This window comes from Streptomyces sp. NPDC029138 (assembly GCF_055564375.1).
In genome coordinates this window covers 1-44,467 of sequence record NZ_JBVHWM010000079.1, presented here as the reverse complement: position 1 = coordinate 44,467, position 44,467 = coordinate 1, and the positions used below count along the sequence as shown (strand labels likewise).

Sequence of the window (44,467 nt, the reverse complement as noted above, 5' to 3'; positions counted from 1 at the left end):
GCGCGCTCGCACCTCACATGCACGCCGGGTGTGCTTAGCGGCTTGCGGCGAGTGGGCGGGGCGCGCTCGCACCTCACATGCACGCCGGGTGCGATAGGCGGCTGCCCCTAGGGCGGCGGTGGGTGCCTCACAGGCCCCTCACACGATGATTGGCAGATCTGTTCCAAGCGGCGCAGGCGCAGAAGCAGGTCAGAGGGCTGGGTCGCCGGTGGGAGTGGAACAGATCTGCCAATCCCGGCACCCGTGTGACCTGAGGGGCTCATGGGACCCCCGACAGAGGCCAGGAGCCACCCCCCTCGTTCCCCCCACCGACCGCAAGCCGCCAAACCCACCCGGCGTGCTGACGAGGCACCGACGCGCACCCCTCGCCCCGGGTGCGCGCCCGGCTCGGCCGAGGGCCCCGCACCGGTGAGGCGGCCACTTTCCCCCGGCCGCCCGCTCGCTTCTACCCCGTGCTGGAGCGGGCCGAGTCAAGGGTGGCCCGGAGGGCCATCGCCGCAGGCGACGCGGAACGCGCCCTTTACTCGGGTCGCGGAAGCACGACACTGGCCAAGAAGCGGGCGGACCGACGGCAACCTCTCAGCGCCGGGGTTGGTCATCCCCTCCCCCTCAGCTCCCCCTTCAGTACCTTTCCGCTCGCGTTGCGCGGCAGACCCGGCACGAACTCCACCGACCTCGGCACCTTGTAGTTCGCCATCTCCCGGCGGGACCAGGCGATCAGGTCGTCCGAGGTCAGTGCCGAGCCGGGGCGGCGTACGACGAAGGCCTTCGCGACCTCGCCCAGGCGGGGGTTCGGGACGCCGATGACCGCCGCGTCCGTCACGTCCGGGTGGGTGCACAGGAGTTGCTCTATCTCCGCCGGGTACGCGTTGAAGCCGCCCACTATGAACATGTCCTTGAGGCGGTCCGTGATGCGCAGGTTGCCCGCCTCGTCCAGGACGCCCACGTCGCCCGTGCGCAGCCAGCCGTCCTCCGTCACCGCCTCCGCCGTCGCCTCGGGGTCCTCGTAGTAGCCCCGCATGACGTTGAAGCCCCGGAGCAGTACCTCGCCAGGGGTGCCGGAAGGCGCGGCCACTTTCACCTCCGTGCCGGGGATCGCGCGGCCGGACGTGGAGGCGATCACCGTGGGGGCGTCGTCGCGGCGGCACATCGTGACGATTCCGGTGGCCTCCGAGAGGCCGTACGCCGTCAGGACCGTGCCGACGCCGAGTTCCTCGCGCAGGCGTTCCACCAGGCGGAGGGGGACCACCGCCGCTCCCGTCACCACCAGGCGGAGGGTCGACAGGTCGTGGGCGTCGCGGGCCGGGTGGTCAAGGAGCTGCTGGTGCAGGGTCGGCGGGCCCGGCAGTACCGACACCCGTTCCGCCGCGATGTTCGCCAGGGCCGTGTCCACGTTGAACACCGGCTGCGGGATCATCGTCGCCCCGCGCACGAGGCAGGCGATCACCCCGGCCTTGTAGCCGAAGGTGTGGAAGAAGGGGTTGATGATCAGGTAGCGGTCGGATCGGCGCAGGCCGGCCAGGTCCGCCCAGGTCTCGTACGCCCTCAGGGTCTGGGAGTGGGTGATCACCGCGCCCTTGGGGCGGCCCGTCGTACCCGACGTGAAGATGATGTCCGAGGTCGTCGAGCCGGTCAGCTGCCGTTCTCGCGCGGTCACCTCGGAGCCCGCCACGCCCTCCCCCGCCGCCAGGAAGTTCTTCCACGTCTCGAAGTCGGGCGGTGCGTCGTCCGAGAGGACCACCACCCGGTCCAGGGCCGGCAGAGCGGGGAGCGGGCGCCCTTCGGTCGGTTCCCCGACGCCGGCCGCCCGTCTCAGCGACGCCACGTACGACGTGCCCAGGAACGTTCCCGTGACGAACAGCAGCCTCGCCCCGCTGCGGCGCAGGACGTCCGTCGCCTCCGCTCCCTTGAAGCGGGTGTTCAGCGGTACCAGTACCGCGCCCGCCGACACCGCGCCCAGGGCCGCGACGATCCAGTCCAGGGTGTTGGGGGCCCAGACGGCGACCCGGTCGCCCACCTGCACCCCGTGCGCCAGGCAGGCCGCCGCCGCGCGTTCGACGCGGCGGCCCAGTTCGGCGTACGTGATCCTCGTACGGCCCTCGACCACGGCCTCGGTGTCCGCGTACCGCTCGGCCGCCGACCGCACCAGTTCCGGGATGGTTTCCCACGGCGTCATGGACCGGCCTCCCCCGGGAGAACACGTAGCTGACGAACCGTCAGATTAGCGGTAATCTGATGAGCTGTCAGGAGAGGGGGTGTCCACCGTGGCAGGTGCAGGGGTCAAGGACGCCGCCGCCGTCGTCGGGATCGGGCAGACCGCGTTCGCCCGGCGGTTGGCCGAGGACGAGAAGACGCTCGCCTGCCGGGCTGTGCTCGCCGCGCTCGACGACGCGGGGATCGCGCCCGGCGAGGTCGACGCGCTGGCCTCGTACACCATGGAGGAGACCGATGAGGTGGAACTGGCGAAGGCCGTCGGGTTCGGGGATCTGACCTTCTTCAGCAAGGTGGGGTACGGCGGGGGCGGCTCCTGTGCGACCGTCGCGCATCTCGCCGCCGCCATCGCCTCCGGGCAGGCGACGGTGGGGGTCGCGTGGCGTTCCAGGAAGAGGGGGAGCGGGCCCCGGCCGTGGACCGACACGGCCGTGCAGTTGCCGACTCCCGCCCAGTGGACCCGTCCCTTCGGGCTGCTCCGGCCCGTCGACGAGATCGCCGTGCTGGCCCGGCGGTACATGCACGAGTACGGCGTCAGCCGGGATCATCTGTTCAATGTTGCGCTGGCCTGCCGAAATCGCGCCAACCAGAACCCCGCCGCCGTCATGTACGAACGGCCGCTGACCCGCGAGACGTACATGACCTCCCGGTGGATCAGCGAGCCGCTGTGCCTCTACGACAACTGCCTGGAGACGGACGGGGCTCTCGCCTGTGTGGTGGTGAGCAAGGGGCGCGCCCGGGACTGCCGGCAGCGGCCCGTGTACGTCCACGCCGCCGCTCAGGGGCTGCCCGCCCAGCACCACGGCATGGTCAACTACTGGAACGACGACCCCCTCACCGGTCCCGCCTGGACCGCCGCCCGGCACCTGTGGAAGCACGCCGACCTCACGCCGGAGGACATCGACGTCGCGCAGATCTACGACGCCTTCACCGCGCTGATCCCGCTGTCCCTGGAGGGCTACGGCTTCTGCGGGCGGGGCGAGGGCGGCTCCTTCACCGAGCAGGGCGCCCTGGAGATCGGCGGGCGGCTGCCGATCAACACTGGCGGCGGCGGGCTCAGCGAGGCCTACGTGCACGGCTTCAACCTCGTCAACGAGGGCGTCAAGCAGCTACGAGGGACCAGTACCGCCCAGGTCCCGGGCGCCGCGACCTGCCTGGTCACGGCCGGTGAAGGCGTCCCCACCTCCGCCCTCCTCCTCAGGAGCTGACCGCCATGCTGAGTCCCGTCACCGACACCGACGGCGCGCCCTTCTGGGAGTACGCGGCCCGCGGCGAGCTGCGCGTCCAGGCGTGCGCCGACTGCGGTGAGCTTCGCTTCCCGCCCCGGCCCTGCTGCCCGCACTGCCAGTCGTTCGCGAGCGAGTGGCGGCCGGTGTCGGGGCGCGGGCGGGTGTGGTCGTACGTCGTGCCGCATCCGCCGCTGCTGCCCGACTACGCGGCGCAGGCGCCGTACAACGTGGTCGTCGTGGAGCTGGAGGAGGCCCCGCGGATACGGCTCGTGGGGAACGTGGTGGCGCGGGCCGGGGCCCCGTTGGACTCCCTCGATCCGGCGCGCCTGCGGATCGGCGCCCGGGTGCGGGCGGTCTTCTCCGGCGGGCTGCCGCAGTGGGTGCTGGTGTGAACACGGTCCGCCTCGACGTCGACAAGGACACCGGCGTCGCCGTCGTCACGCTGAACCGGCCGGAGCGGCTCAACGCCATCGATCTGGAGATGGTCCGGGAACTCGGCGAGGTCTGGCGGGAGTTGCGGTTCGACGACTCCGTGCGGGCCGTCGTGCTCGCCGGGAGCGGGGGGCGGGCGTTCTGTACGGGCATCGACCGGGATGTCGTCGTGCCGCAGCCCGACTCGCCGTACATGCAGGACGATCCGCTGCTGGGCGTCGGGCCGAAGGCGAACGGGCTGTGGAAGCCGGTCGTCGCCGCGGTGGAGGGGATGGCCTGCGGGGGTGCCTTCTACCTGCTCGGTGAGTGCGAGTTCATGGTCGCCGGGGCCGACGCCACCTTCTTCGATCCGCACACCACCTACGGCATGGTCAGCGCCTACGAGTCGATGCTCATGGCGCAGCGCATGCCGTACGGCGAGGTCGCGCGCATGGTGCTCATGGGCGGCGCCGAGCGACTGTCGGCCCGGCGGGCGTACGAGGTCGGTCTGGTCTCCCAACTCGCAGAGGCCGGTGGCGCGTCGGCGGTGGCCGCCGACTGCGCCGCCGTCATCGCCGGGTGTCCGGCCGAGGCCGTGCAGGGGACCGTGCGGGCGTTGTGGGCGGCCCGGGAGGCCGGGCTCGCCCAGGCGTTCGCGCAGGCGCCGCATCTGATCTCGCTGGGGAATCTGCCGGGCGCGCGGCAGGCGGAGCTGTTCGCCGCCCGCCGCGCGGACTTCAGGACTCGGTGAGGTTCACCAGTTGTAGGAAGCCACCGGATCCAGGTCGCAGTGGTCGACCTCGGCGGCGTTCTCCCGCGCGTTCGTGACCGGCACCTGGATGGTCCTGGTGCCGCTCGCGGGCACGCTGACCTCCTTGATGGTGCCGTCGACCGTCATGTCGTCCGCGTCCTCGAAGACGATGTGGACGTCGAAGCTGCTGTCGGCGGCGTTCGGGTTGGTGACCTCGATGGTCGCGTAGGGCTTCTTCACCGTCGCGCAGCTCACCAGCCGTGCCGTGCCGTCCCGGTGTTCGGAGGGGGTCGATCCGCCGGACGAGCTGCCGGAGGTGCCGTCACCGTAGTGGTCGTCGTCATCGTCGTAGTCGTGGTGCGTGCCCGAGCCGTAGCCGCCGCCCGACGACGTGGACGAGGAGCTGTCGTGGTCCTGGCTGGAGCTGCTGCACCCGCCGCCGCTGCCGTGGCCGCCGCTGTGTCCGTGGCCGCGGCTCTTGAATCCGGTCAGCGCCAGAACGACCAGGGCCGATACCGCCGTCAGTTTGAACAAGTGTCCCCGTCGATGCATGCCGAGCACTCTAGGGGGCGCCTGTCACGGTCATGTCACTGTGTGGCGACCGCCACGTACTCGGCGTAGCGTCTGCGCTGAGAGCGGTGGACGAACGCCGCTCCCCGCGACGACGGCCGCCGTCCCAGGCCCCTTCCGTGCAACCGGTACGACGGCCGTCCCCCTCACGCGGTCCGCGCGGTGCCCGTGCCCTTCTCCGCGTCCAGCGCGTACACGCACCGGTCCTTGCTGCACGCGTACACCACGCCGTCCTTGACCACCGGGGAACCGGTGATCTCGCCGCCGGTCGCGAGCTTCCAGCGCAGGCGTCCGTCATCGGCCTTCAGGGTGTAGAGCAGGTGGTCGGTGGAGCCGAAGTGGATGCGGCCCTCCGCCACCGCGGGCGCGCCCACGACGTCGCCGCCCGCCTGGAAGCGCCACTTGGGGGTGCCGGTGACCGCGTCCAGGGTGTACAGGCCCTTGCCGCTGCCGACGTGGACGTGCCCGGCGGCCACCAGGACCGGCTCGACGGAGGAGCGGGCCTCGGTGGCGATGCGCCAGCGGTCGCGGCCGTCGGCGGCGTCGAGGGCGTAGACCGTGCCGAGGTAGTCGGCGAGGTAGATGCCGCCGCCGGTGACGGCCGGGCCCGGGGCGAAGGCCGGCGGGCTCAGGAAGACCGCCGGTGCCTCGAAGTGCCAGCGGACCATGCCGCTCACCGCCTCGATGGCGAGCACACGGGTGCCCGCGGAGACGTAGACGCAGCCGTCGGGGGCCGGGGCCAGCCGGACCGGGACGCCGCCGCAGGAGGCCGCGTCGCCGATGGGGTACGACCAGCGCTCCTCGCCGGTGCGGGCCTCCAGGGCGCGCAGCCGGGCGTCCTGCCAGACGTAGACCGTGCCGTCGTGCACGACCGCGCCCGCCTCCGGGGACTCGAAGTCGGTCTGGCAGCCGGTGATCTCCCACAGCTTCTGCCCGCTCGCCGCCTCCCAGGCCTGGACGCCGCCGCCGCGGGTGCCGGTGACGACCGTGCCGCGGTCGGCCTTGAGGGAGTACACCCAGGCGTCCGTGGACAGCCGCCACAGGTCGGTGCCCTCGCGGGCGTCCAGGGCGAACAGGGTGGGGCCGTCGGAGGCGTGGATACGGCCGTCCGCCACCGCCATGGACCAGGCGACGTCCCGGGTCTTGAAGCGGCGGCGGCCGGTGGCCACGTCCAGCGCGTGCACCTCGAAGGAGGTGACGTAGACCAGGTCGCCGTCGACGGAGGGGGTGCCCCACACGTCGTTGGACATGCGGAACCGCCAGGGGCGCCAGCCCGCCGCCGTCTCCGGGGGCTGCGGCGGCACGGGCGGTACGGCGGGATCGGTGCCGGCCACGCCGGGGCGGGGCCGGGACCAGTTGGCCACCAGGCCGGCCTCGGGCGGGGGCGCCTTGACGGCGGCGGCGCGGGCGTCGGCGACCCGGGGGCCGGGGCCGATGGGCACCTGGGCGCCCTGGGCGCCGGTCAGCCGGACCGGACCGGTGTCGGGGGCGCCGACCGGCGCGGGCACCGGAGCACTCACGGGCGCCGGGACCGGGGGGTCGTACGGCGGCGGCGGGGGCACGGCCTGCCGGCCGCCGCTGCGCGGGCCGCCGGTCGGGGCCGGGGCGGGCTTGGCGGCGGGGCGTCCGCCGCGGCGGGCCTCGATGAGGGCGACCGCCTTCTCCGGCAGCCAGGCGGAGGCGGTGCCGCTGTCGTCGGAGCCGGAGCCGAAGAGGTGCGGCGCGAGCTGCGCCTGGAGGTCGGCGGGGGTGGGGCGGGCGGTGGCCTCCATCTGCATGCAGACCTCGATGAGCGGGCGCAGCTCGTCGGGCAGGCCGGTGAGGTCCGGACCCTCGCGCAGCAGCATGAAGACGGTCTCGACCGGGTTGGCGCCGTGGAAGGGCGGGTGGCCGGTGGCCGCGAAGACCAGCATGGAGCCGAGCGAGAAGACGTCGCTGGCGCCGGTGACGCTGCGGGAGTCCTTGGCCTGCTCCGGGGACATGTAGGCGGGGGTGCCGACGGCGACGTTCGTCATCGTCAGCCGGGTGTTCGAGACGCCGGAGGCGATGCCGAAGTCGATCACCCGGGGGCCGTCCTCGACCACGAGCACGTTGGAGGGCTTGAGGTCGCGGTGGACCAGCCCGGCGCCGTGGATGGACTGGAGGGCCTCCGCCACGCCCGCCGCGAGCCAGCGCACGGCCTGGGCCGGGAGCGGCCCGCACTCGTTCACTATCTCCTCGAGCGAGGGCGCGGGGACGTAGGCGGTGGCCAGCCAGGGCACGGCGGCACGCGGGTCGGCGTCGACCACGGCCGCGGTGTAGAAGCCGGAGACCGCGCGGGCCGCCTCCACCTCGCGGGTGAAGCGGACGCGGAAGAGCTGGTCCTCGGCCAGCTCGGTGCGCACCGTCTTGATCGCGACGCGCCGGCCGGACGCCGAGCGCGCGAGATAGACCAGCCCCATGCCGCCGGCCCCCAGCCGGCCCAGCACCTCGAACGGCCCGATCCGCCGCGGATCGTGCTGCGTCAGCTGATCCACCACTGCCTGCCACCTCCCCGTACGAGCCGCGCCACTCTCCATATGTACGCGACCGAAGTGCAGCGTCTCACCACCGCACCGCCATGGCGGCACGCACCCCGATTCTTCCTGGCCGGGCGGCTGGTTGCGAACCCGGCGACAATCGGGGTGTCCAGCGCTGAATCATCCCAAAGCGGACGGGTCAGCGCTGGAGCAGCGCGAACGACGCCCCCTGATTGTCGGTGACGACGGCCACCACTCCGTACGACGTCCCGAAGGGTGGCGCCTGCACCCGCCCGCCGAGCCGGTGCACGGCCCCGAGGGCGTCCGCGAGATCCGTCACCCGGAAGTGGACGAGGAAGTGCGAGGGCATCTCGGCCGGGAAGACGTCGGTGACGTCGGCGCGGCCGAAGTCGGGCCCGGCCTCGGTGCCGAACAGGGCGTCGTGGAAGAGACCGCCGTAGAAGGTGTTGGCCGCCGCGGTGTCCCGGGTGTACAGCTCGGCCCAGACGAAGGTGTTCGGCTCGTGCCGCCGCTGGAAGCCGCGATGGGTGCCGGGCTGCCACAGGCCGAAGACCGCTCCCCCGGGGTCGGCGGCCAGGGCGGCGACGCCCAGGTCGCCCACCGGGAACGGGGCCATGACCACCTGCCCGCCGGCCGCCGTGATCCGCCGGCCGAGGGCCTGGGCGTCCGAGGTCGCGAAGGAGACCGTCCAGACCGTGGGCATCCGGCCGTCCGTCTTGGGGGCCAGCGAGGCGACGAGGTCGCCGTCCAGCCGGGCCCACACGGAGGAGCCGTACGCCTCCTCGAAGGTCCACCCGAAAAGCTCACCGTAGAACCGCTTGCCCGCCTCGACGTCGGGCAGCTGGGCGTCCACCCAGCAGGGGACGCCCTCCCCGTATGCCTCTTCGTTCGTGGATGCCCTGTTTTCGGCCATGCCGTCAAAGTAACCGGGCCGCGCGCACCGCGCAGACCAGGCACACCACCCCCGTTGCCCCCGCGCACCCCATTTGCAGTCGGCCGAATCGCGCTCCGATCACCCCTCGGTAAGCTGACGGCATGACAGGACAAGTGCGTACCGTCGACGGCCGCGTGGCCGGCCGGCGTGGGCAGGCGACCCGGCAGAAGCTGCTCGACTGCCTCAGCGAGATGCTCAGCTCCTCCCCGTACCGGGACGTCAAGGTCATCGATGTCGCCCGGAAGGCGGGCACTTCGCCCGCGACCTTCTACCAGTACTTCCCGGACGTCGAAGGTGCCGTCCTGGAGATCGCCGAGCAGATGGCGGCCGAGGGCGCGGGACTGACCGAACTCCTCGAGGGACGCACCTGGACCGGCAAGTCGGGCTGGCAGACCGCGCAGGAACTCGTGGACGGATTCCTGGAGTTCTGGCGCAAGAACGACGCGATCCTGCGGGTGGTCGATCTCGGTGCGGCCGAGGGGGACAAACGGTTCTACAAGATCCGTATGAAGATCCTGAACTCGGTCAACAACTCCCTCGCGGACTCCATCGCGGAACTCCAGTCCAAGGGCCGGGTCGACAAGGACGTGAACCCGGCCGCGGTGGCCGGTTCGCTGGTCGCGATGCTCGCGGCGGTGGCGGCCCACCAGAAGGGCTTCTCGTCCTGGGGTGTGAAGGCTGCCGAACTCAAGCCGAATCTGGCGTTGTTGGTGCACCTGGGCGTGACGGGCAGGAAGCCTTCCAAGTAGGCACGCACTCGTTGCCAGGGTCCAAGTCCTGTCTGGCAGGCGGTGGTTCACACGGTGAGCCACCGCCTGCCGTCTACGCCGGCAACGGCCGGTCGCGCACCACGTGTTTCATCACGAGCGTCGACGTCAGCCGCTGCACCCCCGGCAGCGTCGCCAGCCGCTCGTCGTACAGCCGCTGGAAGGCGGCCAGGTCGGCGGTGGCCACCCGGAGCAGATAGTCCGGTTCGCCGAACAGCCGCTGGGCGTCCAGCACATGCTCCAGCTCGCTGACCGCCCGCTCGAACTCGGCGACCGTGTCCCGGTCCTCCTGGCGCATGGACACGAAGACCAGCGCCTCGAAGTTCAGGCCGAGCGAGGCGGGGTCCACCATCGCGCGGTAGCCCTGGATGGCACCGGACCGCTCCAGCTCACGCAGCCGCCGGTGGCAGGGCGAGACGCTGAGCCGCACCCGGGCGGCCAGCTCGGTCACGGTCAGCCGCCCGTCCTGTTGCAGCTCGGCAAGGATTTTCCGGTCCACGTCGTCCATGAAGAAGATATTTGCCCAGAGCACGCGATCATGGGCAAAGTTCGGGAACACTTTCGGGCCATTCGCGCCTAATGTCCCTGGCATGGACTCGGGACTGCTCTTCTCCTTCCTCGTCGTGGACCTGCTGCTGGTGTGCGTACCGGGCGCCGACTGGGCGTACGTCATCGCGACCGCCCTGCGCGGCAGCCGGGTCCCGCGCGCGGTGGCGGGCCTGGTCTGCGGGTACGCCCTGCACACCGCGCTGGCGACGGCGGGCCTGGCGGTGCTGGTGGCGGGCTCACCCCGGCTGCTGACGGCCCTGACCGTGGCGGGCGCGGGGTACCTGCTGTGGCTGGGCTGGGGCGTCCTGCGCCACCCGGCGGTCCCGGGCGCGGACACCACGGCGACAACCGACGGCCGCCCGTTCCTGCGCGGCGCGACGATCAGCGGCCTGAACCCCAAGGGCCTGCTGCTCTACCTCTCCGTGCTCCCCCAGTTCCTCACCCTCAGGGGCGCCCATCTCCCCGTCCCCGCGCAGACCGCGACCCTCGGTCTCCTCCACATGGCCTGCTGCGCCGCCGTCTACCTCACCGTCGGCACCCTCGCCCGCACCCTCCTCGGCGCCCGCCCGACAGCGGCCCGAGCGGTGACCCGCACCTCGGGCGCGGCGATGCTGGGCGTCGGCGCGCTGCTGTTGGCGGAACGACTGGCGACGCTCTAGTGTCCTGGCGGCTCAGGGCTCCCCGCGCGTCAGCCGGAACACCCTGATCTCCCGTTCCACCCGGGCCTGGTACGTCGCGTACGGCGGCCAGAAGGCCAGCAGTGCCTGCCAGACGACGGCGCGCTCCTCCCCCGTGAGCAGCCGGGCCCTGACCGCGACGTCCTGCCCCTGCCAGTTGATCGAGGCCTCGGGGTGGGCCAGGAGGTTGTGCGTCCAGGCGGGATGCCCCGGCCGGCCGAAGTTGGAGCCCACGAGTACCCAGCTGGTCCCGGCCTCCTCCGGCATGCAGGCCAGCGGGGTGCGGCGGGGCAGGCCGCTTCTCGCTCCCGTCGAGGTGAGGATCACCCCCGGCAGGAGCTGGGCGCTGAGCAGCACGCGCCCCCTGGTGAGCCGGTGCACGCCCCGGTCGAGGGCCGGGATCACCCGCGGGGCGAGCTTCGCGAACGCCCGGGTGGAGGACACCTTCTGCACGAGCCGCACGAGACGGACGCCGGCGGTGCGGGCCATCAGACGGCCACCTCCCCGGCCGCGAACAGGCCCGCCACCGCCGCGGCCCGGTCCCGCAGCCGGTGTACCGGTCCGAACAGCAGCTCGTCACCGGCCGCCCGCTTGAAGTACAGATGGGCGTCGTGCTCCCAGGTGAACCCGATCCCGCCGTGCAGCTGGATGCCCTCGGCGGCGGCGCGGCGCACCGCAGCGAGAGCCTGCGCGAGCGCGAGCCCGCCGGCCCGCTCGCCCCGGCCGGCCGCCCAGGCGGCGTAGTACGCGGCCGACCGCGCCGCCTGCACCGCCACGTACACATCCGCCAGCCGGTGCTTCACGGCCTGGAAGGACCCGATGGGCCGCCCGAACTGCATCCGCTGTCCGGCGTACTCCACGGTCCGCTCCAGGACGCGGTCGGCCGCCCCGACGGCCTCGGCGGCGAGCACGGCGGCGACGGCGTCCCCGGTCCGGGCCAGGGCGGGCAGGACGTCCGCCTCCTCGGCACCCAGCAACTCCGCCCGTACGTCCCGTAGTTGTACGCGTCCTTGCGGGCGGGTGGCGTCCAGCGCGGTCTGCCGGACGCGTACCAGGCCCGGCGCGTCGGCCGCCACCAGGAACAGCAGGGGCCGTGAGCGGGCGAAGCCCCCGGTGTGCGCGGCGACGAGCAGCACCCCCGCGCTGTGCCCGTCCAGCACCTGCCCGGCCTCCCCGTACAGCCGCCACCCGCCCTCCGCCCGCCGCGCCTGCACCCCGCCGGCCCGTCCGCCGCCGGCGCTGTAGCCGTCGTTCGCGCCGGTCAGGGCGAGTGCGGTGGCGAGCGCGGGCCCGGAGACGGCGAGGGTGGCGGTGAGGGACCCGGCGGCGAGGCGCGGCAGCAGCTCGGCGCGCTGGGTCTCGGTGCCGAGGGCGAGGATCAGCGGGGCGGCGAGGACGGAGGTCGCGAGCAGCGGCGAGGGCGCCAGGGCGCGTCCCGTCTCCTCGCAGGCGAGGGCCAGCTCGGTGACCGAGCAGCCGACGCCGCCGTACCGCTCGGGCAGGGCGAGTCCGGGCAGGCCGAGCCGGTCGGCGAGGGCCGACCACAGGTGGGGGTCGTGGCCGGCGGGCGTGTCGACGGCGGTCCGCACCTCTGCCGGGCCGCAGCGTTTGCGCAGCACCTCGCGCAGGGTCCGGCGGATCTCGTCCTGCTCGGCGGTGAGGCGCGTGTCCATGGCCTTCCTCCCTGTCTGACGGTCCGTCATATTAGGCAGGCCGGAATGAGATGCACAGAGGGAGGAGCCCTCTCATGGCTCGCGGAAGCAGGAAGGTCGCCGTGGTCGGCGTGGCCCTGTCCGACTGCGGACGCGTGGACGACGCGACGGCGTACGCGCTGCACGCCCAGGCGGCCCGCCGGGCCCTCGCCGACGCGGGCCTGGACCGCGCGGTGGTCGACGGTTTCGCCTCCGCCGGCCTCGGCACGCTGGCCCCGGTGGAGGTCGCCGAGTATCTGGGCCTGCGGCCCACCTGGGTCGACTCCACCTCGGTCGGCGGCTCGTCCTGGGAGGTCATGGCGGCGCACGCGGCGGACGCGATCGCGGCGGGCCACGCGAACGCCGTCCTGCTGGCGTACGGCTCGACGGCCCGCGCGGACATCAAGGCGGGCCGCCGCACGGGCACCCTGTCCTTCGGCGCCCGGGGCCCCCTCCAGTTCGAGGCGCCGTACGGCCACACGCTGATCGCCAAGTACGCGATGGCGGCCCGCCGGCACATGATCGAGTACGGGACGACGATCGAGCAGCTGGCCCAGGTGGCGGTCCAGGCGAGAGCGAACGCGGCCTTCAACCCGGAGGCGATGTTCCGCACGCCGGTCACCGTCGACGACGTCCTGTCCGGCCCGCTGATCGCCGACCCGTTCACCAAGCTGCACTGCTGTCTGCGCTCGGACGGCGGCGCGGCGGTCCTGCTGGCGGCCGAGGAGTACGTACGGGACTGCCGTACGACCCCGGTCTGGGTCCTCGGCACCGGCGAGCACGTCTCCCACGCCACCATGTCCGAGTGGCCGGACTTCACGGTCTCCCCGGCGGCGGTGAGCGGCCGGCTGGCCTTCGAGCGGGCCGGGGTGACCCCGGCGGACATCGACTTCGCCGAGATCTACGACGCCTTCACCTGCATGACCCTGGTCACCCTGGAGGACCTGGGCTTCTGCGCCAAGGGCGAGGGCGGCGCGTTCGTGGAGAAGGGCCGGCTGCTGGTGCGGGGCGGAGAGCTGCCGGTCAACACGGACGGCGGCGGCCTGTCGGCCCAGCACCCGGGCATGCGCGGGTTGTTCCTGCTGGTGGAGGCGGTACGGCAGCTGCGCGGGGAGGCCGGTGAGCGGCAAGTCCGCGCGCGGGACGGCGGCTTGCCCCGGCTGGGCGTGGCGTCCGGGACCGGGGGGTGGTTCTGCTCCTCGGGGACCGTGGTGCTGGGCAGGGAGTGAGGGTACGGCCCCTGTGCCGCCCGGGGCCGCGAGCCGGTACGGGTGATACTCGCCCCATGGCACAGCACGATCTTCAGGAGCTGCTGCGGTCGCTGCGGGTCTGGGACCCCCAGGTGACCGAGCTGCGGCCCTTCGACCCGGACACCGCCCCTCCCACCCCGCTGGCCCTGTTCACGAACTGGTTCGCGGAGGCCGTCGCGGCGGGACAGCCGGAGCCGCACACCATGTCGCTGGCGACCGTGGACGAGGAGGGCAGGCCGGACGTGCGGATCGTGATGCTGCACGGCGCCGACGCGGACGGCTGGTCCTTCGCCACGCACGTCACGAGCCGCAAGGGACGCGCGCTGAGCGCCCGGCCGTACGCGGCCCTCGCCTTCTACTGGCCGGTGCTCGGCCGCCAGGTGCGGGTGCGTGGGCCGGTGACGTCGGCCCCGGCCGAGGAGAGCCAGGCCGATCTGCACGCGCGGTCCACGGGCGCGCTGGCCGCCGCGCTGACCGGCCGGCAGAGCGAGGAGCTGGCCTCGCCGGACGAGCTGCGGCGGGCCTCGGAGGCGGCCTGGGAGCGAGCCCGGGAGAACCCCGAGGAGCCGTCGCCGACCTGGACCCTGTACCGGCTGCATCCTCAGACGGTGGAGTTCTTCCAGGGGGACACGGAACGGCGGCATGTGCGCCTGGAGTACCGCAGCACCGAGTTCGGCTGGAGCAAAGTGTTGCTCTGGCCGTGAGGGTCAGCTTCCCGGCCCCGCCCGGAACACCGGGATTCCGTTCCGGAACGTCGCCTCCAGCGGCATTCCGGCCCGCAGGCCGTCCTCCGGACAGTCCACCAGTTCCGTCATCATCCGCGGGCCCTCGGCCAGATCGACCACCGCTGCCAGATAGGGGACGCGGCCGGTGAACGGGGGCAGGTCGTTGTGGTGGACCGTGGACCACGTGTAGAGCGTGGCCCGGCCGCTCGCCTCCTCCCAGGTCACCTCCTCGCTCCAGCAGTGCGGGCAGAACTCCCGGGGGTAGTGGTGGGCCCGGCCGCAGGCCGCGCAGCGGCGGATCAGCAGCCGGCCGCGCGCCGCCGCCTCCCAGTAGGGGCGGGTGAGGGCGTCGGGCTCCGGGACGTCGTGGCGCGGGCCGTCCATCAGAACCAGCCCAGCGCCGCGTCCAGCGACCACGTCTGCCAGGACATCCCGAAGAGGCCGACCAGGGAGATCAGGGCCATCATCGAGTTCTGGCCCTGTTCCGCCCAGTCGTGGATCATCAGGACGAAGTAGAGAAGGTTCAGGAGCAGGCCGCCCAGCAGGGCCACCGGGGTCAGGAAGCCGGCGGTCAGGCCGAGGCCCAGGGAGAGTTCGGCGTAGGCGACCACGTACGCCATCAGCTTCGGGCGGGGTGCGACCACCGTGTCGAAGCCCGCCCGCACCGGGGTCCACCGGTGTCTCGCGGCCACGTCCGCCGCCCAGGCGATCCCGCTGCCCCGCTCGAACCAGGCCTTCTTGTCCTTGTGCCGCCAGCTCTCCAGCCACCACAGGCCGAGGCCGATGCGCAGCACCGCCAGCCACTGAGCGCCGTCCAGCCATAGCGAGTCCATGTATCTGACAGTACGTCAGATGGCGCGTGAAGCCCACCTGTGAGTCCCCCCTGAATCACCGGTGCGGGCCCGTTGTTCACGGCCGGGACACCCTTCCCGTACACCCGTGATCAATCCGCAACCAATTCCGGTCTTGACCGAGACCCATCAAGCGGGTGTGTGATTACGCTCCCGCTCATGGCCGTCTCCCGTCCCTCTCCCGTCCACCCGTCGCCGACCCCCGCCGACCGCCCGGTGTATGTGATCGGCGCCGGTCCCGGGGGTCTCGCCGCCGCGTACGCGCTGCGGGCGCGAGGCATACGGGCCGTGGTGCTGGAGAAGTCCGACCGGGTGGGCGCCTCCTGGCGCCGGCACTACGACCGGCTGCACCTGCACACCACCCGGCGGCTGTCCTCGCTGCCCGGCCTCGCCATCCCCCGGAAGTTCGGCCGCTGGGTCTCCCGGGACGACGTGGTCCGCTACCTGGAGAAGTACGCCGAGCATCACGAGCTGGAGATCGTCACCGGGGTGGAGGTCCACCGCGTCGAGCGGACCGTGGACGGCACCGGGTGGCTGCTGCACGCCTCCGGCGGCCGGGAGCTGACCGGCAGCGCGGTGATCGTCGCCACCGGCTTCAACCACACCCCGCGCATCCCCGACTGGCCGGGCCGGGAGTCGTACGGCGGCCGGTTCCTGCACGCGGGCGAGTACCGCGACGCCGAGCCGTACCGGGGCCGTGACGTGCTCGTCGTCGGCGTCGGCAACACGGGCGCGGAGATCGCCGTGGACCTGGCGGAGGGCGGCGCCGCGCGGGTACGGCTGGCGGTGCGCACGGCGCCGCACATCCTGCGCCGGTCGACCCTCGGCTGGGCCTCCCAGTACTCGGGCGTGCTGGTCCGGCGGCTGCCGGTGTGGCTCGTGGACCGGCTCGCCGGGCCGGTCGGGCGGATCAGCACCCCGGACCTGTCCGCGCACGGGCTGCCGCGTCCGGACACCGGCCTGTACAGCAGGGTGAAGCAGGGCGCGATCCCGGTCCAGGACGTCGGCCTGATCGACGCGGTGCGCTCGGGCAAGGTGGAGATCGTGGCGGCCGTGGAGGCGTTCGAGGACGGCAAGGTGGTCCTCGCCGACGGCAGCCGGATCTCGCCCGACGCGGTGATCGCGGCCACCGGGTACGTGCGGGCGCTGGAGGGGCTGGTCGGGCATCTCGGGGTGCTGGACGGGCGCGGCAGACCGGTGGCGCACGGCGGCCGTACGCCCGCGCAGGCGCCCGGCCTGTACTTCACCGGGTTCACCAACCCCATCAGCGGGATGCTCCGGGAGCTGGCGCTCGACGCGACCCGGATCGCGAAGGCGGTCGCGAAGAGGCTGACGTAGTCGCGCGGTAACTTTGCCGTTCCGACCAGTTCCTGACACCCCGTCAGTTCAGTAACCTGACAGGGCGTCAGGTACTGGTGGCTGTCTCACAGGAGGCGGGCGGAACGATGCTCGGATCGACCCACGGCACCCTCACCACCGACTCCCGCCGGGCCCGGGTCATCGCCTGCGGCGACCAGCGGCCCGGACCCGCCATCCACGACCGGGTGGCGGACCTCGATGTCAGCGGGCGCCCGCTCCACGCGGACGTACCGGACCTGAACCGGTTCTTCCGGCCCGAGTCGGTCGCCGTGATCGGCGCCTCGGACACCGAGGGACGGCCGAACACCGGTATCACCCGGCAGCTGCTGGACTGGGCCGCGCGGGTCGGGGCGCGCGTGCACCCGGTGCACCCGACCCGCCCCTCCGTGTTCGGCCTGCCCTGCGTGGCCTCTGTCGCCGAGCTGCCCGGACAGGTCGACCTGGCCGTGCTGCTGGTGGCCGACCCGCTCCCGCTGATCGAGGAACTCGCCGAGGCGAAGGTGAGGTTCGCGGTCGCCTTCGCCTCCGGGTTCGCCGAGACCGGCCAGGCCGGCGCCGCGGCACAGGAACGGCTGGCCGAGGCCGTACGGCGCTCGGGCGTCAGGCTGCTCGGCCCGAACACCAACCTCAACGCCTTCGAACGCTTCCGGGACGACCTGACCGGGCCGGCCATCGCGCTGATCACCCAGTCCGGGCACCAGGGCCGACCCGTCTTCGCCCTCCAGGACCTCGGCATCCGGCTGTCGCACTGGGCCCCCACCGGCAACGAGGCCGACCTGGAGACCGCCGACTTCCTCTCCTGGTTCGCGGAACAGCCCGAGGTCGGCGCCATCGCCGCTTACGTCGAAGGGCTCAAGGACGGCCGCGCCTTCCTGCTGGCCGCCGACCGCGCCGCCCGCCGCAAGGTCCCGGTGGTCGCCGTGAAGGTGGGCCGCACCGAGGCCGGCGCCCGCACGGCCGCCTCGCACACCGGCAAGCTCACCGGTGCCGACGACGTGGTGGACGCGGCCATGCGGCAGTACGGCGTGATCCGCGTCGACGCCCTGGACGAACTCCAGGACACCGCCGCCCTGTTGGCGCGGGCGCGGGCGCCCCTGGCCGACGGCGTGGTGGTCTACTCGATCTCCGGCGGCACGGGCGCGCACGTCGCCGACCTGGCCGCCGGGGCGGGGCTCCGGCTGCCGGGGCTGTCGCCGGAGAAGCAGGCCGAGCTGCACCAGTGGATACCGGAGTATCTGAGCGTGGCCAACCCGGTGGACAACGGCGGCCACCCGGTCGGCGACCGGCGCGGCCGGAAGATCATCGACGCCCTGCTCGCCGACCCGGCCGTGGGCGTCCTGATCTGCCCGGTCACCGGCCCGTTCCCGCCGCTCAGCGACAGACTCGTCCAGGACCTGGTCGCGGCGGCCGAGGAGACGGACAAGCTGGTGTGCGTGGTGTGGGGCTCACCGGCCGGCACCGAGCCGGCGTACCGGGACGTCCTGCTCGGCTCCTCCCGCGTGGCCACCTTCCGCACGGTCGGCAACTGCCTGACCGCCGTGCGCGCCTGGCTCGACCACCACCGCTTCGTGACCGACTACCGCTCCCCCTTCGACGCGGCCCCGCGCACCCCGTCCCCCTCCTTCCGCAAGGCCGAGGCCCTGATGCAGCCCGGCCGGCAGCTCAGCGAGCACGCGGCCAAGCAACTGCTGCGGGCGTACGGCATCCGGGTGCCGCGCGAGCAGCTGGTGACCAGCGCGGCGGCGGCCGTACGGGCGGCCGGGCAGGTGGGCTACCCGGTGGTGATGAAGGCGTCCGGCGCGCAGATCGCCCACAAGACCGAACTGGGCCTGGTGAAGATCGGCATGACCTCGGCGAGCCAGGTCCGCGACGCGTACCGGGAGCTGACCGACATCGCCCGGTACGAGGGCGTCGGGCTGGACGGCGTCCTGGTGTGCCAGATGGTCGAGCAGGGCGTGGAGATGGTGGCCGGGGTCACCCACGACGAGCTGTTCGGGCCGACGGTGACGGTCGGGCTCGGCGGCATCCTCGTGGAGGTGCTGCACGACGCGGCCGTCCGCGTCCCGCCGTTCGGGGAGGACCAGGCCCGCGCCATGCTCACCGAGCTGCGCGGCCGGGCCCTGCTGGACGGCGTCCGGGGCCGCCCGCCGACCGACGTGGACGCGCTGGTGGAGGTCGTCCTGCGGGTGCAGCGCATGGCCCTGGAACTGGGCTCGCACATCGCCGAGCTGGACATCAACCCGCTGATGGTGCTGCCCCGGGGACAGGGCGCGGTGGCGCTGGACGCGCTGGTGGTGTGCCGATGAACGAGCCCGTACGGCACGAGGTCCGCGACCGGGTCTCCCACATCACCCTCAACCGTCCCGAGTCCCTGAACGCCCTCACCCCCGCCATGCGGGACCACCTCATCGACCTGCTGGAGGAAGCGTCGGCGTCCCCGGCCGTCCGGGCGGTGGTCCTCACCGGCACCGGCCGAGGCTTCTGCGCGGGAGCGGACCTGCGGGGCGGGGGCGGCTCGGGTGAGCGGGTGCCGGGTGACGTGGCCCGGGTGCTGCGCCTGGGCGCGCAGCGCCTGATCGCCGCCGTGCTGGACTGCGAGAAGCCGGTCCTGGCCGCCGTGAACGGCACGGCGGCCGGCCTGGGCGCGCACCTGGCCTTCGCCTGCGACCTGGTCCTGGCCGCCGGATCGGCCCGCTTCATCGAGGTGTTCACCCGCCGCGGGCTGGTCCCCGACGGCGGCGGCGCCTATCTCCTCCCCCGCCTGATCGGCCCCCACCGGGCGAAGGAACTGATGTTCTTCGCCGACGCGCTCCCGGCTTCGGAGGCGGAACGCCTGGGCCTGGTCAACCGGGTCGTCCCGGACGCGGACCTGGAGAAGACGGCCGGCACCTGGGCATCCCGGCTGGCCTCCGCCCCGACCAGAGCCCTGGCCCTCACCAAGCACCTGGTGAACACCTCCCTCGACACCGACCGCGCCTCCGCCTTCGCCGCGGAGTCCTGGGCCCAGGAACTCAACATGACGACGGAGGACGCCCGAGAGGGCCTACAGGCGTTCACCGAACGCAGGGACCCGGACTTCAGCGGCCGTTGACAGCCCGTCCAGCCCTTCCAGCCCTGTCCAGCCCCGTCCAGCCCTTCCTATCTGACATACCGTCAGCTTCAATGGAGGGGTGATGGGACACGCGGGAGCGGCGGCGTTCGCTGTTCGGTATCTGGGGGGCAGGCCCGTGGAGGCCCTGCCCCGGCCCGAGTTGCGGTGTGTGCGGGACGGTGAACGGGCGCCGGTGGGGCAGGCGGAGTTCCGCCGGGTGCTGGGGAGCTTCGCGAGTGGGGTCACCGTGATCACGGCGCCCGGGGCCGAGGGTGAGCCGGGGCCCGCCGGGTTCGCCTGCCAGTCCTTCTCCTCCCTCTCCCTCGAACCACCCCTCGTCTGCTTCATGGTGGGCCGTACGTCCGCGACCTGGCCGCGCATCGCCCGCGCCGGCGTCTTCTGCGTCAACGTGCTCAGCGCCGGACAGGACGAGCTGTGCCGGGCCTTCGCGGTGAGCGGCGCGGACAAGTTCGCCGGGGTGGCGTACGACCCCGCGCCCGTCTCCGGGTCGCCACGGCTCGCCGGTGCCGCCGCCTGGATCGACTGCGCCGTCCACGCCGTGCACACCGGGGGCGACCACCTCGTCGTCGTGGGCCGGGTGGCCGCCCTCGGTGCGGACGGGCCCCAGGAGCCGCTGCTCTTCCACCGAGGACGGTTCGCCCGGCTCACCGACGGCTGAGCCGCGCGTAAGGGCGCGTTCAGGATGCGGCGGGTCTGGGGACGGTCGCGGTGGTGCGCCGGATGACCAGCGCCATCAGGGCCGCCGCCGCGCACAGCGTGCCGGAGGCGTACCAGACGACGTCGTAGGAGCCGAAGACGTCCCGGGCGACTCCGCCGAGGTAGGCGACGGCGGCCGCGCCGACCTGGTGGGAGGCGAGCACCCAACCGAACACGATGGCACTGTCCTCGCCGAACTGCTCCCGGCACAGGGCCAGGGTGGGCGGGACGGTGGCCACCCAGTCGAGGCCGTAGAACACGATGAAGAAGAGCATCGGCGGGTGCACGGCGGGGCCCAGCAGCATCGGCAGGAACAGCAGGGACATGCCGCGCAGGGCGTAGTAGACGGCGAGCAGGCGGCGCGGTTCGAAGCGGTCGGTGAACCAGCCGGAGGCGATGGTGCCGACGACGTCGAACACGCCTATCACCGCGAGCAGCGAGGCCGCCGTCGTCACGGGCATGCCGTGGTCGTGCTCGGCGGGCACGAAGTGCGTCTGGACCAGTCCGTTGGTGGAGGCACCGCAGATGGCGAAGGTGCCGGCGAGCAGCCAGAAGGTGCCGGTACGGACGGAGGAGGACAGCACGCCGAGCGTGCGGCGGGCGGCGCCGGTGACGGGCGGCGGCTTGGGCACGAACTCCCGCGCCCCGTACGGTGCCACTCCCACGTCGGCCGGGTGGTCGCGCAGCAGAAGCCAGACGAAGGGGACCACGGCGGACGCGGCCAGGGCGACCGTGACCGCTGCGGGCCGCCAGTCGTGCCGCTCGACGATCCAGGACAGCAGCGGCAGGAACACCAGCTGGCCGGAGGCGGAAGCGGCGGTGAGGATGCCGGTGACCAGACCGCGTCGCTCGGTGAACCAGCGGTTGGTCACCGTCGCCGCGAAGGCCAGCGCCATGGAACCGGTTCCCAGCCCCACCAGCAGGCCCCAGCACAGCAACAGCTGCCAGGCCGCCGTCATCCACACGGTCAGGCCGGAGCCGAGCGCGATCACGGTGAGCGCGGCGGCGACCACCCGGCGGATGCCGAAGCGGTCCATCAGCGCGGCGGCGAAGGGCGCGGTGAGGCCGTAGAGCGCGAGGTTGACGGAGACGGCGGCGCCGATCGTGCCCCGTGACCAGCCGAACTCCTGGTGCAGCGGGTCGATGAGCAGGCCGGGCAGGGATCGGAAGGCCGCCGCGCCGGTGATCGTGACGAACGTGACGGCGGCGACGAACCAGGCGCGGTGCACACGGCTGCGCCGGGCGGGCGGGGCCTGGAGGGGAGCGACGGCGGGGGTTGTCTGGGTCACGTCTTCCAGACTCCCGCGCGTATGCTCGCGCATCGAGTGGCCCGGTGGACAGCCTTCGTTATGATCGGGCCATGACGACGAGCGCAGTCGCGGGGGGATTCCGGCCGCACCGGATCGCCGTCCTCGCCCTGGACGGTCTGCTGCCCTTCGAGCTGGGCATCCCGCACCGGATCTTCGGCCGCCCCCGGGACGCCCAGGGACGGCCTCTGTACGAGGTCGTGACCTGCTCGACCCGGCCGCCCGGCCTGGTCGAGACGGACGCCGACTTCGCCGTGCACGTCGCGCACGGCCCGGAGACGCTCGCGACGGCCGACACGGTGATCGTCCCGGCGTCGTACGAACGCGGCCCGCTCTACGACGAGGGCCGGCTCACCGACGAGCTGGCCGCCGCCCTTGCCCGCATCCGCCCCGGCACCCGGCTGGCCTCCATCTGCACCGGCGTCTACGTCCTCGCCGCCGCCGGCTACCTCGACGGGCGTCCGGCGACCACCCACTGGGCCGACGCCGAGCGCTTCCAGCGGATGTTCCCGAAGGTCAGGGTGGACGCGGACGTGCTGTTCATCGACGACGGGGACGTGCTGACCTCGGCGGGGGTGGCCGCCGGGATCGACCTGTGCCTGCACATGGTCCGCCGTGACTTCGGCACGGCCGTCGCCAACGACGTGGCCCGCCGCACGGTCGTACCGCCCCACCGCGACGGCGGTCAGGCCCAGTACATCCACCGCCCGGTCCCCGACCCCCAGGTCGCCACGACGACCGCTGCCCGCGCCTGGGCGCTGGGCCGGCTGCACGAGCCGATCCAGCTGCGGGACCTGGCCGAGCAGGAGGCCATGTCGGTACGCACCTTCACCCGCCGCTTCCGCGAGGAGGTCGGCATCAGCCCCGGCCAGTGGCTCACCCAGCAGCGCGTGGAGCGCGCCCGGCACCTGCTGGAGTCCACCGATCTGTCGATGGACCAGGTGGCCCGGGAGTCGGGCTTCAACACGGCCCAGTCGATGCGCCAGCATGTACAGGCCGCGCTCGGGGTCACGCCCACCGCCTACCGGCGCACCTTCCGCACCGGCGGCGGCACCGAGCGGCACGACGGCGCCGGCACCCCGCGCTGACCGGCCGGCCCGTCTCCCGCCCCACCAGCCGACCGACGTCAGCAGCAGGCTGAGGGCCACGCCACCCCGGCCGGGGCGCTCGTGGGCCAGGGAGCCCGGGGTCAGCGGGGCCATGGCCACCGGCATGCGGGCGCCGATGGCCACCAGGGCCCAGGTCAGGACCCGCCGGGAGACGACATCGCGGTAGCTCATGCCTCGACGGTAGGGGCCACCACCGAAAACCGCCGCCCCCTTCTCCCGAGCCTGTGGATAACCTCGGCCGCCGGTGCCTGACGGAGGCTCAGCGCGGTCAGAACGTCAGCACGGCCCGCGCCACCCGGCCCGCCTCCGCCTCCGCCCGGGCCTTCTCGAAGTCCTCCACCGGATACACCCCGGTCACCAACTCGTCCAGCATCAGGCGTCCTTGGCGGTACAGCTCGGCGTACAGCGCGATGTCCCGCTGGGGACGCGAGGAGCCGTACCGGCAGCCGAGGATCGCCTTGTCCAGGTAGAGGGAGGAGACCAGGAAGGACGCCTCGGCCGTGGCCGGCGGCACGCCGAGCAGGATCGCCTGGCCGCCCCGGTCGAGCAGGTCGACGGCCTGGCGGATCAGCTCCACCCGGCCCACGCACTCGAAGACATGGCCGGCCCCCGTCGGCAGCACATCCCGCACCCCGTCCGCCGAGGTCAGGAAGTCGGTCGCACCGAACTGCCGGGCCACCGCCTCCTTGGACGGATTGGCGTCCACGGCCACGACGGCGAGGGCGCCCGCGAGCCGGGCGCCCTGGATGACGTTCAGCCCAATCCCGCCCGTGCCGATGACGACCACGCTGTCCCCGTGGTCCACCCGGGCCCGGTTCAGGACCGCGCCGACCCCGGTGAGCACCCCGCACCCGATCAGCGCGGCGGAGGACAGCGGGATGTCCTGGGGGATGCGCACCGCCTGCACGGCCTTGACGACCGTGCGTTCCGCGAAGGCCGAGTTGGCGGCGAACTGGTGCACCGGCTCCGCGCCCCGCGTGAACGGCTTCGCCGGGCGCCCGATCGCCTGCCGGCACATGGTCGGCCGTCCCCGGTCGCACTCCGCGCACGTCCCGCAGTTGGCCAGCGTGGACAGGGCCACATGGTCACCGGGCGCGACATGGGTGACGCCCACACCCACCGCCTCCACGACCCCGGCGCCCTCATGGCCCAGCACCACCGGTACCGGGAACGGGATGGTGCCGTCCACGACCGACAGGTCGCTGTGGCACAGCCCGGCCGCCGCGATGGCGACCAGCACCTCGCCGGGGCCCGGCTCCCGTACCGTCAGATCGTCGACGACCCGGACCTGCCTGCCGTCGAACACCACACCCCGCATCACACGGCCCCCTTCGGCTCACCCGGCAGCCCGAGCACGCGCTCGGCGATGATCGTGCGCTGGATCTGGTCCGAGCCGCCGTAGATGGTGTCGGCCCGGGAGAACAGGAACAGGTGCTGGCCGGCGTCGAGCGCGTACGGCGAGGCGGGCGACCAGTCCTCGGGTCCCACGGCCGCCGCCGCGCCCCTGACCTGGACGGCCAGCTCGCCCAGCCGCTGGTGCCAGTCGGCCCACAGCAGCTTGGCCACGCTGGGCGCGCCCGGGTCGGCGGGGCCGCCGAGGGTGCGCAGGGCGTTCCAGCGCATGGCGCGCAGCTCGGCCCACTGGCGGACGAGCCGGGCACGCAGCACCGGGTCGTGTACGGCTCCGGTCTCCACGGCGGTCGTGAGGACCCCCGCCAGCTCCTCGGCGAAGCCGATCTGCTGGGCCAGGGTGGAGACCCCCCGCTCGAATCCGAGCAGGCTCATCGCCACCCGCCAGCCGTGCCCCTCGCCCCCGACGACGTGGGCCGCGCGTGCGTGTGCCCCGTCGAAGAAGACCTCGTTGAAGTCGCTCGTGCCGGTCAGCTGCCGGATGGGCCGGACCTCGACGCGGCCGGGCTGGTCCATCGGCACGAGCAGGAAGCTGAGGCCGTGGTGGCGGCGCGCGTCCGGGTCGGTCCGGGCCAGCACGAAGCACCAGTCGGCCTCATGGGCGAGCGAGGTCCAGATCTTCTGCCCGCTGATCCGGTACGACGTCCCGTCCCGCACCGCCGCCGTGCGCACCCCGGCGAGGTCGGAGCCGGCACCGGGTTCGCTGTATCCCTGACACCAGAGTTCCTCACCGGCGGCGATCGGCGGCAGGAAGCGGCGCTTCTGCTCCTCGTCGCCGTGGGCGAGGAGGGTGGGGGCGAGCAGGTTCTCACCGATGTGCCCGGAACGTGGGGGCGCGGCCGACCGGGCGTACTCCTCGGCCCAGACGACCTGTCGGGTGAGGGGCACGGTCCGATTCCCGTACCCCGACTCCCCCCAGCCGAGCCCGATCCAGCCGGCGGCACCGAGGGTCCTCTCCCAAGCACGCCTGGACACCGAGCCATTGGCATGCTCGCCCAGCCAGGCCCGGACCTCGACACGAAACGCCTCATCCTCGTCGCTGAACCCGAACTCCATGTCCACCACCTCTGATCGGTGACCGGCGTCGGTGTCGGCCGGGGGCTGGTCCGCTCACCCGCGCCGGCGGGGTGCCGCCGCGCCCACCCGTGCCGCCCCAGCGGCACGACTGCCCGCAGCTGCGCGAGCGCCCCGAGGGGGCGCGGGGCTGCATCGATATGCGGCTCCGCCGCGTGGGCGCGACCAGCCGAAAACGACCCGCAGCCGCCGAACCACAACACGTTCCGAGCTACTAGGCGTTCGGTCGGCCCCCACCCCGCGCCGCCTCCTCCATCGCCGCCAGCTCGGAGAGCATCGGCATCGGATCCACCCCCACCGATCCCGGCAGAACCTCGGCGATCCGCTCGGGCGTCCAGCAGGACCCCTCGGCGTAGACGGAACGGAGTTCCCTCGGCTGGGCCCACACCGCGATCTTCGGCCCGGCGACCGTGTACACCTGCCCGGTGACGCCCTGCGCGGCAGCCCGCTCGGACAGCAGGTACACCACCAGCGCGGCCACATCCTCCGGCTCCCCGATCTCCGCCAGCCGCACGGGCACGTTCGCCGACATCCGCGTACGCGCCACCGGCGCCACCGCGTTCGCGGTCACCCCGTACTTGTGCAGGCCGAGCGCGGCGCTGCGCACGAGGGAGATGATCCCGCCCTTGGCCGCGCTGTAGTTGGCCTGCGCGACGGAACCCTGGTGGTTGCCGCTGGTGAAGCCGATGAGGGTGCCGGAGCGCTGCCGGCGCATGACGGCGGAGGCGGCCCGGAACACGGTGAACGTGCCCTTCAGGTGGGTGGCGACGACCGGGTCCCACTCCTCCTCGGTCATGTTGAACAGCATCCGTTCCCGCAGGATGCCGGCGACGCACACGACCCCGTCGACCCGGCCGTACGTCTCCACCGCCGTGTCCACGACCCGCTGCCCGCCCGCCATGGTGGAGATGTCGTCGGCGACCGCGACGGCCTCGCCGCCCGCCGCCTCGATCTCCTTGACGACGGCCTCGGCGACCTCGCTGGTGGGCGAGGCGCCGTCCACGGCCACGCCGTGGTCGTTGACGACGACCTTCGCCCCCTCGGCCGCCGCCGCCAGCGCGACCGCCCGCCCGATCCCGCGCCCGGCACCCGTCACGGCGATGACCTTGCCGGTCAAGAAGTTCCCCACGTCCGGCCCCTTCCCTCATTTTCTGACGGTTCGTTAGATTGACGGTCCGTTAGATTTTATGTCCCGCCGACCGCGCGGGCACAAGCCCCGGGGAGGCACCGGATGACACTGCCGGAGGAGTTCCACAAGATCGCGGGGCGCGTGAACAACTGGGGGCGCTGGGGCGCCGACGACGAGGTCGGCACCCTGAACCTGATCACGGACGACGTCGTGCGCGAGGCCGCCCGCGAGGTGCGCACCGGGCGCCGCGTCCCGCTCGCCCTCCCCCTCCGGCAGGACGGCGTGCAGACGGGGATGATCCCGGGCCGGGTCAACCCGCTGCACGCGATGGTGCAGCTCAACCAGGAGCTGTTCGGGCCGGGCACGGTGGCGTGCAGCGACGACGCGGTGACCATGGGGCTTCAGGCCGGCACCCACTGGGACGCGCTGACGCATGTCTCGCACTCCGGGAAGCTCTACAACGGCCGCCCGGCGCACACGGTCACCGCGCACGGCGGTGCCGAGTTCAGCGGCATCGACAAGGTGCGGCACCTCGTCTCGCGCGGGGTGCTGCTGGACGTGGCACGCGCGCGGGGTGTGGACCGGCTGGCCGGAGGCCACGCGGTCACGCCCGAGGATCTGGAGGCGGCCGAGGAGTTCGCCGGTACGCGCGTGCGTGCCGGTGACATCGTGCTCGTACGGACCGGGCAGGTGCGGGTGTATCTGGCCGGGGACAAACACGGGTACGGCTATCCGTCGCCGGGGCTCTCGGTGCGCTGCCCGGAGTGGTTCCACGCGCGTGACGTGGCGGCGGTCGCGAACGACACGCTCACTTTCGAGATCTTCCCGCCCGAGATCGAGGATCTGTGGCTGCCCGTGCACGCGCTGCACCTGGTGGAGATGGGGATGCTCCAGGGCCAGAACTGGAATCTCGAAGAGTTGTCCACAGCCTGTGGACAAACGGGCCGGTACGCGTTCCTGCTGTCGGCGATGCCCGAACCGTTCGTGGGTGCGACGGGGACACCGGTGGCCCCGGTGGCGATCCTGTGAACGACGGCGGCACGACGGCCGTACGACGACGCCACGACTGCGGTCGGCCGCGCGACCGCGGTTGGCGGCGCGTGCCTCCCCCCACCGTCACACGCACGCGCCGCCGTCCGACGCGACCCGCACTCGGCGAGGACCGCCGTCACCCGGGCCCTCGCCGTCCCCTCGCGGCGAATCGACGCACCCCAGCCTGATCAGGCACCCAGGGGACGTCAACGGCGGTACGGGACTGTGTTGGGGCAGGCCTGCTCACGGCACCCGCGCACGGGTGCACCCCCGGCGCACCACCGCTCCGGGCCGCTAGACCGCTTCGAAGGCGAGATCCTCGTACGCGGACAGTCCGCCCCCGTACGCCATCGCCGCGCTCTCCCGGGGCTGTGAACAGCGGTCCAGTTCGCACCAGATGCTCTTGCCGGCGTCCTCGGGGCTCCAGCCCCAGCGGTCGGCGAGACAGTCCACGAGGGCGAGACCCCGGCCGCCGGTGGCGTCGTCGTCGGCGCAGCGGGGCACGGGCGCGCGCGAGCTGCGGTCGGCGACCTCCACCCGCACCGTGGCCGACGCGCACTTCTCGGCCGTCGGGCCCGGCAGACAGAGCCGCAGCACGGCCGGCCGGCCGGTGTGCACCACGGCGTTGGTCACCAGCTCGGAGACGAGCAGGATCAGGGTCTCGGCCAGCGGTTCGTCGGCCGTTATCCCCGATCCGGCGAGCCGCGAGCGGGCCCACCTCCTGGCCCGCCCCACCTCCGCGGGGTCGGGCCGGATCTCCAGCTGCACTTGAAGCACCTGCACCGCTCACACCATCCGAACCGGCGGATACATGACCCCACGCCACCCACGCGCCGCGGCCTCAGCCGCGGCGGCGATCACGAGGGTCACGATCGTAGCCATTTTCTGTATGGCCAGAACAACGGCCAGAGCAAGGGTCACGGACCGTGACTCCCTTGCTAGACAGCATGGTTGACGTACAGTCACCCCAACAAGCGCTTCGGGCATATTCCCGCGCGAAGGAGTACGCGTAGGGCATACTGTGCGACGCTCGTGCCGGGGAGTCGAACAGACGGGGGCGACGGGCCTGACCGCCCCGCGAGCTGCGGCGCGCACCGCGCGGCCCGGCACCACCCCAGGGGCACCACCGGCACGGCTCGTACGCGCAGCCACTCGCATCTCACACAAGGTACCCGAGCGAACACCCGACTCCGGGCCGTGACGAGTCCCGTGAAGGACACAACCCGGTATCAACGCTCCGTGACTCCGGTATGCCACGATCCGCGACATCGTGGGCCATGGCTTCCCGGGCGCGACGGCCCGGGACACCACCGGCGGCTCAGCCCGCCAGCTCGGCGGCGAGCAGTTCCTCACCCTCGGCGCTCCCCCCGGCGCGCCGGACCCGCACCCAGGCCCGCTTGAGGTGCAGATGCACGTCTGCCTCCCAGGTGAAGCCCATGCCGCCGTGCACCTGGAGGCAGTCACGGGCTCCCCGTACGGCGGCCTCGTCGGCGAGCAGCCGGGCGGCGGCGATGTCGGCGGGGTCGGCCGTGACGGCGGCGGCGTAGACGGCGGCGCGTGCGGTCTCGGCCCGCACCAGCAGCTCCGCGCACAGATGCTGGACGGCCTGGAAGGCGCCGATGGGCCGCCCGAACTGTTCCCGGGTCCGGGCGTGTTGCGCGGCCAGCTCGCACACCCGTCCGGCGGTGCCCAGCTGCTCGGCGGCGGTGAGGAGCACGGCGACGGGGTCCGGGGGCCGGGAAGCGGGCACCCGGTGCAGCGGGGTGAGCGGGTCCACCGACCGCAGCGGTACGGCACGGGAGGCGTCCCCGTGGACGACGTCCGCCGCGTCCAGCCACTCCACCAGCACCCCGTCGACGGCCGCCACGACCGTCTCCCCGCGCGCCGCGCCGGGCACGCCGCCGGCCGCGAGATGCGTGGCCACGAGCGGGCCGGGCAGCAGGGCCCGCCCCGCCTCCTCGAAGGCCAGCACGGCCTCGGGCAGCCCCAGTCCCACCCCGCCGTCCGCCTCGGGCAGCCGCAGGGCGAAGAACCCGGCCTCCCCGAGGGCCCGCCACAGCGTCCGGTCGAGCCGGCCCGGCGCGGCGACGGCCGCACGCAGTGCCTCCCGCCCGAACCGGCGCTCCAGAAGTTCCCGTACGCCCGCACGCAAGGCCCGCTGGTCATCGGTGAGTCGGAAGCGCACCGGACCTCCCCTCCGCCTGACCCGGGCGACCCCGCGTGAGTCGAGGACGCACGCTCACCTCCCCTTGGGCAGGCCGAGCATCCGCTCGGCCACGATGCCCCGCTGGATCTGCGAGGTCCCGGCGGCGATCGTGTACGACAGCGAGGACAGCCGGTCGAGCACCCAGGGGCGGTCCAGATCCAGGCTGTCCGGGCCGAGCACCTCGGCGGCGGCGTCGTACAGCTCCTGCCGGGCGTGCGAGTAGCGGAGCTTGAAGACCGAGCCGCCGACGCCCGGCACCCCGCCGCTCGCCTCCGCCTCGCTCACGTTCCACTGGGTCAGCCGCCACAGGGCGCGGAACTCCGCGTCCAGCCGGCCGAGCCGGCGCCGCAGTACGGGATCGTCCCAGCGGCCGTTCTCCCGTGCGGCGCACGTGAGCTCGCCCAGCACGCGGCGGCAGGCGACGACCTCGCCGACGAAGGCCGTACCGCGTTCGAAGGACAGGGTCACCATGGTCACGCGCCAGCCGTCGTTCTCCTCGCCGACCCGGTTGGCGACCGGCACCCGCACCTCGTCCAGGAACACCTCGGCGAACTCCGCCGACCCGGCGAGCGTGCGCAGCGGCCGTACGGTGACGCCCTCGGCGTCCATCGGCAGGGCCAGCCAGGTGATGCCCCGGTGCCTGGGCGCCGCCGGGTCGGTGCGGACCAACAGCTCGCACCAGTCGGCGACTTCCGCGTGCGAGGTCCAGATCTTGGACCCGGTCACCACGTAGTGATCGCCGTCCCTGCGCGCGCGGGTGCGCAGCGAGGCGAGGTCGGAGCCGGCGTCCGGTTCGCTGAACCCCTGGCACCACACCTGCTCGCCGCGCAGGATCGGCGGCAGCCAGCGGGCCCGCTGCTCGGTGGTGCCTTCGGCGGCGATGGTCGGCCCGGCGTGCAGCAGTCCGACGAAGTTGGCGCCCACATAGGGCGCGCCCGCCTTCTCGGTCTCCTCCAGGAAGATCATCCGGACGGTCGGGGAGGCGTCCCAGTGCACGTCGGCGTACCCGGCGTCGTACAGCATCCGTTGCCAGCGCAGGTCGTAGGCGCGGCGGCCGGGCCAGTCGTCCGGGGACGGCTTGGCCGGCAGGGTGGGCAGCACCGTGGTGAGCCACGTGCGCAGCCGGGCCCGGAACTCCTCCTCCTCGGGTGTGCAGGAGAGGTCCATCACCGGTCGAGGTCCAGGCCGAGCATGCGGATGGCGTTGCCCCGCATCAGCTTGTGGACGGTCTCGTCGTCCAGGCCCTTCACATGGTCGAGGGCGACCTCCCTGGTGTGCGGGAAGGTCGAGTCGACGTGCGGGTAGTCGGTCTCGAAGGTGGCGTTGTCACGGCCGACCACGTCCAGTGAGGCGACGCCGTGCTTGTCGCGGAAGAAGCAGCAGAAGATCTGCCGGTAGTAGTACGTCGACGGCGGCTCGGGGATCAGGTCCCTGACCCCGCCCCAGGCCCGGTGCTCCTCCCACACGTCGTCGGCGCGTTCCAGGGCGTACGGGATCCAGCCCATCTGGCCCTCCGAGTAGGCGAGTTTGAGCCGGGGGAAGCGCACCAGGACCCCGCTGAAGAGGTAGTCCATCATCGAGGCCATGGCGTTGTTGAAGCTCAGGGACGCCTGGACGGCGGGCGGCGCGTCGGGGGAGGCGGCGGGCATCTGGGAGCTGCTGCCGATGTGCATGTTGACGACCGTGTCCGTCTCCTGGCAGACGGCGAAGAACGGGTCCCAGTAGCCGGAGTGGATGGAGGGCAGCCCGAGGTGGGTGGGGATCTCGGAGAAGGTGACGGCCCGCACCCCGCGCGCGGCGTTGCGCCGGATCTCCGCGACGGCCAGTGCGACGTCCCACAGCGGGATCAGGCACAGCGGGATCAGCCGGCCGCCGCTGTCCCCGCACCACTCCTCCACCATCCAGTCGTTGTAGGCGCGCACACAGGCGAGCGCGACCTCCTTGTCGTGGGCCTCGGCGAAGGTCTGCCCGCAGAAGCGCGGGAACGTCGGGAAGCAGAGGCTGGCCTCGACGTGGTTGAGATCCATGTCGGCGAGCCGGGCCCCGGGGTCCCAGCAGCCGCGCCGCATCTGCGACCGGGTGATCCCCTCCAGGGTCATCTCGTCCCGGTCGAAGCCGACGGCGGCGATGTTCCGCTTGTACGGGAACTTCAGGTCCTCGTAGATCCACCAGTCCGTCGGCTGTCCCGCCGGGTCCATGGTGATCTGGTACTTCCCGCCGACGTAGGCCAGCTCCCCGATCCCGGCGGTCAGCGGCTGGGGTCCCCGGTCCCGGTACTTGGCGGGCAGCCAGGTCTCGAAGAGGTGGGCGGGCTCGATCACGTGGTCGTCGACGCTGATGATGCGGGGCAGTTCGGTCGCCATGGGTCCCCTCCGCCGGTACTCGACTGGGCCCTGCTTATCTGATGGCCCGTCAGATAGCATGGCAGCTGACGAGTCGTCAGCCAAGCAGGGGGCAGCCGTGAACGAGACCCCGCACACCCTGAGTTCCGCCCGCACACTGTGGGAGCTGGTCACCCGCCGCGCCGACCTCACCCCCCGCCGGCCGGTGCTGCTCCAGGAGGACCGCGTCCTCACCTTCGGTGACCTGCGCACCCGCTCCGAGCGCGTCGCGGCCGGCCTGTACGGCATGGGCGTACGCCCCGGCACGGTGGTCGCCTGGCAGCTGCCCACCCGCATCGAGACCGCCCTGCTGTCCTTCGCGCTGGCCCGCCTGGGCGCCGTACAGTCCCCGGTCATCCCCTTCTACCGGGACCGGGAGGTCGGCTTCGCGCTGCGCGCGTCGAAGGCGGAGTTCTTCGCCGTGCCGGGTGTGTGGCGGGGCCACGACCACACGGAGACGGCCCGGCGGCTCGGCGCCAAGGGGATCTTCGAGGCGTACGACGACCTGCCCGACGGCGACCCGTCCGTCCTGCCCCCGCCGCCCGCCGAGGGCACCTCGGTCCGCTGGATCTACTGGACCTCGGGCACCACCTCCGACCCCAAGGGCGTGCTGCACACCGACCGCTCCCTGATCGCGGGCGGCTCCTGCCTGGCGCACGCCCTGCGCCTGTCGGCGGACGACGTCGGCTCGATGGCCTTCCCGTACGCCCACATCGCCGGCCCCGACTACACGGTGATGCTCCTCCTCTACGGCTTCCCGGCGGTGATGTGCGAGCACTTCGCGCTGCCCGAGGCGCTGGCCGAGTACCGGCGGCACGGGGTGACGGTGGCCGGCGGTTCCACGGCCTTCTACTCCCTGTTCCTGGCCGAGCAGCGCGAACGGCCGGGCGACAAGGTGATCCCGTCCCTGCGGCTCCTCGCGGGCGGCGGCGCCCCGAAGCCGCCCGAGCTGTACCACGCCGTCGTCCGCGAGATGGGCGTCCAGCTCACCCACGGCTACGGCATGACCGAGGTCCCGATGATCACCATGGGCGACCCGGAGGACACACCCGAGAACCTGGCCACGACCGAGGGGCGGCCCCCGGAGGGCATGGAGATCCGGATCGTCGACGGCGAGATACGGCTGCGCGGCGAGGCCGTCTGCCAGGGCTACCTGGACCCCGCGCAGACGGCCGCGGCCTTCGACGCCGACGGCTTCCTGCGTACCGGCGACCTGGGGCACCTGACGGAGTCGGGCCACCTCGTCCTCACCGGCCGGCTCAAGGACGTGATCATCCGCAAGGGCGAGAACATCTCCGCCAAGGAGATCGAGGACCTGCTGGCCGCGCATCCGGCGGTGGGCGACGCGGCGGTCATCGGCCTGCCCGACGCCGAGCGCGGCGAGCTGGTCTGCGCGGTCGTCGAACAACCGCCCGGCAGGCCCGAGTTGACTCTGCCGGAGGTCGTGTCCTTCCTCCGTGCGGAAGGGCTGTCCGTGCACAAGCTGCCGGAGCGGCTGGAGGTGGTGGACGCCCTTCCGCGCAACGAGACGCTGCGCAAGGTACTGAAGTACCGGCTGCGGGAGCGGTTCGGGTGAGGGCGGACCGGGGGCCGCCGCCGGATCGCGCCGTGGCTTCCCGCTATTCGGGGACCGTGAAGTAGCGCGCGAACGCCGGTACGATCTCCGCCTCGCCGATCCTGCCGTCACCGTCGGTGTCGAGGGCGGCGGCGGCCTGACGGGCGGTCTCCTCCGGTACGCGGAACACGCGCAGCACGCGCGCGGTGTCCACGATGCCGATCCGGCCGTCGGCGTCCGCGCCGGCCACCGCCAGGGCCGCGTGCAGGAAGGGACGCGCGATCTCGGCGAAGCCGTCGGGGTTGTCTCGCAGCCGCTTGACCGCGCCGGTGACGAACTCCGCGCGGGTGATGCGCTGGTCGCCGTCCCGGTCGGCGATGCCGGCCATGCCCTGCCAGAACGCCTCCGCGCCGGCGTAGAGCGCCTGCCCCTTGTCGGAGCGGGCGGGTACGGCGAACTCGGCGAGCAGTGCCTTGGCCGCCGCGTTGAAGTCCTCCCGGTCGATGTAGCCGTTGCCGTCCTGGTCGAAGGTGGCGAACCGGGCGGCGATCCTGCGCTCGTACTCGGTGCTGACCATGTCTGTTCGGGCCGCCTTACATGAGGGTCGTACGTGTGGTCCTGCCCGTGGGTGGGGGTGACCTCGCAGGGAGCGTACGACGCGGACGGCCGGCAGGCGGCGGGAAACAGGCCGTTGTGCCAAGACCGGGGGAATTCCGCGACAACAGTGTGGCCGAGTCGCGAAGCGGTGACGGCCGCTCAGGCGGAGAGCGGACCGGCCTCGTCCGTGGTCGCGGAGTCGAGGTCGGGGCGCACGTCGAAGAGCCGGCGCACGCCGAGCGCGCCGAGGACGCGGTTGACGTGCGAGCCGTCGTCGGCGCCCCGGTCCGGCAGGATCAGCCGCAGCCGGCCCTGACAGGAGCGGATCAGCCGGCGGGCGGCGATGAGGACGCCGACCCCGCTGGAGTCGCAGAAGAACACGTCGGAGAGGTCCACGACGAGGCTGTGGTGTCCCTCGGCGACGACGTCGTGCACCCGCTGGCGCAGCACCGGCGAGGTCATCAGGTCCAGTTCCCCGGACACCCGGAGGACGGCCCACTCGCCCTGTTCGACGCCGGTCACGCTGAATGCCACGGCCCTGCCCTCCGCTCGCCGGATCTCCCGGAACCGCCCGGAAACGGAAGCAGTTCCTACGTTTCCTTTCGCGCGGCTGCCCAGCGGCCGTTCCCTGAAACGTGACGCGACAAACGACAGTCGATCGGCAAGGGGCTTGTTTCGGTCACTATCGATCCTGTTCGATCAGAGGTGTACGCGTCTTGTGTGGAGGATGTGTGAAGGGGGCACTATCACCTGCGGCCCTTCGGGGGGCGCACATTGACACAAAGGGGCGTGCACTGTCAGACGTGCCGACTACATTCGAGAGGGCAGGACCGACAGGCTGGACGGGCCGGACAGGGTGAGGGGAGGGGACCGCATGGCCGGGAAGGACGTACCGCCCCGCTGGGACCGCAAGATGCAGCAGCGGCTCGCGCGCGGTGAGGCGGCGGCCCTCGGCGAGCTGTACGACCGCTTCGCCTCCCTCGTGCACAGCCTCGCCCACCGCGTCCTCGCCGACGAGGCGGACGCCGACGCCGTCACCCGCGAGGTCTTCGCCCACGTCTGGGAACACCCCGAGACCTACGACCCCAAGCAGGGCCCCCTGCGCTCCTGGATCGCCGCCGTCACCCACCGGGTCGCCGTACAGCGGCTGCGCGACCGGGAGGAGCTGGAGCAGCCGCGCCGCGAGGAACTGGAGAGCAAGGTCCGCCGCGCCTCGGTCGCCGCCCGCGCCGACTACATCGTCCACTCCATGCCGGCCCCGCTGCGCGCCGCGCTGGACCTGGCCTACTTCCAGCGCCGCGACTACCGCCAGACCGCGGCCGACCTCGGCGTCACCGAGGACGAGGCCCGCCGCCGGCTCCGCCTCGGCCTCCAACTCCTCTCCACCGCCCACGACACCGGCACCGGTACACCGCCGGGATACCGGGGTGCGGTGTGACGGGGACGGGCGGCTTCGAGGCCCACGACGAGTACGGCGAACACGCCGGTCACGGGCGGGAAGAGGGCCACGGCGAAGAAGGCCAGGGCGAAGGGGGCCACGGCGGTGACGCGCGCGGGGAACGGCCTTGGGGGGAGGCCGGCTCGGGCGGGCGGGGGTCCGCGGACGAGGGGCCTGGTGCGGGCCGACACGGCGATGACGGTGGCGGCGACGCGCCCGAAAGTGCCGGTGCCGGTGGTTACGGTGGGCGCGGCGGCGGTCCGGGGGATGCGCCGTCCGGTGCCGGTGGGTCCGGACCGGCCCGGGCGCCGCGGATACCCACGCCCCGCGCGTCCGTGGAGGACAGCGGGCTTCCGCTGCCCGACCTCGCCGATCTGGGGGACCTCGCACCCGTGCCGCTCGACCTGTCGCACGACGTCCTGAAGTCGCTGCTCGGCGCCTGGGCGCTGGCCGCCTGCTCGGCGGCGGAGACGGCGGCCGTGGAGGAGCACCTGGGCGGCTGCGGCTCCTGCGCCGACGAGGCCCGCCGGCTGCGCGAGGCGGTCGGCCTGCTGCACCAGCCGGAGAGCCTGGACCTGAACCCGGCGCTGCGCACCCGGGTCCTGGCGGCCTGCCTGAACCGCCGGCCGCCGCGCATCCCGGTGCCCGACTGGGCGGCGCCGTACGACGCCGAGACCGCGCGGCTGGACGCGCTGCTCCAGGACTTCGGGGACGCGGAATGGCATGCGCCGGTGCGGCTGCGCTGGTTCGAGGCCGACGCACCGACGAGCCGTCGTACGACCGTCGCCGGGGTGATCGCGCACCTGCTGTCGGTGGACGGGCTGATCGCGACGGCCCTCGGTCTGGAGGACCCGCTGGCCGAGGTCGCCGACGCCGACAAGGACGCCGTGGGCCCGGCGGGCCGCACGGAGGCGTTCTGGCGGGCCTCGCACTTCCCGCCGACGCGCTCGGTGCGGGGGCCGTGGCGGGAGCAGAGCCACGGCCTGGTGCGGACGGTGTCCTTCACCGGCGGCCACGCGGGCGGCCTCACGGTGTCGTACGGCGACTTCGCGCTGCCGCTGCACGACGCGATGCTGGACCGCGCCTTCGAGTGCTGGGTGCACGCCGAGGACATCGCGGAGGCGGTGGACTATCCGTACGCGCCGCCGGCGCCGCGGCACCTCAACCGGATGATCGACCTCGCGGCCCGTCTGCTGCCGACGGTTCTCGCCGCGCGGCGCCGGGCGGGACTGTCCGCGCCGGGCCACCGGACCCCGCACCTGGTCCCGGCCGGCGCGCCCGGCCGCAGCCTGCGCCTGGAGATCGAGGGCGCGTCCGGCGGCGAGTGGCTGATCCCCCTCGACTCACCGGCGGCGGTGGGCTCCGCCGACTTCGAGGTGGCCCACGTGGCCCTGGACGGCGTGGAGTTCTGCAAGCTGGCGGCAGGGCACGTGCCTCCGGCGGAAGCGGCGGCGGGTCAGCTGGGTGACCGGGAGGCGATCAGGGACGTCCTGTTCGCGGTGGCGTCGCTGAGCCGCATGTAGGGCGGGCCCGGACGCGTCGGCGGCTGCGGACGATCGGGGTCGCCCGCGCAGTTCCCCGCGCCCCTGAGGGGGCCCCAGCCGCCCGGCAACCGCACCGCCCGAGCTGCTAGGCGAACACCACCGTCCGGCGCCCGTTGAGCAGAATCCTCCGCTCCGCATGCCACTTCACGGCCCGCGCCAGCGCCTGGCACTCCACATCGCGGCCGATGGCCACCAACTGGTCCGGCGTCACGTCGTGCCCCACCCGCTCGACCTCCTGCTCGATGATCGGCCCCTCGTCCAGGTCCGCGGTGACGTAGTGCGCCGTCGCACCGATCAGCTTCACACCCCGCGCATGCGCCTGGTGATACGGCTTCGCGCCCTTGAAGCTCGGCAGGAAGGAGTGGTGGATGTTGATGATCCGGCCGCTGAGCTGCTTGCACAGGTCGTCGGAGAGGACCTGCATGTAGCGGGCGAGGACGACCAGTTCGACCTTCTCCTCGCGCACGATCTCCAGCAGCCTCGCCTCGGCCTCCGGCTTGCTGTCCCTCGTCACCGGAATCTGGTGGAAGGGGATGTTGTAGGAACCCACCAGCTCCTCGAAGTCGGTGTGATTGGACACCACACCCACGATCTCGACCGGCAGTGCGCCGATCCGCGCGCGGAACAGCAGGTCGTTCAGACAGTGCCCGAACTTGCTGACCATCAGCAGGATGCGCATCTTCTCGTCGGCCCGGTGGATCTGCCAGTCCATGTGGAAGGAGTCACCGATCGCGGCGAAGCTCGCCCGCAGCTTGTCCACCGTCACCGGCGCCTCGGCCGAGAAGTGGACGCGCATGAAGAACAGTCCCGTGTCGTGGTCGCCGAACTGCTGGCTGTCCTCGATGTTGCAGCCGGTCATGAACAGATAGCTGGACACCGCGTGCACGATGCCCTTCTTGTCCGGGCAGGACAGCGTGAGGATGTACTGCTCGGCCGGTGCGGCGGCGGAAGAGGCGGACTGATCGGTCATGCGCTACAGGGTCCCACACCGGCCGCCCCCCATGGGGCGGCCGTCCGCTACGCGGACCTGGTCAGGATGCGCAGCACTTCCAGGCTCTTCGGCGGCGTGTCGGGGTCCTCCCCGTCGCTCACCGACATCCGCACGTGCGCGTCCCGGGCCGCCCGTACCGCGTCCGGCCAGCCGGAGTGCTCCAGGTAGGCGGCGACCGGCGCGTCCGGGCCGACCTGGTGCATGATCCGCAGCACCCGCAGCACGGCGGTGTCGACGAGCGCCGCCTCCTGCGAGTCCCGGAATACGGTGCCGACGTACTTCTCGGCCGACCAGTTGTCCAGCCAGGTGTCCTCCACCAGCCGGTACACGGCGTCCGTCACGTCACCGTAGCCGTCCACGCCGGCCAGCCAGACGTCCCGCTGGAACACCGGGTCGGAGAGCATGTGCAGCGCCGAGCGCACGTTGCTGCGCCACCGCCACCACGGCATGTCGTTCAAGGGCATGCCGCCCATGGTGGAGGAGCGACGGCCGCGACGGGAAGAGTTCTCCGAACCTTGCACGGTCATCGATCGTACGTTCCTCGTCCCAGGAGCCTCACCGGCCCCTGCAATTCACCTGTGCGTCACCATCCGTTGACCAAGAGTCACTCCCGGGTTAGCGCTGTGAGGGAATCGTGTGTGTGCATGACCGGCAGGCGACGCACGCGCAGTACCCCCCTTCCCGCCCTTCCCCGCCCCGTCAGAGCCACCGCCCTCGCGGCGGGCGCGGTGGGCCTCTGTGCGTCGCTCACCGCCGCATGCGGGGTCATCCCCGGTGCCACGGGGGGCTCCGGGGATGACCCGGTCAAGGTGATGACCTGGGCCCCGCAGGACACCGACGCGACCAACAAGCCGGGCATGCCCGCGATGGCCCGCGCCTACGCCAAGTGGATCAACGCCCACGGGGGCATCAACGGCCGCAGGCTCGAGGTGCTGACCTGCAACGACCACAACGACAGCGTGGGCGCCGCGAAGTGCGCCCGGCGCGCGGCGGCCGAGAACGTGGTCGCGGTCGTCGGCTCCTACAGCCAGTTCGGCGACTCCTACCTCGCCCCGCTGGAGGGCGCCGGCATCCCCTACATCGGCGGCTACGGCGTCACCAACGACGAGTTCACCGGCGCCATGTCCTACCCGGTCAACGGCGGTCAGCCCGCCCTCCTGGCCGGCCTCGGCAAGGCCCTCGCGGAGGGCTGCGGCAACGTCGCCCTGGTCCGCCCGGACAGCATCGCCGGGGACCAGCTGCCCGCGATGCTCGACTCCGGTCTGAAGGCGGGCGGCCACGCGGACGCCGGTGACCAGCTCGCCGCCGACGACGCCACCGAGTACGGCAGCCAGGCCGAGCAGGCGCTGCGCTACGCGACCAAGGACGTGACGAGGAAGGGCTGTGTGGTGCCCGCGCTCGGGGACCGCACGGACACCTTCATGGACTCCTTCCGGCGGGCCCGGGAGAACTTCCCGGACGTGCGCACGGCGACCGTGCTCGGCAGCGTCGACCAGACCGTGATCAACACCACCGGCGGGGCGTCGGGGCCGTACGAGGGGGCGTACATCACCGGCTGGTACCCGGTCGCCTCCGACCCCCGCTGGGACCCGATGAAGAAGGTGATCAACGAGGAGGCCTTCGGCGACAACCGCATCGACCCCGCGGACGCCGGTGTGCAGACCACGTGGATCGCCTACACCGTGCTCAAGGCCGTCCTGGAGAAGATCGGCGACGGCGAGGTGAGCGCCGACACCGTGCGGCGCACCCTCAACGACGGCCTGCGCGTCTCCACCGGCGGCCTCACCCCGACCCTGCACTGGCCCTACGAGAGCAAGCTGGCCGCGGTCGGCTTCCCGCGGCTGGTCAACGCCGACGTCACCCTCCAGGTGGTCCAGGGCGGCAAGCTGGTCGCGGCCCGCAAGAGCATCGGCGGCACCAACGGGATCGCCGACATGACCTCGACCCTGGAGAACGCGGACGTGCCGTGACGGCCGGCGGTCACAGCTGGGTGGGCTGGCGCTGGGTCAGGCCGTACTTCTTCGCGATCGCGTTCCACAGCGCCGCCGCCTTCGCCTTCTGCGCGCTGGCGGTGCCGCTCTCCCGGTTGCCGGCCTGGGTCTCGCCGGTGGTGCGGGCGTGTCCCTTGCGGCAGACCTTGCGGCCCTTGGCCTGGTCGGCCCAGGCCGCGTAGTGGTTGTCGGCCGCGGCGGACGCCTGCCAGGCCTTGGTCAGCGCGGCCGTCAGGTCGGCGTTGCCGGGCAGCTTGTCCACGGACAGCTTGCCGAGTCGCGTGACCAGCTGACCGCGCTGCCGGGCCGCGTCCCGCAGGTTGGATGCGGCCTGGTCGAGGTTGTCGCACTGCTTGACGTCCGCCACCGCCTGGATCACCGAGGCCCGGCTGCTGCCGCTGTCCGCGAGCAGCTTGTCCAGCTCGACGGCCTGCTGCCGGGCGGGGTCGGCGGCGGGCGAGGCGGAGTCCTGGGTGGCCGGAGAGGCGGCGGCGACCGTCTTGTCGTCCCCGCCCTGGTCCTTGTCGCCCCCGCCGCTGAGCAGCGCGCCGGCGCCGACGCCGAGCACGACGATGCCGACGCCGATCGCGGCGATCAGCGGCACCCGCGACCGGCCCCGGCGCCGCCCGCCGCCGTCGTCCGGCCCCGCGTCGTACGACGGCTGCGCCGGGCGGTACGACGACTGCGCCGGGCCGGGGTAGGCGTCCGGCTGCTGGACGCGCGGGAGCTGCTGGGTGGAACCGGCCGGGCCGTCGCCGCCCCCCGGGCCGCCGCGGAAGAGGTTGTCGAACTCGGCGGGCGGCTGCCGGTCCGCCCCCTGCGCCTGCGCCTGGGCGGCGTACGGCGGGATGTACTGCGTGGCCTCCGCGTCCGAGGGCGCCGCCTGCCGGGGCGCCTGGCCCAGGTACCGCGTCTCCTCGCCCGCCGACTCGGGCGGCAGCGCGCCGGGCGCGACCGGCGGCATGTACTGGGTGGCCGCCTCGTGAACGCCGCCCCCGGCGGGGACCGGCGGTATGTACTGGGTGGCGCCGTCGGCCGGCGCGGCCTGCACGGGCGGCAGGTACTGGGTGGCGCCCTCGTCCCCGGGCGCGGCGGGGCCGGCGGGGACCGGCGGGAGGTACTGGGTCGCGCCGTCCGCGCTCGGCGGCAGCGGGGCACCCTCGGCCGGGTACGCGGACGGCTGCGGCGCGGCGGGCGTCTGGCCCGGGGCGGGCTGCGCCGGGTACGGCTGCTGCCGCGCGTGCTGCTGGTACGGGTCGGGCGCGCCGTAGGCGGGCTGCTGGGCCGCGCCGTAGGCACCGGTGCCGGCCTGGCCGCCGTACTGCGCGTCCTGGCCGCCGGGGCCGTGGGCCTGGCCGTCGTAGGAAGGCGTCGGGCCGCCGTAGGCCGGGGCCTGGCCGTCGTACGACGGGGCCGGGGCGCCCTCCGGGGGCAGCGGGCCGGGGTTCGCGGCGGGCTGCGGCCGCTGGTCGGGGCCGCCGGGGGCGTCCCACTGCGGGGCCGCCGCCGGGGGCCAGCCCTGGCCGGGCTGGGGCGCCTGCTGCTCGGGGCCCCAGGAACCGCCCCAGGCCTGTCCGCCGGCCGGGTGGGCGGGGGCGGGCGTCCCGGTCATGCCCGGCAGCAGGGGCTCTCCTCCGTCGGAGGGCAGCACGATGCCTTCGCGCGCGGGCCGCGCCGAGGGCTCCTCGCCCTGTCCACTCTGCGTCACCGGGACTCCTACTAATGGGGGACCTTGTGAATCGTCGGCTCACGCTACCGGGTCCCCCGAGCCGCGTGCCACGCAGCGCGGGACGTGACCTCCTTCCCTGTGACAGCGGTAACACAACCGCTCCGCGCAGCGCTGTTCATGGCACCCGGCGCACACCCGGGTGCCGTTTCCCGCTCGTTCACGCGCCGGCGGGGCTGATGTTCACGCGGCCTGCTGAAGATCGAGCCGCGCGCCGAACTCCCGTACCACCGCCTCGTCCCGGAAGGGCTCCAGCCGCTGCTGGAGGTCGTCCAGATACTCGGCGCCCCGGTTGGAGCGGAGCGTCTCCAGCAGCTCCACTGCCTTCATGCCGGTCGTGCAGGCCTGCTCGATCTCGCGCTGCTGCACCTGGGCGGTGGCGAGCAGCACATAGCCGATGGCGCGCCGGCGGGCCCGGGACTCCGGGTGCCCGGCCAGCGACTGCTCGGCGTACAGCGCGGCCTGGTCGGCCTGTCCGAGGTCGCGGTGGCAGTGCGCCAACTCGTCGGCCAGATAGGCCTCGTCGAAGTGCGCGATCCACGCCGGGTCGTCCCCGGCGGAGTCGTCCGCCCGTTCCATCGCCGTGACCGCCCGTCCGCCGGCCGCCTGCGCCGCGCGCGCGTCACCGAGCAGGGCGTGCCCGCGCGCCTCGGCGGCGTGGAACATCGCCTCCGCGCGCGGGGTCACCTGCCCGCGCGCCCCTTCCTGCGCCGCCCGCGCCAACTGGGCGATCTCGCGCGGGTTTCCGAGCTGCGCGGCGAGGTGGCTCATGGACGCGGCGAGCACGTAACCGCCGTACCCACGGTCGCCGGCGGCCTGCGCGAGCCGCAGCGACTGGATGTAGTACCGCTGGGCGAGCCCCGGTTGGCCGGTGTCGACGGCCATGTATCCCGCCAGCTCCGTCAACCGGGCGACGGCGGCGAAGAGTTCCCGGCCGACCGCCTCCCGGTACGACCCAGCGAGCAGCCCGGAGACGACGCTGTTGAGGTAGTGCACGACGACCGGGCGCACATGCCCGCTGCCGTACTGGTGGTCGAGGTCCACCAGCGCCTGGGTCATGGACCGTACGGCGGCCACGTCGGCCTGCCCCACGCGCGGGCCGGCCTGCCGGGCCACCTGGGCGTCCGGCGCCGAGATCAGCCAGTCGCGGCTGGGCTCGACCAGCGCGGAGGCGGCGACGGAGGAGCCGGACAGGAAGTCCCGGCGCCCCACGTCGCTGCGCCACAGCTCGCAGACCTGCTCGATGGCCCCCAGTACCGTCGGCGAGAACTGGAGACCGACCCCCGAGGCGAGGTTCTTGCCGTTGGCCATGCCGATCTCGTCGATCGTGACCGTACGGCCGAGCTTGCGCCCGAGCGCCTCGGCGATGATCGCCGGGGCCCGGCCGCGCGGCTGCTGGCCGCGCAGCCAGCGGGCCACGGACGTCTTGTCGTAGCGCAGGTCGAGGCCGTGCTCGGCGCCGCACATGTTGACCCGCCGGGCCAGCCCGGCGTTCGAGCACCCCGCTTCCTGGATGAGTGCCTGCAACCGTTCGTTCGGCTGCCTCGCCACGAGAGGCCTTGCGGCCATGTGCTACCCCCTGCGTTGCGATCCCCTGGAGCGTGTTGCGATCCTCCGGAGCACGAAGATCCGGCCGGAAAGATCACTGCCCAGCTGACATACCGTCAATGCGTGACATATGCGGATTGCCGGGGTAAAGACGGTTCCCCCCTTCCCTGGCTACCCACCTCACGCCCCGTCTCCTCCCGCGCGCCCCCGGCCATGCACCCATGCGCCCCGACTGCCGAATCGATGCTCCTCCCCCGCGCGCGCTACGGCCGTAACTCCAGGTGGGCGCGGGAGTTGAGTGGAACGTGGAAGAGACGATCGCGGGCGCCCAAGAGACTCAGACGGCTGGTCACATTCCGCAGCAGCGCGGGGAATCGCTGCTGGAGACCGCCGTACGCTACGCCGAGGAGCGGCACTGGGACGTGTTCCCGGGCACCTGGCTGGAAGCCGTCGACGGTAGGCAGCGCTGCTCGTGCGGCGACGTCTCCTGCCCTGCGCCGGGTGCGCACCCCGCGCGCCCCGACTGGGCGACCCAGGCGACCGGCAGTGCGACCGTCGCGCGCCGGATGTGGCAGAAGCAGCCGACGGCGTCGATCCTGCTGCCGACGGGGCGGACGTTCGACGCGCTGTCCGTTCCGGAGAGCGCGGGGTTCCTGGCGCTCGCCCGGATGGAGCGGATGCAGCTGACGCTCGGACCGGTCACGCTGACGCCGGACCGGCGCATGCAGTTCTTCGTCCTGCCGGGCGCGTCCGCGAAGGTGCCCGAGCTGGTGCGGAAGCTCGGCTGGTCGCTGTCGTCACTGGACCTCCTGGCGCTGGGCGAGGGCGCGTACGTGGCGGCGCCGCCCACGCGGTTCGGGTCCCGGGGGGCTGTGCAGTGGGCCTGCCGGCCGACGCCCGCGAATCGGTGGCTGCCGGATGCGGAGGAGTTGGTCTCGCCGTTGGCCTATGCGTGCGGGAGGGATCGGTAGCCGGTTCGCCCACGCGTCTGCCGGGTGCCGGTGACCTGGCGGCTACCGGTTCGTCGTGGCTGGTCGGGGGGGGGGGGGGGGGGGGGGGGGGGGGGGGGGGGGGGGGGGGGGGGGGGGGGGGAGAGAAAACAACAACCAACAAACAAAAAAAACAAA

The 44,467-nt window shown here is 73.0% G+C and carries 41 protein-coding genes; 18 read left to right on the top strand and 23 right to left on the bottom strand.

Annotated elements, in window-relative coordinates:
- Positions 1–595 precede the first annotated feature (595 nt).
- Entirely contained in the window at positions 596–2,176 is a 1,581-nt protein-coding gene (locus ACZ4WH_RS38265; protein ID WP_468189683.1) for a FadD3 family acyl-CoA ligase, read from the bottom strand.
- 88 nt (positions 2,177–2,264) lie between these two features.
- Here ACZ4WH_RS38265 and ACZ4WH_RS38260 point away from each other — a divergent pair, with 88 nt between their 5' ends.
- From ACZ4WH_RS38260 to ACZ4WH_RS38250, 3 genes are read left to right on the top strand one after another with little or no spacing between them, the layout of a single operon-like run.
- Positions 2,265–3,419 (top strand): lipid-transfer protein, encoded by a 1,155-nt coding sequence (locus ACZ4WH_RS38260; protein ID WP_468189681.1) that lies wholly within the window; start codon positions 2,265–2,267, stop codon positions 3,417–3,419.
- Positions 3,420–3,424: 5 nt separating this feature from the next.
- On the top strand, positions 3,425–3,832 hold the full coding sequence (locus ACZ4WH_RS38255; RefSeq protein WP_468189679.1) for a Zn-ribbon domain-containing OB-fold protein: 408 nt from the start codon (positions 3,425–3,427) through the stop codon (positions 3,830–3,832).
- The gene (locus ACZ4WH_RS38250) at positions 3,829–4,602 is read left to right on the top strand and encodes an enoyl-CoA hydratase/isomerase family protein (protein ID WP_468189677.1); all 774 of its coding nucleotides are present in this window, start codon (positions 3,829–3,831) and stop codon (positions 4,600–4,602) included. The genes ACZ4WH_RS38255 and ACZ4WH_RS38250 overlap by 4 nt, the downstream gene beginning before the upstream one ends.
- 3 nt (positions 4,603–4,605) lie before the next feature.
- On the opposite strand, the gene ACZ4WH_RS38245 is transcribed toward ACZ4WH_RS38250, so the two are convergent.
- The 3 genes from ACZ4WH_RS38245 to kbpA form a co-directional block, all read right to left on the bottom strand.
- Positions 4,606–5,154 carry a hypothetical protein gene (locus ACZ4WH_RS38245; RefSeq protein ID WP_468189675.1) on the bottom strand — a complete coding sequence of 183 codons (549 nt, stop codon included), beginning with the start codon at positions 5,152–5,154 and terminating at the stop codon, positions 4,606–4,608.
- Positions 5,155–5,318: 164 nt separating this feature from the next.
- Complete coding sequence (gene afsK, locus ACZ4WH_RS38240) at positions 5,319–7,691, bottom strand: protein serine/threonine kinase AfsK (protein ID WP_468189673.1); 2,373 nt, start codon at positions 7,689–7,691, stop codon at positions 5,319–5,321.
- A 178-nt stretch (positions 7,692–7,869) separates the two neighbouring features.
- A complete protein-coding gene (gene kbpA / locus ACZ4WH_RS38235; RefSeq protein WP_468189671.1) occupies positions 7,870–8,604 on the bottom strand; it encodes an AfsK-binding protein KbpA in 735 nt (244 codons plus the stop codon).
- Positions 8,605–8,738: 134 nt separating this feature from the next.
- Between kbpA and ACZ4WH_RS38230 the strand changes: the two genes are divergently transcribed.
- Positions 8,739–9,374, top strand: a complete 636-nt coding sequence (locus ACZ4WH_RS38230) for a TetR family transcriptional regulator (RefSeq protein WP_468189687.1) — start codon at positions 8,739–8,741, stop codon at positions 9,372–9,374.
- Positions 9,375–9,447: 73 nt separating this feature from the next.
- Here the strand turns inward: ACZ4WH_RS38230 and ACZ4WH_RS38225 are convergent, their stop codons facing one another.
- Positions 9,448–9,900 carry an Lrp/AsnC family transcriptional regulator gene (locus ACZ4WH_RS38225; RefSeq protein ID WP_103809828.1) on the bottom strand — a complete coding sequence of 151 codons (453 nt, stop codon included), beginning with the start codon at positions 9,898–9,900 and terminating at the stop codon, positions 9,448–9,450.
- Positions 9,901–9,982: 82 nt separating this feature from the next.
- Between ACZ4WH_RS38225 and ACZ4WH_RS38220 the strand changes: the two genes are divergently transcribed.
- The gene (locus ACZ4WH_RS38220; RefSeq protein WP_468189669.1) at positions 9,983–10,600 is read left to right on the top strand and encodes a LysE family translocator; all 618 of its coding nucleotides are present in this window, start codon (positions 9,983–9,985) and stop codon (positions 10,598–10,600) included.
- A gap of 12 nt (positions 10,601–10,612) precedes the next feature.
- On the opposite strand, the gene ACZ4WH_RS38215 is transcribed toward ACZ4WH_RS38220, so the two are convergent.
- Together ACZ4WH_RS38215 and ACZ4WH_RS38210 are read right to left on the bottom strand one after the other, a co-directional pair.
- Positions 10,613–11,107 (bottom strand): nitroreductase/quinone reductase family protein, encoded by a 495-nt coding sequence (locus ACZ4WH_RS38215; protein WP_468189667.1) that lies wholly within the window; start codon positions 11,105–11,107, stop codon positions 10,613–10,615.
- Positions 11,107–12,291: an acyl-CoA dehydrogenase family protein gene (locus tag ACZ4WH_RS38210; protein ID WP_468189665.1), complete on the bottom strand. Its 1,185-nt coding sequence runs from the start codon at positions 12,289–12,291 to the stop codon at positions 11,107–11,109. The genes ACZ4WH_RS38215 and ACZ4WH_RS38210 overlap by 1 nt, the downstream gene beginning before the upstream one ends.
- Before the next feature lie 74 nt (positions 12,292–12,365).
- On the opposite strand from ACZ4WH_RS38210, the gene ACZ4WH_RS38205 reads away from it, so the two are divergent.
- Positions 12,366–13,538 (top strand): thiolase C-terminal domain-containing protein, encoded by a 1,173-nt coding sequence (locus ACZ4WH_RS38205; RefSeq protein ID WP_468189664.1) that lies wholly within the window; start codon positions 12,366–12,368, stop codon positions 13,536–13,538.
- 56 nt (positions 13,539–13,594) lie between these two features.
- The gene (locus tag ACZ4WH_RS38200) at positions 13,595–14,263 is read left to right on the top strand and encodes a pyridoxine/pyridoxamine 5'-phosphate oxidase (RefSeq protein WP_468189662.1); all 669 of its coding nucleotides are present in this window, start codon (positions 13,595–13,597) and stop codon (positions 14,261–14,263) included.
- A 3-nt stretch (positions 14,264–14,266) separates the two neighbouring features.
- Here the strand turns inward: ACZ4WH_RS38200 and ACZ4WH_RS38195 are convergent, their stop codons facing one another.
- Positions 14,267–14,668, bottom strand: a complete 402-nt coding sequence (locus tag ACZ4WH_RS38195) for a Zn-ribbon domain-containing OB-fold protein (RefSeq protein ID WP_468189660.1) — start codon at positions 14,666–14,668, stop codon at positions 14,267–14,269.
- Positions 14,668–15,117, bottom strand: a complete 450-nt coding sequence (locus tag ACZ4WH_RS38190; RefSeq protein ID WP_468189658.1) for a DoxX family protein — start codon at positions 15,115–15,117, stop codon at positions 14,668–14,670. The genes ACZ4WH_RS38195 and ACZ4WH_RS38190 overlap by 1 nt, the downstream gene beginning before the upstream one ends.
- A 177-nt stretch (positions 15,118–15,294) precedes the next feature.
- Between ACZ4WH_RS38190 and ACZ4WH_RS38185 the strand changes: the two genes are divergently transcribed.
- The 4 genes from ACZ4WH_RS38185 (at position 15,295) to ACZ4WH_RS38170 (ending at position 20,264) form a co-directional block, all read left to right on the top strand.
- Positions 15,295–16,473 (top strand): flavin-containing monooxygenase, encoded by a 1,179-nt coding sequence (locus ACZ4WH_RS38185; RefSeq protein WP_468189656.1) that lies wholly within the window; start codon positions 15,295–15,297, stop codon positions 16,471–16,473.
- Between the two features lie 107 nt (positions 16,474–16,580).
- Entirely contained in the window at positions 16,581–18,800 is a 2,220-nt protein-coding gene (locus ACZ4WH_RS38180) for an acetate--CoA ligase family protein (RefSeq protein ID WP_468189654.1), read from the top strand.
- Positions 18,797–19,585: an enoyl-CoA hydratase/isomerase family protein gene (locus ACZ4WH_RS38175; RefSeq protein WP_468189652.1), complete on the top strand. Its 789-nt coding sequence runs from the start codon at positions 18,797–18,799 to the stop codon at positions 19,583–19,585. The genes ACZ4WH_RS38180 and ACZ4WH_RS38175 overlap by 4 nt, the downstream gene beginning before the upstream one ends.
- Positions 19,586–19,667: 82 nt before the next feature.
- On the top strand, positions 19,668–20,264 hold the full coding sequence (locus ACZ4WH_RS38170; RefSeq protein ID WP_468189650.1) for a flavin reductase family protein: 597 nt from the start codon (positions 19,668–19,670) through the stop codon (positions 20,262–20,264).
- A 19-nt stretch (positions 20,265–20,283) separates the two neighbouring features.
- Here the strand turns inward: ACZ4WH_RS38170 and ACZ4WH_RS38165 are convergent, their stop codons facing one another.
- Positions 20,284–21,591 (bottom strand): MFS transporter, encoded by a 1,308-nt coding sequence (locus ACZ4WH_RS38165; protein WP_468189648.1) that lies wholly within the window; start codon positions 21,589–21,591, stop codon positions 20,284–20,286.
- 71 nt (positions 21,592–21,662) lie between these two features.
- Between ACZ4WH_RS38165 and ACZ4WH_RS38160 the strand changes: the two genes are divergently transcribed.
- On the top strand, positions 21,663–22,697 hold the full coding sequence (locus ACZ4WH_RS38160) for a GlxA family transcriptional regulator (RefSeq protein ID WP_468189646.1): 1,035 nt from the start codon (positions 21,663–21,665) through the stop codon (positions 22,695–22,697).
- Between the two features lie 289 nt (positions 22,698–22,986).
- On the opposite strand, the gene ACZ4WH_RS38155 is transcribed toward ACZ4WH_RS38160, so the two are convergent.
- The 3 genes from ACZ4WH_RS38155 to ACZ4WH_RS38145 form a co-directional block, all read right to left on the bottom strand.
- Positions 22,987–24,036 carry an alcohol dehydrogenase catalytic domain-containing protein gene (locus ACZ4WH_RS38155; RefSeq protein ID WP_468189644.1) on the bottom strand — a complete coding sequence of 350 codons (1,050 nt, stop codon included), beginning with the start codon at positions 24,034–24,036 and terminating at the stop codon, positions 22,987–22,989.
- The gene (locus ACZ4WH_RS38150; RefSeq protein ID WP_468189642.1) at positions 24,036–25,184 is read right to left on the bottom strand and encodes an acyl-CoA dehydrogenase family protein; all 1,149 of its coding nucleotides are present in this window, start codon (positions 25,182–25,184) and stop codon (positions 24,036–24,038) included. The genes ACZ4WH_RS38155 and ACZ4WH_RS38150 overlap by 1 nt, the downstream gene beginning before the upstream one ends.
- Before the next feature lie 232 nt (positions 25,185–25,416).
- Positions 25,417–26,331 carry an SDR family NAD(P)-dependent oxidoreductase gene (locus ACZ4WH_RS38145; protein WP_468189640.1) on the bottom strand — a complete coding sequence of 305 codons (915 nt, stop codon included), beginning with the start codon at positions 26,329–26,331 and terminating at the stop codon, positions 25,417–25,419.
- Between the two features lie 102 nt (positions 26,332–26,433).
- Between ACZ4WH_RS38145 and ACZ4WH_RS38140 the strand changes: the two genes are divergently transcribed.
- Positions 26,434–27,360 carry a cyclase family protein gene (locus tag ACZ4WH_RS38140; RefSeq protein WP_468189638.1) on the top strand — a complete coding sequence of 309 codons (927 nt, stop codon included), beginning with the start codon at positions 26,434–26,436 and terminating at the stop codon, positions 27,358–27,360.
- Positions 27,361–27,657: 297 nt separating this feature from the next.
- On the opposite strand, the gene ACZ4WH_RS38135 is transcribed toward ACZ4WH_RS38140, so the two are convergent.
- The 4 genes from ACZ4WH_RS38135 to ACZ4WH_RS38120 all read right to left on the bottom strand — a co-directional run bounded on the left by ACZ4WH_RS38135 (position 27,658) and on the right by ACZ4WH_RS38120 (position 31,932).
- Entirely contained in the window at positions 27,658–28,131 is a 474-nt protein-coding gene (locus tag ACZ4WH_RS38135) for an ATP-binding protein (RefSeq protein ID WP_468189685.1), read from the bottom strand.
- A gap of 550 nt (positions 28,132–28,681) precedes the next feature.
- On the bottom strand, positions 28,682–29,548 hold the full coding sequence (locus ACZ4WH_RS38130) for an acyl-CoA dehydrogenase family protein (protein WP_468189636.1): 867 nt from the start codon (positions 29,546–29,548) through the stop codon (positions 28,682–28,684).
- Positions 29,549–29,602: 54 nt separating this feature from the next.
- On the bottom strand, positions 29,603–30,736 hold the full coding sequence (locus ACZ4WH_RS38125; protein WP_468189634.1) for an acyl-CoA dehydrogenase family protein: 1,134 nt from the start codon (positions 30,734–30,736) through the stop codon (positions 29,603–29,605).
- Positions 30,736–31,932: an amidohydrolase family protein gene (locus ACZ4WH_RS38120; RefSeq protein WP_468189633.1), complete on the bottom strand. Its 1,197-nt coding sequence runs from the start codon at positions 31,930–31,932 to the stop codon at positions 30,736–30,738. The genes ACZ4WH_RS38125 and ACZ4WH_RS38120 overlap by 1 nt, the downstream gene beginning before the upstream one ends.
- A gap of 97 nt (positions 31,933–32,029) precedes the next feature.
- On the opposite strand from ACZ4WH_RS38120, the gene ACZ4WH_RS38115 reads away from it, so the two are divergent.
- On the top strand, positions 32,030–33,526 hold the full coding sequence (locus ACZ4WH_RS38115; protein ID WP_468189631.1) for a class I adenylate-forming enzyme family protein: 1,497 nt from the start codon (positions 32,030–32,032) through the stop codon (positions 33,524–33,526).
- A 43-nt stretch (positions 33,527–33,569) separates the two neighbouring features.
- On the opposite strand, the gene ACZ4WH_RS38110 is transcribed toward ACZ4WH_RS38115, so the two are convergent.
- Together ACZ4WH_RS38110 and ACZ4WH_RS38105 are read right to left on the bottom strand one after the other, a co-directional pair.
- Positions 33,570–34,082, bottom strand: coding sequence for an EF-hand domain-containing protein (locus tag ACZ4WH_RS38110; RefSeq protein WP_468189629.1), 513 nt, complete (start codon positions 34,080–34,082; stop codon positions 33,570–33,572).
- A 179-nt stretch (positions 34,083–34,261) separates the two neighbouring features.
- Positions 34,262–34,636, bottom strand: a complete 375-nt coding sequence (locus tag ACZ4WH_RS38105) for an STAS domain-containing protein (protein WP_468189627.1) — start codon at positions 34,634–34,636, stop codon at positions 34,262–34,264.
- Positions 34,637–34,976: 340 nt separating this feature from the next.
- Between ACZ4WH_RS38105 and ACZ4WH_RS38100 the strand changes: the two genes are divergently transcribed.
- Positions 34,977–35,540 carry a sigma-70 family RNA polymerase sigma factor gene (locus tag ACZ4WH_RS38100; RefSeq protein ID WP_468189626.1) on the top strand — a complete coding sequence of 188 codons (564 nt, stop codon included), beginning with the start codon at positions 34,977–34,979 and terminating at the stop codon, positions 35,538–35,540.
- A complete protein-coding gene (locus tag ACZ4WH_RS38095) occupies positions 35,537–37,063 on the top strand; it encodes a zf-HC2 domain-containing protein (protein ID WP_468189624.1) in 1,527 nt (508 codons plus the stop codon). The genes ACZ4WH_RS38100 and ACZ4WH_RS38095 overlap by 4 nt, the downstream gene beginning before the upstream one ends.
- Positions 37,064–37,169: 106 nt before the next feature.
- Here the strand turns inward: ACZ4WH_RS38095 and purU are convergent, their stop codons facing one another.
- Together purU and ACZ4WH_RS38085 are read right to left on the bottom strand one after the other, a co-directional pair.
- Positions 37,170–38,054 (bottom strand): formyltetrahydrofolate deformylase, encoded by an 885-nt coding sequence (purU, locus tag ACZ4WH_RS38090; RefSeq protein WP_468189622.1) that lies wholly within the window; start codon positions 38,052–38,054, stop codon positions 37,170–37,172.
- Positions 38,055–38,101: 47 nt separating this feature from the next.
- The gene (locus ACZ4WH_RS38085) at positions 38,102–38,602 is read right to left on the bottom strand and encodes an SCO4402 family protein (protein ID WP_468189620.1); all 501 of its coding nucleotides are present in this window, start codon (positions 38,600–38,602) and stop codon (positions 38,102–38,104) included.
- A gap of 117 nt (positions 38,603–38,719) precedes the next feature.
- Between ACZ4WH_RS38085 and ACZ4WH_RS38080 the strand changes: the two genes are divergently transcribed.
- Entirely contained in the window at positions 38,720–40,045 is a 1,326-nt protein-coding gene (locus ACZ4WH_RS38080; protein ID WP_468189618.1) for an ABC transporter substrate-binding protein, read from the top strand.
- 10 nt (positions 40,046–40,055) lie between these two features.
- On the opposite strand, the gene ACZ4WH_RS38075 is transcribed toward ACZ4WH_RS38080, so the two are convergent.
- Together ACZ4WH_RS38075 and ACZ4WH_RS38070 are read right to left on the bottom strand one after the other, a co-directional pair.
- Positions 40,056–41,774: a hypothetical protein gene (locus ACZ4WH_RS38075; RefSeq protein ID WP_468189616.1), complete on the bottom strand. Its 1,719-nt coding sequence runs from the start codon at positions 41,772–41,774 to the stop codon at positions 40,056–40,058.
- A gap of 201 nt (positions 41,775–41,975) precedes the next feature.
- The gene (locus ACZ4WH_RS38070; protein ID WP_468189614.1) at positions 41,976–43,361 is read right to left on the bottom strand and encodes a transcriptional regulator; all 1,386 of its coding nucleotides are present in this window, start codon (positions 43,359–43,361) and stop codon (positions 41,976–41,978) included.
- A 284-nt stretch (positions 43,362–43,645) separates the two neighbouring features.
- On the opposite strand from ACZ4WH_RS38070, the gene ACZ4WH_RS38065 reads away from it, so the two are divergent.
- Complete coding sequence (locus tag ACZ4WH_RS38065; protein WP_468189612.1) at positions 43,646–44,311, top strand: bifunctional DNA primase/polymerase; 666 nt, start codon at positions 43,646–43,648, stop codon at positions 44,309–44,311.
- The last annotated feature ends 156 nt before the right edge of the window (positions 44,312–44,467 follow it).

Coding starts and splice junctions, on each gene's coding strand:
- ACZ4WH_RS38195 (WP_468189660.1), bottom strand. CDS start 14,668: ATGGACGGCCCGCGCCACGACGTCCCGGAGCCCGACGCCCTCACCCGC.
- ACZ4WH_RS38110 (WP_468189629.1), bottom strand. CDS start 34,082: ATGGTCAGCACCGAGTACGAGCGCAGGATCGCCGCCCGGTTCGCCACC.
- ACZ4WH_RS38215 (WP_468189667.1), bottom strand. CDS start 11,107: ATGGCCCGCACCGCCGGCGTCCGTCTCGTGCGGCTCGTGCAGAAGGTG.
- ACZ4WH_RS38100 (WP_468189626.1), top strand. CDS start 34,977: ATGGCCGGGAAGGACGTACCGCCCCGCTGGGACCGCAAGATGCAGCAG.
- purU (WP_468189622.1), bottom strand. CDS start 38,054: ATGACCGATCAGTCCGCCTCTTCCGCCGCCGCACCGGCCGAGCAGTAC.
- ACZ4WH_RS38255 (WP_468189679.1), top strand. CDS start 3,425: ATGCTGAGTCCCGTCACCGACACCGACGGCGCGCCCTTCTGGGAGTAC.
- kbpA (WP_468189671.1), bottom strand. CDS start 8,604: ATGGCCGAAAACAGGGCATCCACGAACGAAGAGGCATACGGGGAGGGC.
- ACZ4WH_RS38225 (WP_103809828.1), bottom strand. CDS start 9,900: ATGGACGACGTGGACCGGAAAATCCTTGCCGAGCTGCAACAGGACGGG.
- ACZ4WH_RS38140 (WP_468189638.1), top strand. CDS start 26,434: ATGACACTGCCGGAGGAGTTCCACAAGATCGCGGGGCGCGTGAACAAC.
- ACZ4WH_RS38245 (WP_468189675.1), bottom strand. CDS start 5,154: ATGCATCGACGGGGACACTTGTTCAAACTGACGGCGGTATCGGCCCTG.
- ACZ4WH_RS38120 (WP_468189633.1), bottom strand. CDS start 31,932: ATGGCGACCGAACTGCCCCGCATCATCAGCGTCGACGACCACGTGATC.
- ACZ4WH_RS38170 (WP_468189650.1), top strand. CDS start 19,668: ATGGGACACGCGGGAGCGGCGGCGTTCGCTGTTCGGTATCTGGGGGGC.
- ACZ4WH_RS38175 (WP_468189652.1), top strand. CDS start 18,797: ATGAACGAGCCCGTACGGCACGAGGTCCGCGACCGGGTCTCCCACATC.
- ACZ4WH_RS38220 (WP_468189669.1), top strand. CDS start 9,983: ATGGACTCGGGACTGCTCTTCTCCTTCCTCGTCGTGGACCTGCTGCTG.
- ACZ4WH_RS38155 (WP_468189644.1), bottom strand. CDS start 24,036: ATGCGGGGTGTGGTGTTCGACGGCAGGCAGGTCCGGGTCGTCGACGAT.
- ACZ4WH_RS38200 (WP_468189662.1), top strand. CDS start 13,595: ATGGCACAGCACGATCTTCAGGAGCTGCTGCGGTCGCTGCGGGTCTGG.
- ACZ4WH_RS38265 (WP_468189683.1), bottom strand. CDS start 2,176: ATGACGCCGTGGGAAACCATCCCGGAACTGGTGCGGTCGGCGGCCGAG.
- ACZ4WH_RS38150 (WP_468189642.1), bottom strand. CDS start 25,184: ATGGAGTTCGGGTTCAGCGACGAGGATGAGGCGTTTCGTGTCGAGGTC.
- ACZ4WH_RS38180 (WP_468189654.1), top strand. CDS start 16,581: ATGCTCGGATCGACCCACGGCACCCTCACCACCGACTCCCGCCGGGCC.
- ACZ4WH_RS38205 (WP_468189664.1), top strand. CDS start 12,366: ATGGCTCGCGGAAGCAGGAAGGTCGCCGTGGTCGGCGTGGCCCTGTCC.
- ACZ4WH_RS38160 (WP_468189646.1), top strand. CDS start 21,663: ATGACGACGAGCGCAGTCGCGGGGGGATTCCGGCCGCACCGGATCGCC.
- ACZ4WH_RS38080 (WP_468189618.1), top strand. CDS start 38,720: ATGACCGGCAGGCGACGCACGCGCAGTACCCCCCTTCCCGCCCTTCCC.
- ACZ4WH_RS38125 (WP_468189634.1), bottom strand. CDS start 30,736: ATGGACCTCTCCTGCACACCCGAGGAGGAGGAGTTCCGGGCCCGGCTG.
- ACZ4WH_RS38070 (WP_468189614.1), bottom strand. CDS start 43,361: ATGGCCGCAAGGCCTCTCGTGGCGAGGCAGCCGAACGAACGGTTGCAG.
- ACZ4WH_RS38190 (WP_468189658.1), bottom strand. CDS start 15,117: ATGGACTCGCTATGGCTGGACGGCGCTCAGTGGCTGGCGGTGCTGCGC.
- ACZ4WH_RS38085 (WP_468189620.1), bottom strand. CDS start 38,602: ATGACCGTGCAAGGTTCGGAGAACTCTTCCCGTCGCGGCCGTCGCTCC.
- ACZ4WH_RS38185 (WP_468189656.1), top strand. CDS start 15,295: ATGGCCGTCTCCCGTCCCTCTCCCGTCCACCCGTCGCCGACCCCCGCC.
- ACZ4WH_RS38210 (WP_468189665.1), bottom strand. CDS start 12,291: ATGGACACGCGCCTCACCGCCGAGCAGGACGAGATCCGCCGGACCCTG.